Raw genomic sequence first — 57,671 nt, 5'->3', positions numbered from 1 at the left:
CCTCTTGACGTTCATTTTACCTGATATTTTAATTCCAGAGGTTTGCCGGACCTTTCGACCTTCACGTCAAACCTTGTGCCCGACATCATCGAATTGACAGCGTTCGTCGCATCGCTGAGATTGGATATCTCAACTCCGTTTACGGCTTTTATGACATCGTCCTTCTGGACCCCGACCATCCCAAGGACACTGTCAGGATCTATCCTTGCCAGCTGCATGCCGCCGCCCTCGGCAGGGACCATCCTCATCTTGGCGATCTCGTCATAAGGGTTCATCAGCAGCTTGTCCACCAGTTCCCTCGGTACCACTCCATCTACCCCTTCCGATGCAGGTTCTATTCCAGGATGGACCTTTTTGGGGGAAGTTTTTTTAGGTGGAGCGTTGCTTGGCTGAGTGCGGTTTGAGGCCATTTGCGGTGGTGTCAGATTGCCGGTAGAGATGTTCATAAACAGGAGATGTCCCTGATCACCCTTCAGGAGAGTGACTTCCATGTATTTGACATTGTCCAGTTTGTAACCGTTTATTTCCTCGCCTTTCAATATGAAACGCGTTGAGGATCTGTCGCGGACCCACGCTCCAATGCCTGGGAGCGTTCCCGCAAGGCTCATGTCTTTGATCTGATACGACTGATCGTTTGAACTGCCCTTGTCCGGCATAAGCGCTCCCAGTGGGTTTGAATCAGAAAAATCCTGGTAAGGATACGTATTCGCAGAGTGGATAAGCGATGGAGATCTTCTTGAGACTGCCTCAGCAAGATTATATTTTGCCTCAGCTGATCCATTCAGCAGAGAAAATTCTATGAAAAAACACATAACTGATGCGATGATGAGACCTGCAAGAAATGACACGGCAGGTACAACAACGCCCTTTGACTGCAGTTTGCCGCCAGAGGTGTATCCGTTTTTGAACAGCTCATACATCTCATTTTTTAATTCGGACAAACGGCATCTCAGGTCTTCTTTCACCTTGATATCCTCCATTCTCCGGAGCTGATCTTTGTCAGGGGGAGCACCTGCATATTGCTCAGCATCTGAAGCGCCCTGTCAAACTCATCGGGAAAACGGGCGGTTATATCTGCGTTTACTATATTACCTGTCTCATTTGAAATATTAATAAAGCCCTTTGCCGATACGTCACCGGTAAGCGTAATGTCATCGATATATAGGGTGTCTCCGTTGGATTTTATATTTGCAGTGCCGGAGGTCCATTTGAGCTTTTGCTTTGTTACCGTTGTGATCTCTCCCCTGCCAAAGGACAGAGTCCCGGTTTTGGAAGCGGATATCAGAGACCTTATGAACATCGGGTCCACTCTGGCTTCGCTGACTTTGATCGACACAGCGGGCATATCGGCTGTGAAGCCTCTGCAGATGAATTTCCTGTCCAGAAGACCCTCAGTATAAATATTTTGGAATGAGAGAAAAATGTTTTTTTCCGAAGCTGTCGCGGCTGCCCTGCTCGCGGCATACTCTGCAGCTGAGTCCCATGGGAAAAAAAGGACCATACCTGCAATGAGGCCGCACAGTCCTGCAAAAATGATCTTAAGAGGTTTATAAAGAGCCATCGCTGTTTGCTCCTATCAGCATTGATGCGTTGATGAGCCTTCCCTTTTGAGCGGAAGTTATAGCTCTTATATCGGCTGTGTTCACCTGAAGGCCCTTTTCAGAGAGACGCTTCAGGAAAGATACAAATTCGGCTCCGTTCAGTTCAGTCATCTGGACAGTCAGCCCCGACGATCCTGAGTTCATCAGCCCCACACGGTCTTTCAGGCTGAGTTCATTTATCGCATCCGTAAGGAGTGACAAAGGCTCTTTTCCCTCTGCAGAAGTTCGTGAAGGATACGAGTAAAAGGTATTTGCCGCATCAAGGATCTTTCCTGTGTCCATGACCCTATCTTTGCTGCTGTTCAGAATGGATGAAGCTTCCAGGAAGAACGCTGTCCCCGCTGTCCAGACTAAAAGGGCAAGCAGTCCAAGGCGTATCAGTTTTTTTGTCTCAGGCAGTCCCCTTATCTCTTCGATCATTTCTGCCCGCTCCCTTCCGAACTCTCAAGACCTATGGAAAAACGCATTCCAGACCCGGGGATCTGTTGGATGTCGGAGATCTTTGCATTGAAGCCGTTTTTATTCAGGGAATCCCGAAGAGACTCGACTGGACCGCTGCCGGTCGCAGTGCCCTGTATCTCAGTGCGCTCAGTTCCGTATCTGATCGCATCAAGTTTCAGAGAGTCTGTTGAAGCAGATGTTTTCCACACGGTTGCTATGTTGTCCAGAGTCTGTTCCAGACTCATGTTAGTTCCGTTGGCGCCCAGGTTTTTTACCCTTGCTGCTGAAGATGCCAGAGGGCTGTTGGATCTCTCTCCAAAAGCGATCCCGTAAATTTCAAAGGGAACGTCCTCAAAATGATCACTGTTCAGTATGCTGTAAAAAAAAGCTCCTGCCGAAAGGACAAGAAACAAGAGTCCAAGGAAGACCGCAGCTCTGGCTGTGCTGAAGGCTGCGGCGAAAAAAAATTCCAGTTTTTTGGCGCTGTCGGCGCTTTTAGTTGAAAGATCAAGGGAGACCGAGCCCGTTAATGACCTCAGGGTCTCTCTTCCTGCTTTTTGGATACTTCTTGCAGAAAGAGATGATCTTTCTGCAAGGATGATATTATTTATCGGGATGTCCGCGGATCGGGAGTAATCGACAAACCATTTCTCAAGGTCATTCACGGAGTTTTCTGCACAAGGTGTCCATCTGTATAGAAGAGGAGACCGGTCCTTAAAAAGCATTCCGGAGGTTCCGCTGTCAGCGTTCCATATTGCCAGGCCATTGCCTCCTGTCTCATGGAACAAAGCCAGTGGAGCCGGCCAGAAAGTGATCCCGTCGCCCAGCCTTCCTTCTGTTTCCTCTATTTCGGCCTTCGAAACGAACCATACGACTCCTTCAGTTTTGTCAGTTCCCTGTTCTGTCACCTGGGGTATCATGAGGATGGAATCGTCATCGTTTCCGAGCGCATACCTGAATGACATCTTCAGGGCATCTCTCACCCTCCCGTTTTTTCCGAAAGGGAAGGAAAAAGGGTGGACTGAGAGCGTCCTGAGCTGAAGGAGCGCGATGGTCCGTCCGTTCTGTGCGGAAGGCAGGGTCACATTGCGATCGACAATATCCTCTTCAGTACAGAAACGGATATTATCATCCATTTTTGCATTGCTCCTCGCATTTTGTGATAATGAGTCTTTCAGTTTGTTGAAAATTGTCATCTGCCTTGCCTATTCCTCCCATCGCACCACGCTGCAAGATTCGTTTCCCCGTTTTAGTATGATCCTGAAATTCCTTTCCTTATCATTTCCATATGATACATTGATATTCAGACGAAAATAAGAGCTTTCAAAAGCGATAACATTAGAAAGCTTTGTAATGACTTCCACAGGAATGTTAGGAATCTTTTTCATATCATCCAGGCTTCTTATAGGATACATCATCCTTAACGCGGCAAAATTCCGAGCCTGGGCAATGTCGATCTTCTCGTCCATTATTGCTATCACCTGTGGCGAAGCGGTGTTGATATTGACCTTTTCTTTTCCGTAAACGGTAAGATATCCTGCCAGTCCTACGGGGATGTCCTTTGTACCCCACAGCACCCCATCGTCTATCTCATTTATCAGTCTGAGCTCGGCAAGATCGCTCAGTTCGCGGTTGATGCTTGTATCCCTTTCGCTTCCTTCCAGCTTTTGGCTGCTGTCGGAGTCAATGAAATCCAAAACTACCGCGGAAAGCCAGGGGAAACCCACATTCTCCCATATCCTATCCCATGCGTCGGAGTACTCAGACCTTATGGTGACCTTATCCGGCAGCAAAATACCGTTTATAGGGATCCTGTCATCAAGAGGCTCAATGGCAACTTCTACACTGAAACCATCTATCTCCGACCTCAATACACCATTATAAGCGTAAAGGGGCTCAGATCGGCTGTCATATCCGTTATTATCCTCCGCAATCTTTTTTGATGCATACTTGCAGGCGATCTCAGCAATGCTCCTGCTTCTGGCTATGAAGCTTACCGCCTCCGCCCTTTTCATCTCAGTCCTTGCGTACCACGAAAATGCTGTCGCAGCAGTAAGCAGCAACGTGACTGATATCATTACGGATATAAGGATGAATCCCTTATTCTTTGAGGATCGTCGGGAGTGAATCTTCATAAACTTGCTTTCTTCCGTTTAGTGTTATCGTTACCCTCATGGCTTTCGGGAGATCCCCTGTATATTCATCGGACCATGACTCACCTGACCAGACGGAGAGTTTTAGCCCCTCTGCATCTTTGAGCACCATTTTGCCATCTTCAGGTTTCAGGCTGTCAGTATCCAAAGCAGTAGGCCCCTCCTCTTTGTTGGAACCCTTTGCCGCAGATCTCCATCCTGGTATCTCCCATCGGTAGAGTCCCGGTTCATACTTATTGAGGCTTGATGAAGATACTATCTTATAAACTATGAGCCCCGGCGCTTTGTTCTCTTTAACAGGAGCAGCCGACCAGACAAGGAGCCTGTCATCCTCTCCGACAATCAGTCCATCCTTATGTACAGTCCGAAAAATCGGGAAAGAATCGCTCACGGCAAAATTTCTTGTGTCGTAAAATATCCTGTCGGCAGCTCCCATCGCTTTCATGTTTTTTCCCCAGTCCTTCTGAACGGTCTCAAGGGACTGCACAGTAAACACGAGCGGAGCCAGGGCAGCGACAGCAATAATGCCGACCAGCCCGACTGCGAGGAGTATTTCTATTAATGTGAAGCCCTTCTGTTTTCTCATGTTAGATACTGAAGCACTTCCCCTATCTTCTGAGACAAACATTGTATAAGATCCTCAGCGGTCTTTTAGAAATTGTTCCGGACAGAAAATACTGTTACATAATATACAGCATCAGGCTGAAATTAAAAATAACGTCAGGATCAGAAATGTTCCGGGTGTTCCTGGCTTGAGGCGGATCTTTTATTTATCCGGGTGAACGGACCTGTATATCGTTAAGAGAGATGCCAGAGTTCCTACGAGGACGAAGACGGCAAAGATCAGCAGTCCCCCGTTTCTTAGTCCCGCTTCTCTTATCGGGTCGGTCAAAAGACGAAAAGCACCGTAAGCAAGTATGAAGAGAGGAGTAAGCAGTGTATGTCCACGCGCCCTCTTTTTTAAAAAGATCTTTTCAGCCGCAGTCAGAAACAGCATCAGCGCCAGCATGAAGGCTGATTCGATCAAAGGATATGGGTATCGGAAAATGGAAGTAGGATCATCTGGATAATGCACGGCAAACCAAGGCAGCGGCGAGTTGTCGAGGCCGATCCCGCGGCAGCATCCGTCGGAAAAGCATCCCAGCCTCCACACGGCTATTGCGGCTGCCGCAGGTATCATCGCAGCATCTGCAAAATCATTCCATCGCAGTTTTTCCCTGTAGGATTTATATATGCCGGCAAGGCCGCCGAATAATATCCCGCCGGAAGAGGAGAGCTCGGCAGGGAAGAAGCCTCTGAATGATGGGTCATTTGTAAAAAGCAGGACGGCTTTGCCAAAAAAGTCAAAAAAGAGAGCACCTGCGGCGGCTGCAAAAAAAGTCCACACTATCGCATCCGTCGTTCTGTTGTGATCCAGGCCATACTTGCTTACGGCTCGGGAGCGTGTCCAGTACATGAAAAGGGAGACGGCCGCAAACCAAAAAACATAACTGGTCCTGACAGTTATAAAACTGTATTCAAAGAGGATCGGGCGCATCTTATCATCTCCTGCCTGATACCGCTTTAATATATCATTTTTTTACAGATCTAGAAATCGGGATCTTAAAGCAAAAGGCTGAGCTGCCTCATTATAAGCTAATGCATCAGGAAAAACAGAACCGGATAATTGAGATAAAATGATATTTTTGCTACCGATAGACTGAGTTTCAAAGTAAAAGCGGCTGACGCATATATACGTCAGCCGCTTTTTGCGATAGTGAAGTGAGCTTTATTACCTCATCATCTGCAGCAGTCCCATGCTGAAGATAGGGAAATATGTAAAGAGAAGCAGGCATCCCACCATTGCAACGAAAGCCGGGATGATCTCCCTTGAAATACTCTCAATGCTCTCCCCGGATATTGCAGATGCAACGAAGAGGTTGATCCCGTATGGTGGCGAGATAAAGCCGCAAGCAAGGTTGACGGTGATTATGAGCCCAAAGTGTATCGGGTCTATTCCTATCATCTTGACTACCGGAAGCAGTATAGGCGTCAGGATGATGACTGCGGCAATGTTGTCCACGAAGCAACCGATGACAAGAAGAAAAACGTTGATGATCATGAGGAGGAGAAATGGACTGTCAACGAAAGTAGTGAGCCATGCAGCTATCTTAGCCGGTATCTGTGCCATCGCAAGATAGCTCGCAAAGGCCATCGAGAGCCCTATGAGGAACGAAGTTGCCCCGTTGATGAGCCCTGTAGATTTTAGACAGTCATAGAGGACCTTCATGTCCAGCTCTCGGTAAACGAATTTCCCTATTACCACAGAATACACAACTGCGACGACAGCTGCTTCCGTAGGAGTGAAAATGCCTCCGTATATGCCTCCTAGGATAATGAGGGGAACAAGCAGTGCCCAGAAAGATTCTTTAAAGGCTTTGGCGACCTCAGAGAACCTTGGACGATCAGTCATGGTTTTGTAATTGCGCTTCCTGGCAGTTATGTAGCATACTAACATCAGGGCAATTCCTATTATGATCCCGGGGATGATGCCGGCAATGAACATATCGCCTATCGAGCACTGAGCAACGACACAGTAGATGACGAAAGGTATGCTCGGGGGGATTATGACCCCGATCGTTCCCGCAGCTGCGGTTATCGCAGCTGCGAAACCTGCATCGTACTTCCTCTCCTTCATAGATGGGATCATAAAGGAGCCGATGGCCGAGACAGTTGCCGGTCCCGATCCCGATATTGCCGCAAAGAACATGCAGGCGAGGACCGTTACCATAGCAAGGCCTCCGACGATGTAGCCGACAAGACTTTCAGCCAGCGCTACAAGACGGCGGGAAATGCCTCCGTTGCACATCAGGGCCCCAGCGAGGATAAAGAAGGGGATAGCCAGAAGAGGGAAGGAATCCAGACCTGTCACAGATTTCTGTGCCAGCATTATCATAGGGATGTCTGATGTCAGCCACATCGCGATGCCTGTGGCGAGTCCGAGAGTTATTCCGATAGGTATACTTAACGCTATGGTGATTATCAGGATAGAAAAAAGGATAACAGCTTCCATGGTCCCGCCCCCTATTTCGCTGTCTCTGCTGACTGTAAAGCCGGAACAGGCAGACCGTTTTTGTGGAGTTTATAAAGTTCAACGATGAGCCTGAGACACATCATGGCACATCCAATAGGAACCGAGGCGTAAGGCCATGTCATAGGTATCTGCATTGCAGCTGATTCCTGGCCTGTTTCCTGCAGAAAGATCAGCAGCAATGTTCCCTGCCATGCGAGGAAGAAGCTGAATACGAACCATACTATCAAAATCATATATTCAAAATATATGCGTGATTTTCCTTTTATCATATTAGCAAACATTTCCACCCTGAAGTGGCTTCTTTCTTTTACTGCGTAGCTGGCGCCGATCCAGGAGAGCCATAGGAAAATGAAACGGGCCAATTCCTCGCTCCACGAGAGCGAGTTTGAAAAAACATATCTCATTACGACCTGAATAAAGACTATAACTGTCATTATGGCCATCGTCCAAACGCAGAAGTACTCTTCAAAATTATCAAGGAATTTACTCACAGTCATTGCAGGTTCGACCCCCTCTTAATGCCAAAAAGCCGCTTCCGTCCCGCAGGGCGGAAGCGGTGGTGCAAAACTTACTCTTATTTCTGTACTTTCTTGATTATTTCCATAAGATCCTTGCCGAGATCCTTTTCGAACATTGGGTAGACCTTCGCTGTTGCTTCTACAAAGGGTTTTTTCTCTTCTGTTGTGAGGGAGTTTGCCTTCATTCCGGCTTTGATTACTTTTTGCTTGAATGCGCCTTCCTCTTTTTCCATAAGCTGACGCTGTTTTGCTGTAGCGTCCTTGGCAGCCTTGACTACGAGCTTGTTGAGATCTGCGGGGAGTTTCTCCATGAACTTCTTGTTTGCGATAAGGATCTCGTAGGAGAAGACGTGCCCTGTTTCGGAAACAAACTTCTGGACTTCATAGAACTTACCGTCGTCGATCATTGCATAGGGGTTTTCCTGTGCATCAACAGTTCCCTGCTGCAGCGCGGTGTAGAGTTCGCCCCAGCTCATTGGTGTAGGGTTTGCTCCGAGTGCCTTGAAGAATGCGATGTGCATCGGGTTTTCCATCGTACGGATCTTCAGGCCTTTGAGGTCTGCAGGGCTCTTGATGGGTTTCTTGCTGTTGGTCACGTGGCGGAATCCGTTCTCCTGGTAGCCGAGAATAAGTATGCCTTTGGCAGCCAGGTAGCCGTTAAGTTTCTCTCCGAGAATACCGTCTACTGCTTCAAATGCGGTCTTTCTTGACGTGAAGAGATAGGGCAGGTCTAGAGCCTGAATCCTCTTGTCGAATCCTGCGAGCGCGGACGAAGAGGGGATAGCCATCTGGATCGTGCCCATCTGTACTCCTTCTGAAAGCTCACGGTCACCGCCAAGCTGTCCGTTGGGATAGAGCTCGACCTTGATCTTGCCCTTTGAACCCTCTTCGACCTGTTTCACGAAGACTTCTTTCATTGCCTTCATTGTCGGGTGCGAATCGGAACCGATGTAACCGACCTTGATAGTGTATTCCGGAGCCGCGAAAGCGGTACCCGCGAATACAGCGACTACTAAAATAACCATAAATACTGACAAAAACTTCTTCATTTGCTGTTTCCCCCTTTAATTTTTTGCTTATTACAGAATTATAGAAAACGCCCTTTTTGCGGCGTAACTACCTATTTTTATGCTTGCTTATTTTTTCTAACGCGGATCTCACCCTTGTCAGCGTCGACCTCTACGTAGTCACCGTCCGCGATGGCTTCATAGGGGTCGGACTCCATGCGGTCGACCATCGTACATCCGACCATTACGGCAGAGGATACTATGACAGGTTCTGTATCCTTGAGTATGATTGCGGCAGGTAGATTGTTTTTGACCCACAGCTGGTAGAAACCGTCTACCTGGACGACAGAGCTGCCCTTGCCTGATTTGAGTACCAGTATCTTGTTGGCGATGCTTTTGCCATGTATCGCATGATTTCTTTCTATTACAATGCCGGTCTCTGGGTCAGTCAGGTAGAAACACATCGCGTCAGTGGAGACGACAGCCTCTCCGCATGCGCTGCCCTTTACTATCTTGCGGCACTTATAGACTTTCATATCCTCAGACATTAGTCCAGCCTCCCTTTTATTGCTGCCTCGACACACTCTGAAAGCCTGCGGATAGCGAATGGCTGTCCGCGGCGCTCCCTGTAGTATGCGCATTTAGGAGAGTCTGTCACGCCAAGGCTGCCTTCGAATGATTTCCAGCAGGGTTCGTCGATGCAGGTGTTTCCGACCATGCGGACTCCCAAAAGCTCCAGCTTCTGGCGGAGTCGGGAACGCTCGGCAAGCTCTACGGCACCGGATTCCGCGAGTATCCAGAAGGCGGTGTTGTGGCTGACCTTCCTTCCGGCGAAGAGCCTTTCGATTTCGAGGATCTGGCTGTATGTGTAGTGAGGGCAGCCAAGCATTACCAGGTTGATGTCACCTGTAGCTGCTGTAAGTTTTGTCTCTTGGTCCTTCAGTGTTTTATTGGTGATAAGTGCTGCGGGGGCGGGAACTTTTTTGCCGCCGAAAGCTGCTTCGAGAGTGAATGCCTCAGGCGTGATGCCCACCATGTGATACATTGCGACTGCTCCGCTTGTCGCGGCCTCGGCTCCGAAGTAAAGGAAGTCTTCCTGCGAGGGAAGCACCTTATTTTTGAATACAAGGACAGGGTCAAGCGATCCTGCCATCTCTCCGATGCAGTGCCCGAGGATGCCCCAGTCGTAACATTCGCTGAGTTCGGCATCGACTTCAATAAGAATGTCGCCGTGCCTGTTTTCGTCTAGGTGGTATCCGTAATAAGGGGTCTTTCCGACTACTGCGGCAGCAAGCGCGCTTATTGATGACTCACGGTTTGAGCGTGCACCCAGGGCTCCGTTCACATAGGGAGTCGCGCTTGATTCCGAAAATGCTATGTGCTCTCCAAGGAATGGTACGTTGGAGCATACTCCTGGAGCGCAGTGGTATGTCAGTATCGCGCCTATCTTGCGGTATGCTTCGCCTGTGCGGTTAGCCAGGTCGAGTTCCTCTTTAGTTACGTCATAGAATTTGGTCAGGTAGTCAGTGTTCCAGTATGGATTGGTCGTTGGCGGAACAGCGCAGGTAGCGCCACCTTCTACAAGGAGCTCGCACCAGTAAGTGTCGCCCTCCTGTCCGCTCAGCGCTACATGAGCACGCTTTATCGGGATCAGCTTTTCCGCGTCGAAGGTAAGCCCGAGCGCATAGAGCATTTCCATTGCTTTCTGCTTTCCGGCACCTTCGGCTCCGTCAAGTATCCGTTTTTCTTCATCCGTAAGAAACATAGTCAGCCGCCTTTCTTTTGCTATATATTTTCGAGGACCGGCAGTGAAATGCCGCCCTTTGGAATAATGCCTATTGTGGCGTTGGGGATCAGGCGCATTGCTTCATCAAGAGCAGCCTGAACTGTGGGGAATGGCTTGTACTGCATCGCGGCAAGATCTTCTCCTGTCAGGCCGTCAGAGACGCAGTATATTTTCGCCTTGTCCCTGGCCCGGCAGTTGCAGACAGACAGCACCGCAGAGACCATGTCAGCTTCCACATCTTCAGGGGAAGCCGCGAGAAGCCTTCTGAGGACCTCGTCCAGGGGCAGCGAGAGCCACTCTCTGAAACGGGGATGGTTGTGAGCCAGTCCTTCTGTGCATGGAGCAGCGAATATCACTACTCCGCCTTTTTTGACTGCGAAGTATGCGCAGGTCGTACCTTTACAGGCCTGCCAATAGTCCATATCTGATGGTGAAGAGCTTACGATGACGATGTCTGCAGGTTCCGGCACACTTATACTGTAGGATCTTTTCGCAAGCTTTACTCCCTCTCTGTGAGCTTTGATGAAGTCTCCTGCAAAAATGCCGGCTACCTCTCCCTCATAGTTCTTTACTGTGTTGACGATAAAGGCGAGTCCGGCGATCTTTGCCACCTCTTCCATGCCCATGCGGCATGGATTGCCGTCTGCCATTCCTAGGGGAATGTCAGGGCAGAAGCCTGCCGCCGCGTGGGTAGCTGATGTGGTAACGAAATCACAGACTCCCGGCTGAAGTATCTTTGCGCCGCCCGAATAACCGGCGTCGCAGTGCGGCACTATATTGCCGATGCCGACCAGGAGATCAGCCCCCAATGCGTATTTGTTTACGTGTACAGGGATCTTATAATCGCCTGCAGGGACTGTTCCGAGATCCTTCATGTCTTCGCTCACGTTGGCGTCGTGCTGTAGCACTTTGAAACGCCTTACCATTTCAGCACCGAGTTTTTCCAGGATTTCTTCGTTGGTCATGAGCCTGTGGGTTCCGGGAGCTGTGAGGAAACTCATAGCGCTGTCCGGAACACCGTTTTCGTTCAGGTAATCTGTAATGATAGGCATGATGATGTGGAGAGGAGTGCTTCGTGTGTTGTCCTCGACCAAAAATACAATATTTTTTTTGTCCCTGGCGAGGTCTTTGAGTGAGGGGGCTCCGATAGGCGATTCAAGCGCCGAGATCAGTGCACCTTCCAAATCTTTGATTCCGGGGATACTGGTCATTTTTCCTTCGAATATGACAGCTCCTTCCGGCGCCTCAAAAAATACTTTCTTATCTCCGTATGGTATGTCGTATCTCATCAGCTTTGCCCTTCTATGGTATGTGACTTGTGTATCGCAAGTATGTAGTCTGTATACATGCAAAGATTATCCCATTCCGTTTTGGCATTACCCTATGAATAGATCGTCCGGTCAAAAAAGTTTTCTTAAATATGTTTGCATAATAGTATCTGCTAATATTTATGTCAACTCTGAAATTTGTGAATCCTCTTATATCAAAGGTTCAGCTTGTAAACAGATTTTTGTTTATCGATCCGGCCGGATGTAGTATATTGCCGGATATTCAATGAAATATATGGACAAAACTGTGATAAAGATGTATGTTTGCTGTATACAGTTAAGTTAAAATAATGGAGGGTGTCATTAATGCATGACCAAGAAAAGGCCAGCTGGACCAAAGCATACGAATGGATCCGTGACGCTATCGAATCAAGAGAGATCGAGATGGGAGCTCCATTGCCCGAAAACCAGCTTGCCAGGGAGATAGGGGTCAGCAGAACGCCTATCCGTGAAGCCCTGCGCAGCCTGGAACAGGACGGATACGTCAAGATAATTCCCCAAAAAGGCGCCTTTGTATCAGAAATATCCCTCGAAGATCTCAAAGAGATATACGATATACGCAAACTGCTGGAACCCTTCGCAGCACTTTCCGCAGTAAACAGGATCCCGGAAGAGGAGATAGACGAGATGGAGAGAGGCTGGAAAGTCCTCAAAAAGGCTGCGCTCGCAGGAGAGGTAGACCTGACTCGCGTCTCTGACATGGATCTGCTCCTACACCTGACCATAACGAAATACGCGACTAATAAACGTATTGGTGCCATCATCACAACATACCACGCGCAGATAAAACGTTTCCAGAAGCTTTCTGCGCAGTCCCTGGCAAACATCCATGAAACGATCGGTCAGCACGTTGAGATACTGGAAAAGCTTCGAGACAGGGATGCCAGGGGCCTCTCATCTTTGCTCTACGAACATATCGCAAAGAGCGAGAGCAATATAATGAAAGATTATTTTCTTAAGTAGAAGCAGATAGCCGAAGGAAGATATTATTATGAAATTCAGAAGTTCCGAAATACTTTCAGATCCGGTGTTTACTGAAAACAGGGCCCTTTATAAATCTATGGGCTTCTCTGACGAAGACCTAAAGGGTCCCCTAATAGGAATAGCAAACTCATGGAACGAGCTGGTGCCAGGACATTACAACCTCAGGAACCTTTCTGAGTTCGTAAAAAAGGGCATATACAGGGCAGGCGGAATGGCGGTCGAGTTTGGCGTAATAGCCGCCTGTGACGGACAGTCATGCGGACATAACGGCATGAAATACATACTCCCCACCAGAGACCTTATAGCATGCGACATCGAAGCAATGGCCGAAGCCCACAGGCTTGATGGCATTGTTATGCTTGGATCATGCGATAAAATAGTTCCGGGCATGCTGATGGCGGCCGCCAGGCTGGGCATTCCGGCGATATTGCTTGTCGGAGGTCCAATGGCCGGAGGAGTTTCGTTTGACGGGCGCAAAAGCGACTCCACCTCTGTATCGGAGGCTGTGGGTATGCTGAGTGCCGGACGGATCACAAAAGAGACTTTATCAATGCTCGAAGACAATGCCGCACCCTCATGCGGTTCATGCTCATACTACGGCACCGCCAACTCGATGGGTTGCGCGGCAGAAGCCATGGGCATGTCCCTCCCGGGATCGTCCCTTATACCCGCTACAAGCGCTGCCCGTTCCAGGGCAGCGGAAGAGACCGGGAAAAAGATCGTCGAACTTGTCAGGCAAAACATCACAGCGCACGACATCATTACGAAAGACTCCCTTGAAAACACTGCGAAGATAATGGTCGCTACCGGCGGCTCGACTAACTGCTTCATTCACCTTTCAGCCATAGGGAACGAGATAGGTATAGCACCCGGGACAATGATAGATATTTACGACAGGGCGAGTCAAAATATCCCGTCTATCGCTATGGTAAATCCTGCCTCAGAGTACGATATGGAGGACTTTTACCGCGCCGGAGGCATCCCGCAGGTCATGAAGGAGCTGGAAAACGAGATAGACCTCTCTTGCATGACTGTAAGCGGAAAGAGCCTTGGCGAGAACCTTGAGGATCGGTCAAGTCCCTTCGGAGTTGACAGGCGTGTGATACGTACAAAGGAAGATCCTTTCTGCAAATCGGGCGGTCTGGCAGTGATGCGGGGTAACCTTGCTCCGGGGACAGGGATAACAAAACCCATCGCTATGGATCCGTCGATGTACCATTTTTCCGGACCTGCAAGAGTCTTTGACTGCGAAGAAGATGCGAACCGGGCGATCCTTGACGGGAATATAAAAGAGGGCGATGTCCTGGTCATCCGTTACGAGGGCCCGAAAGGCGGCCCCGGAATGCGTGAAATGTATTTCGCCATGAAACTGCTTTACGGCAGGGGCCTTGCAAAAAAGACCGCGATAATTACAGACGGCCGTTTCTCCGGAACCAACAACGGCTGCTTTGTCGGCCACATATCCCCCGAAGCCGCTGAAGGCGGCCCCATAGCCGCAGTCAGGGACGGAGACATCATCACCATAGATGTTGAAAATAAAAAACTGGATGTAGACCTCTCTCCCGAGGAGCTTGAAGCCCGCCTAAAAGATTGGAAAAGACCTCCTCAGAAGGAACTGAAAGGCATCCTGGGCATATACGCAAAACTCGCTGCCTCAGCAGCCGAGGGCGGAATGATGAAATTTTAAGACCGTAGATCATAATCTGAACTTTGGGAAAAATCATACTTCATCTCCAAGCAGTCCGCTGCATATGTCAATTTTTACCGCTAGTGAGAGCTCTTCCCGCTGTGCCTCGGATTTAAAATCGAGTCCGGTCAGTATAGCTATCTTTTCTAATCTGTAGCGGACTGTATTTTCATGCTGTAAAGTCATTTTTGCTGCAACGCGCATTTTGCAGCCGGATAGTACATATTGGGTAAGTGTTTCAAGCAAGTTTGTGTTGTTCTCTGCGTCGCACTCATTAATTGGCTCCAGAACTTTTTTCTTAAAATCCTGCATTTCTTTGCTTTTTGCAAAGGGGAAAATTATCTCATATGCCCCAAGCTCACTGTATCTCAAAAAAGGCTTTTGGAGATTTTTGTTTAAAAGTGCTGCACAAAGACTTTCTCTGAGGCAGACTGAAAATTCCCCAAGGCTGAAGTGCGGTCTGCTTATTCCTATTGTGTAGTTAGATGGGTCCGGGAAGATCTTTTTTACAGCCTGGGACACAAAATTGTCATCGAACATTACTGAGGTGTCATCGCAGGAATAGAACAAAAATGCGCCGTGTTTGTAGAGGCACATAGTACTTGCTGGTGTTGAAAAACAACTCTTGTCATATCTTTCAAAGCATTCAAGAAAGTCTGATTCGCTAAAATAGTCCCGGCTCATAAAATATATGGCTATATACCTTTCCTCAAACGACGGATCTATGAGTTTCGCATGGTCTCTGACCTCATCTGTTGAAAGTTTTCGTGAAAGCAGTATATTTACCTCATTTTGCATAAAGTTAATATCTGCCATTCGTTCGACATATCTGTTGACGTCATAAATGATCTTTTCAAAATATATATCCATCGAATTGATCAATATTATTGGAAAATTTTTGGAATCAGCATATCTCAGTACAGATTCGGGGATGGGGAGATGAAATACATTTCTTATTGCCAAAGCGCTTGCATCTTGCTTGAGAAGGTGTTTTATGCCCTCTCCGATCATTGATATGTCATCTTTTGCGCAAAGAAAAGTTGTCAGCACAAGTTGATCCCTAAAAAGACTTGTGTGGAAATATTTGCTCCTTAAAGAAGTGTCCAGTTCATAGTCAAGTATTCCAACGTCCTTAACGATCCTCGAAAGCCCTCCACTGCCGGCTATCAAAGAGACATTAGATCCATATGTGTTCAAAAAATCTGAGATCATGTAATACATAAAAACCACCCAAATGTTGTAATTTTTTATAATATTACCTATGTGATTCAAAACCAAAAAACGATCCAATTTTTTGTTAACTAGTTGAATATGTAGATTTTTATGGTTTTAAAAGAAATAATTTTGCTATATTCTATCCTATTTTAGCAAAAGTAGTTAGGCTTACCTGTTGTTTATTTACAAAAAAGTGGTCAATAATTGTTTTTTATTATATAAAATGGTGTTTGATTTGCGTTTTTCATGACAATAAACTTCTTGTTGTAAACACGTGCGCGCGTGTAATAGAAACGCCGGAAGCAACATGTGACAACAGGAGGATAATAAAATGAAATACGTAAGGATGTCCATAGAAAAAGAATCGCCTGAGCAGTTAGGATATGAAAAAATAAAAAACAACCTAACAGAGACTTCAGTTAGAGACAGGAATATAAGAGGTCTTGGACTTGTGATCGACGACATGATCCTTCCTTATGGTGATCACCTCGGAGATCCCCGCCTCCGTGAAACTATTGCTCAGCAGTCCGGCTTAGACGATCCAAATGATGTGCTTGTTACTGCCGGTGCTGCTTCAGCTCTGTTTTTAGTTGCATCGTCTCTCTTGGAACCCGGCGACAAAATGATAGTCGCAAGACCAAATTATGGAACAAATATTGAAACGCCTCGTGCAATAGGTGCCGACATTAGCTATCTCGACCAGAAGTTTGAAGAAGGATTTAAAGTAGATATTGACAAACTCAAGTATATGATAAAACCTGACACTAAGTACATTTCATTGACTAACCCTCACAACCCTACGGGAACGATGATGTCTCTTTCAGAGCTAAAAGAAGTAATTGCAATAGCTGAAAAACACGATGTCTGGCTTCTCATAGACGAAACATACAGAGATATGTTTAAGGATGAAGTCCTTCCTGTCGCAGCTTCTCTTTCTGACAAGGTAATATCCGTATCATCACTCTCTAAAACATATGGGATTCCCGGTATTCGAATAGGCTGGACTGTATGCCGGAATAAAAAGATAAACGATCTTCTGCTTTGTGCCAAAGAACAGGTATGTATTGGAGGCAGTGTAGTCGATGAATATATCGGCTATGTCGCTTTGTCGCAAAAAGATGAATGGATCAAGCAAAACGACGCGACTATAGCGGATAGATTTGCAGTTGTTAAAGAGTGGATAGAACAGGAAGAATTCATGGAATGGGTTGAACCAAGAGCCGCCTGCACTTGTTTTCCGAGGATAAAACCGGAAGTAGAAGTGGATGTTGAAAAGGTTTACCGCTTAATGAATGAGAAATACGGTACGTATGTAGGTCCCGGGCACTGGTTTGAGCAGAGCAAACGATACATGAGGATCGGTTATGGCTGGCCTTTGCATGATGAGCTTGCTAGAGGACTCAAGTCTATTTCTGATTCTGTAAAGGAAAGCCTGAAGTAATTTCAAAAAGTGTGCCTGCCGGAAGGCGGCACACTTTAATTTTCTAAAGGGGGTTTTACATTGATCGCATTGTTAAAATTGTCGCCCGTTGTTCTTTTGGCAGTAATGGTAGTGAATGGAGTAGATATACTTATCTCTGCTTCGATAGGGCTTTTTGTTGCGGCAGCCATTTGTAAGGTTACAGAGAAAATGAAATTCTCGGAAGTGCTGAATGAAGGCGTAGAGGGAGCCAAAGAAGCGACTCTTTTGGCCTTTATACTTATGTTGGCCTATGCACTTGCCGAAATTTTTATGTCGACAGGTGTCGGGGCAGCAGCTATATCGATCTTTATCAACATTGGGGTTACGGGGAAAACGGTTGCAGTGGTTGCTTTCCTGACCACTTGTGCTCTGTCCGTATCTACAGGAACATCATGGGGGACATTCGCAGCTTGTATTCCTATTTTTATGTGGTTGTGTAATGTAGTCGGAGGAAATCCGGCGCTGACTTTTGCGGCTTGTGTCGGAGGTTCTGCCTTCGGTGATAATATTGGGTTGATTTCAGATACAACGATATTGAGTTCGGGGCTGCAAGGCATAAAGGTTGTTGACAGGGTAAGGACTCAGGCACCATGGTCAGCTATATGTGTTATTTTGTCTGCAATTTGTTTTTACGCAGTAAGCATTTCAATGGGGCTTCCGGAAACAGTCGGAGACCCGTCACAGATACTTGCCACCATGTCCGAGAAAACAATAGCTATCCTTCAGGAAGAGCGTCCGGCTGTTTTGACTCTGCTGGATCAGGTTGCAGAAGGTGTGCCGTTGTACATGGTAATTCCTGTAATAATAGTAATAACGATGGCTATAATGAAAATGGATACTATCTCATGCCTATCATCGGGCATTGTCCTTGCAATCCTATTCGGTTTTCTTGCAGGAACTGTAACTTCGCTGAAAGACGTAATTGGATTGGTCCAGTCAGGTTTTGAAGATGCGGGAAGTTGGGCTGTCATAATGCTCTTCTGGGCCATGGGTTTTGGGGCCGTAATGCGAAGAATGGATGCATTTGGCCCTGTTGCGGCGTTCTTTGTCAAAATAAGCAAACGTGTGCGTCATCTTTTGGTCTGCAATGGGCTTCTCTGCCTTATCATAAATGCGACTCTTAACGAAGAGATGTCGCAGATGGCTACAGTGGGACCAGTAATCAAAGGTATAGTAGACGATAATGTAGAGGGTTCAGAGGAAGATAAATATATACTTCGCAACAGGAATGCGCTCTTTTCCGACGCGGTGGGCGTGCACACCGCAGCTTTGATCCCATGGCATACGGGTGTTGCGTACTATATGGGACTTGCAGCCGCTGTCTATCCTCTCTATACTTTCACGGTCGGAGATCTCTACTATAATTTCATGGCGATCATCACCGTGCTTTCGATATATATCCTGACATTTACAGGATTAGACAGATTTATCCCTCTCTTTGGCCTGCCTGCAGAGCCCAATGTAAGGCTCAAAAAATAGCATATCTGGAACTCTAACACTAGCTGGCTGCGGGCGACTTAAAAGTCGTACGCAGCCTTTATTGCACAAGAAAATATGGGAGTAGATATAATGAGAATTTTATTTATTGGATTTGGAAATGTTGCAAAAGAGACGGCGCGAATTTTAACAGAAAAAGAGCTTTACCCTAAGCTTGACCTGGCTCCTACTGTGATCGGTGTTTTTACTCAGCGTCATGGCGGTGTCGAAAATACCAACGGGCTTGATCTGAGATCCGTTTTACGCAGCCTAAAAGAAAAAAATACATTGGTTTGTGAAGACGAGCAACTCTCTTTCCTCACACCGCTTGAAGCGGCGCAGATACTTGACTACGACGTTCTTGTTGAGCTATCGGCACTATCGATCAGCGAACACGGAGAGCCTGCTTCTTCATACATCCATGCCGCACTTGAACGCGGTAAGTCTGTAGTATCTGCAAACAAAGGACCGGTTGCTTTCAATTACCATAAGTTGAAGAAGCTGGCGGACGAAAAGGGCGTTAAGTATTTGTTTGAATCTGCTGTAATGGATGGGGCGCCAGTTTTCAACCTCGTCCGGCGCTGCATGAAGGGATCCACTATTAAAGGATTCTCCGGTATCCTGAACGGAACGACGAACTACATACTATCGTACATGGAAAATGGCGGCACTTTTGAAGAGGGAGTAAAACAGGCTCAGTTAGCTGGGATTGCTGAAGCAGACCCAACAATGGATACGGACGGATGGGACCCTGCCGCAAAGACCGCAGCATTTGCCAATGTACTTATGGATGCGCATATTACTCCCTATGATGTGGAACGTAAAGGAATCTCCCAAATCACGCCCGAAATGTGCCAGGATGCCTTAAAGCGTGGGAAAAGGCTAAAGCTGATGTGCCGTGCTCATAATGTTGATGGAAAAATAACGGCCAGTGTAAAAGTGGAAGAGGTTAACAAAGACGATGTAATGGCTCTGATATCTCACTTTGGAGCCGCAATACGCTTTGAATCAGACCTTATGCACACGAACACTCTGATCCAGGATCGCCCTGATCTTCTTGACACAGCCTACGGTGTCATTGAGGACCTTATATCAATATCGGATAATAGCCCATATTAGGAGGACTCCCACCTTGCGATACCCAATAATGAAAATACAAACAGACAAGATCGTTAATAACGGACAAATTCTGATCAAAGAGTGCTCCATGCACGGTATCTCGCTGTGGGCCGTAACAAAAGGAATGAGTGCTCATCCGGAGATCGCGCTGGCCTTCAAAAAAGCTGGATTTCAGATACTCGCAGACAGCAGGATATCTAACATCGTAAAGATGAAAGAGGAGGGGATACAAGGTGAATATGCCCTGATAAGGATACCTATGCCCTCTGAGATCGAAGACACAGTCAAGTTTTGTGATTATTCTCTGGTTTCTGAACTGGACAGTATCCTTGAAATGTCCCGTATTTGCGACAAACTAAAGAAGAATCATAAAATTGTAATAATGATCGACATGGGAGATTTACGCGAAGGATTCTGGCCGACAGAATTAGAGTCATCATATGAGAAATTAAAGAACATTTCGCCTTATCTGCATATTGCGGGGGTGGGTGCAAATTTTGCCTGCGCGAGTGGAGCGCTGCCGGGACATGATAATTTGACACGGCTTCTTGAATACTGCAAGGAGATGGAGAACAAGCTTAACAGACCTATCGACTTAGTATCCGGCGGCGGCACCTGTTCGCTTGTCCAAATGATAAGGGGGAACATTCCCGAAGGGATAAATAGCCTCAGACTTGGTGAATCGATACTTTTAGGCACTGATTCCTCTGAAAATTTCCCATTTACCATGCTCAGCCAGGATACCATGGAAATTGTGGCAGAATTGTGTGAAGTTCGCGTAAAACCAACCCTTCCGATAGGAGAAATCGGGATGGACTTCTCAGGAAACGTTCCGATATTTCTTGATAGAGGCAACAGGCTGCGCGGAGTTCTTGCAATAGGCAGGCAGGATATCAGGATAGAAGGGCTCTTGCCGCTTGATGAGGGTGTGGAGATCATCACTGCTTCAAGCGACCACCTCCTTGTGGATCTGGAAGATTGTCCTAAAAAATATAAAGCGGGAGACACCTTGAGATTCCGCCCTGATTACCCTGCAATGCTTTCTGCCTCTACGTCATCCTATGTGCAGAAAATATTCTGCTAGAAAAACTGTCCCCTGCTATAAGTTGTCCTCCTTTCAATATTGCCCCTCAGCTGAGTGAGGGGCAATAAATATAAATGCAGATTAACCGTAGCTGTCAAAAAAAACAGGAATCATTAAAATTCCTATATTTCAATCGGTCCCATAGCCGCTGTCAGGGACGGAGACATCATCACCATAGATGTCGAAAAGAAAAAGCTGGATGTCGATCTTTCACCCGAGGAACTGGAAGCCCGCCTTAAAGACTGGAAAAGACCCCCCCCAGAAGGAACTGAAAGGTATCCTGGGCATATATGCAAAACTGGCCGCCTCAGCAGTAGAAGGCGGCATGATGAAAGTCTAGCCCAATAGTGATAATCACAGTATCTCGATCTCTGAACAGATAACGTCGACGACCCTCTGCAGAATATCCTGGGGCAGCTTCTCAACGATCCTGAAGTGTCTTCTGTTTATGTCGAGTGATTTGACATGTTCGCAAAGTATGACTCCGGTGGTTTGGGTCCTATCGTCAAGCCTTATATGAAGGGGGAATTCATTGTCTGTGTTAGTTACGGGGCATACACTAGCCATGTTGGTCTTAATGTTGAAAAAGTTGTTGCTGACTACTAATGCAGTCCTGTAGCCTGCCTGTTCGTGCCCGGCATGAGGATCAAAATTAAGCATAATGATATCACCCTGGCTTACCATACTTCCTTACCTACAGGTTCACCCCAGTCGATCTCAGTCGGTTCGTACTCATTTTTATATCCCTCAAAAAGCTCCATTATATTCTGACGCTTTTTTGGGGTTTCAGCTTTCGTTATTACAATGCAGTTTCCCTGTGCAGAAATATTGACGGCACTTTCCTTGTCAATTTTCGCTTCTCTCAGAATATCCAGAGGAAGCCTTATCCCCTGACTGTTCCCCCATTTTTTGATCGTAGTAAGCATTCTCATCACCTCATGTATATACAAGTATATACATAACTTGAACACGTGTCAAAACAAGTATTTATACATATCGATGGATGTCGATGTTATGGTATATTGTTCCTGGAAATTAAAAACAGTTTTACGGGGAGTGGTATAGATGTGGTGGGGAACAGCCGGGAACGGATGCGGAATGCCATTTGGGATGTTTATGATGCCGTTGTTCTTTCTGATAATAATGGGGATCCTCTTTTATACATTTAATCGTAGGATGAATGTGTTTGAGAACCATCGGTCAGGAAGTTTCAGCGACAAAGATGACATATTGAAGGAATTGCGGGAGATAAAAGAAGAGCTCCGTGATTTGAAGAAAGACAGTTAATAAATAAGCGGCTTCAGGGGAACCAGCCCCGAAGCCGCTTTCTGATAACGCGGATCAAATGTCTATCAATTATGTTTTCAGGATCTTTCTAAAAATTGTGTCCCGAGTCCTGCCCTTCTCGCAGAACCAAGCCTATTGTTTATGAAAATCATTCATGCAGGATAGATTGTTGTAATATAAAAGGATCTCCTAATTACCTTATTCTGCAGGCAGTTCTTTTTTCTTGCGTGACTCCAACTGCTTAATGTTTTCTTGTGGAGTCGGTAAATTTTCGGGCATTTCGTTACCAAATTCAGCAATGGTTTTACGAATTTTTTTGCCGATTTCATAGTGTGTTTTATTGGCATCAGCCTTATTATCAATTCTGTCACGGCGAAGCTTCGCTTCTGTCTGAGTCGCTCTGAAGAGGTTGGCGGCAAGCTCTTCGCTTCCCATGTGATCAAGAATATCCTGGTTTTTCTTAAGACCTTTATGTTCGTTGATATCCTGTTTTTTCATTCCGCCATAAAGACCTTGGTAGCCGTGGTTTTGGAAGATCGCATAATCTATGGGCTGAACAACTCCGGCTTGTTTTGCGGCTGATGCAAGGCCTTTATTATGTTCTTTGATCTCTGCTCTCAGCTTTAAACATCTGTCATCTTCAACTTCCTGACGGCGGGTCTGCATGGCGAAATAGCTGTGTCCCAGTGCTACCACTTCTTTTCTGGGATCTGCGCTTTGAACGATAAGGTAACATGCAAACCTTGATAAATATACTGACCTTATTTGTCTTTGCGCATTCTTAGCGAGTTCGATCATTTCGGTGACGTTAACGAAATGATCGTCGACCTTCTGGTTACTGTTTATACACGCTAGTTTTGCTTTTTCAATTACTTCTTCAAAATTACGGTAGTCACTATATTCAAGAGCCTTTGACAGATTGCGGCTGCTCCAGAATTCAATTCCGTCAGGATCTGTCTGTTTGATATTTTCAAAGATGTTGATCTCAATCAGCCTCCTTTGTAAGAATCATTCCAAAATATTCTGATCTCGGACAATATCAATTACAATAATAATTCAATTCTATCAAAAAGTAAACTTTATGCAACACTTTGTAGGTGTTGCGGGGAATTTTGGGAAAGAGTCACGGGAAGTCGAAATTATGCAACATGCAGTAAGCCTTTTATTAAGGTCATCGCATGCTTTATACTGCCGAAACAGTGCAACAAAAAAGCTCCGCAGGAATTTTCCTGCGGAGCTTGTATTATCGCTGGAGCCGCCTCCCGGACTCGGACCGGGGACCCCATCCTTACCATGGATGTGCTCTACCTACTGAGCTAAGGCGGCAACCAATAATGCGGTAAGGGCATTTTGGGCAAAATAATGGTGGTAGGAGCTGGATTTGAACCAGCGTAGGCTCTCGCCGACAGATTTACAGTCTGTTGCCTTTGACCACTCGGCCATCCTACCACTCAAATGAACCCGCACAAGGCAGTATTCACGGGAAAACATTCTACCTTATATCCCAAGTTTGTCAAGCCGTTGATCAGCGATATTGTCATGGTGTAACTCGTCAGGGAAAATGTCATCCCCTCTAATAAAGATAAAATGAGAGGATGAAAATAAAAATGAGCAAGCAAGAAGCCAGGAAAATAACTATTATCGAAGAACTGTTGGCGGGCCGTTTTACAAACAAACAGGCGGCAGAACGTTTAGACATCAGTGTGCGACAGGTACAGCGGATAAAAGCTGAGGCATCCACAAATGGGATCATGAGCATTCTGCATAAAAATAGAGAAAGAAAGCCTTCTAATGCATTAGATCCTGAGGTTGTTAATAAAATCTGCCGGATTTATCAGACAGATTTACCAAACTATAATTTTTGTCATGCCACAGACATTCTTGCTGAAGAAAATGACATCTTTGTCTCTGTAAGCAGCATTTCAAGATACCTTAAAGCACTTGGCATCCGCTCCCCGAAAGCTAAGCGCAGGCCAAAGAAACATCGTTCAAGAGATGCCAGAGAACGCGAGGGGGAAATGATTCAGATGGATGCTTCCAGTTTCGATTGGTTTGGCAATGGCTCTTACCTGCACCTGCACGGTGCGGTTGACGATGCCACAGGTCGAATCCTTGCTCTTCATTTTGAAAAGGAAGAGACCTTGGAAGGCTATTGCGAACTAATGTATCAAATGAATCAGGACGGACATTTACCAAGAGAAATCTATACCGATGGCAGAACGGTATTTGCTTACGACAGTAAAAAGAAAAAGAAACTAACAATTGCAGAAGAACTGGCCGGCAAGGATGAGAAACAACCCAACTTCGCCAGAGCACTCAAAGAACTAAATATTCTGCTTATCATTGCTGGGTCTCCTCAGGCAAAAGGCTGTATTGAAAGGCTCTGGGAAACTTTACAGGATCGGCTGTCTAAAGATATGCAGCGCAAAGGAATTATCTCTGTGGAACAGGCCAATGAATTTATAAAGCTGTATATTCCATACTACAACCGCAAATTCGCCGTCCAAGCCGTTAACCCGCTGAAGGCCTATTTACCGAAGGAGGATATGTCGGCGCTGCAGTTCATCTTTGCTAAGCATTACACAAGAAAACTTGATTCAGGACTTTCTTTTTCTTTTGAGGGGCAAAAATACCGTTTGCCTTTTTATGCCGACAATAAAAGAATATATGCATCGCCTCACGAGACTTTGACCGTAGCCAGCAGTAAACATATAGGGGTACAGATCCTTTTCAATGGCTTGGTTATTAAACCAGAACTGCTTAAAACCCAACTTCCGGACAGCAAAATACAAATGCACGCGCAGGATAATTCCACTGACATAAAGAAAACTGAGGCTGTCACCTCTAAAAAGAACAAATCTCCTTGGTTCAATTACACTGATATGTTCTATACAAAAAATAAAAGGGATGACATTTCTGCTGATCAGTTATCCTCCTAAAAGGTGACATTTTCCCTGATCATTGACAGCCAGCACTTGTCCGAAAATGTCCGGTTTTCAGCGTTGTTTTCAGCCTGTACGGGAAATCGTAACATGTACCGCTGAATGTCATGTTTCTTGCCTATGAAAAAACACATCTAACACATCTATTTATGCATATTTATAACAATTGCTGCCTCTTATGATAGAATATGCGCACATGATGCAGGCACAAGAATGGAAATATATGCACGGTTCCAGTTTTCGAAGCGCAGCTCATTGATAAAAAAATGAATATCAGCGTCTTTTAAGGGGGAATCCGGTGCGAGTCCGGAGCGGCCCCGCCACTGTGACCCTTTAGGGGAAGTCAGGCGACCCGAGAAAAGATGATGGATGTTATGCGCGGGCGTTGTTCATCCTCATTGTGTAAATTTATTGAGGAAGCCGTTCGGCTTCCTTTTTTTGTTGCCATATATGGAAAAGAGGTATTTTCTTGAAGAGGTCAAAGATCTTTTTGCCGATAGTTATTATTATGCTGATATTGCCGATCACAGCATGGGCTTCTCCTAAAAGGATAATCTCAATGACTCCTGTCGGAACGGAGATCCTCTTTGCCCTTGGGCAGGGAGACAGCATAATCGGAGTGACAAATTTCTGCGATTATCCGCCTGAAGCGACGAAAAAGCCGAAGATGGGCGATTTCGCAGCCTTAAACTTTGAAATGCTCATGTCCATGAAGACCGATCTGCTCCTTCTTCAGGACATGCATATGCAGTTTACCCCCCAGCTGGACAGGCTTAAGATACCCTACATCGTGATGAAGCAGAACACCATAGATGAGATATGCGATTCCATAACCAGGCTGGGAAAAATTTGCTCGGCGCAGGCCAAGGCGCAAAAACTTGTCTCCGGGATACGTGCGGACGTAAAACTGGTGACGTCGAAGGTCAAGGGGCTGGATAAACCCAAAGTACTTCTCTGTGTATCAAGGGAGCTTTCCGAGCGCCAGATCAACAGCTTCTACGTTGCGGGCAACAACAATTTCTACGGAGAGATGATCGCACTGGCCGGAGGAGAAAACGCGGTAGCAGAGAAAAAAATATCCTACCCGCAAGTCTCGCTTGAAGGGCTGATGACAATAAACCCGAACGTCATCATAGACCTTGTCGGAGACAAGACTTTTTATCATTCAAAAGACAAAATCGACGTGGATACGATCTTCAATGAAAAATACCTTAAGGGCCAGTGGCAGAGAAGCGCCAAGGTGGATGCGGTCAACAAGGGACGGATATATATAATGCAGGGTACCGTCTATCTGAGACCGGGTGCCAGGTCGGGCATGATATTGAAGGCATTCGCAAAAGCGATCCATCCGGAGGTCAAATGGTGAACGGATCAGATTTTCTACATGTTGAAGGGCTCTCGCTTGAACTGGGAGGAGCTTCCATACTTGAAGACATCTCCTTTTCCCTCGGAAAAGGCAGATACCTTGGCATAATAGGTCCCAACGGCGCGGGAAAGAGTTCACTTCTCAAATGCATCGGCTGCCTTTATAAAAACTTTACGGGCCGGGTCTCGCTTGAAGGTGATCCGCTGTCCTCCCTGTCTGAAAGGTTGCTTGCCAGGAGGATAGCCTGGGTGCATCAGACAGGCTCTGATTCGCTTCCCTTTACGGTCAGGGAGTTTGCGCTTATGTCACGTTATCCGTGGCAGAAGGCGATCGGAGGCGAGACTGTCGAGGACAGGGCGATAATAGACAGATCCCTTGAAACGGCAGGGGTAACGAACATTGCAGACCGTCAGCTAAACAGCCTCAGCGGAGGAGAACGCCAGAAGGCCCTTATTGCGGCTGCCCTGGCACAGAGCACGGACATACTTTTTCTGGATGAGCCCACGAGCTTCCTTGATTACAGGCATCAGGTCGAGACCCTGGAACTTATCGAGAGGGTCAACAGGGACCAGGGGATGACGATCCTCCTGGTGACACATGATATAAATCTTGCCCTCCATGGAGCGGACGAGATACTTGCCATAAAACGCGGCAATATGGTCTGGCAAGGCCACAGCGGGGAGCTTCTTGAAAAAGACCTCTTGTCGGAGATATTCGAGACGGAATTTGAAGGCTTCCGTTCAGAGGGACAGCTTATGCCCTATGTAGCACCGAGGGGGTTTGTAAGGTGAAGCGCATGTCCATGCCCCTTCTCTTTATCTTTTCGCTCGCGGTAGTTGCTGTGGCGCCCTTTATTGGTATGCAGCAGATAAGCATCTCCGATCTTTTGGGCGGCGGAGACGAGAATATCATGCGGATAATGTGGGACCTGAGGGTTCCGCGTGTCCTGCTTGGATGGATAACGGGTTCAACTCTGGCCCTCTGCGGCCTGATCTTCCAGGCCCTTTTCAGAAACCCGCTGGCCTCTCCGGATATGCTCGGGGTATCAACAGGAGCTGCGTTTGGAGCTGTCGTATACATAAGGACAGGTATAGTCTTTTCGCTTTTTAACGCAGTATCGGGACTCTCGCTGGCTGCATTTGTAGGTGCTCTGGCTGCAACGTTTGCAATATATGCCGCAGGCAACCTAAGACGGGGCGGCATGTCTGAAGCGACACTGCTCCTTGCCGGAGTTGCGATGAGTTTCCTTTTTGGGAGTCTTAACATGATGATCCAGTTCACGGGCGGTTACATCGATACTTTCAGAATGATGAGATGGTCCATGGGAGGCATACAGGCTGTGGGGTTTGCTCCTGTATTTGCCACACTGCCTGCACTGGCAGTCATCTTCGCGATAGCCTTTATAACAGCGCCTGAGCTGAACCTTTTTGTCTGCGGCGAAGACATAGCGGCAAGCCGTGGAGTCTCGGTGGTTAAGCTAAGGAGGCTTCTTTTCTTCTCTGTATCGATAGTTATTGGCATAAATGTCGCAACATGCGGCCCGATAGGATTTGTCGGACTTCTGGGGCCTCATATATGCAGAAAATTTGTAGGAACTGACCACAGAAAGCTTGCGGTGGCATCCCTGCTCTTCGGAGGCGCATTTCTTGTGCTGTGTGACACGGCGGCCAGGATGCTCTGGGCTCCGGCGGAAGTTCCTGTCGGTGTCCTTACTTCGTGCATAGGATCCATATTTTTCCTGTGGCTTCTTGTAAGGGCTAAACGTAATTTCTGATCATCTGATGTGAAAAGACGGGAGAGATCATAATTGCTTGAATACATGAGATCGGGCGGAATAATAATGTGGGTGATCGCGGCGCTTTCTGTCATAGCACTGGCGGTCGTGGTAGAGAGGCTGCTTTTTTTCAAGAGCGCTTCCACAAACCCGGAGGCGCTTGAGGAGGCCTTTGGCAAAGCAGTATCTGAGAACAACATCGGCGAGGCAAGAAAAGTGGTCAGGTCATCACAGAGTTCTCTCCACAGGCTTTTCTTCGCGGCCTTCGCCCATTGGGGCGTTGGAAGGGAGGACATGAAGCTACTTGTCGAGCAGCAGGTCCGCCGTGAGGTCTACCGATGGGAAAAACACCTATTCATCCTTGAGATAGTCGGGAAGACAGCCCCGTTGCTCGGACTTCTCGGAACAGTGCTTGGGATGGTCGAGATGTTCCAGTCCCTGCATCTCGGCGGCCAGATAAACGCTGCGACTGTTACGGGAGGCATCTGGAAAGCTCTCTTTACGACTGTCGCGGGACTGACAGTTGCGATACCTGTGATATTCGCCCACGGACTCCTGCTCTCCCGCATAGACAGCGAGGAGGAAACGCTCAACAGGGGCGCCGACTACCTTATAAGGGAACACTTCACAAGTCATGGTGGGGAAAGTGCGAAGGCGTAAATCAAGGCGTTTTGCAGACGTAGATGTTACACCTCTCATAGACGTACTCTTTATGCTGATAATCTTTTTTGTCCTGACCGCAACATTCATTCAGGGCAAACTGGATATTGATCTTCCTTCGGGAGAGGGTGAGACTTCAGACATGAAGAGCGCCCTCACCCTTACTGTGGAAAAGGACGGCGCGATATTCTGGAACGGGGTCAAGGTCTCGAAAGATGAACTCCCCGAACTTGCCAAAGCTGCCGGAGGGCGGGAAATACTCATTGCCGGGGATAAAAACGCTCCCTACGGAACAGTTGCAGAAGTACTCTCCATACTCCGAAAATCAGGGATAACTTCAGCAGGTCTTCTAATGGAGGGCGAAAACTGAAAATGAACGAGTCCCGTGAGAGGTTTTTCTGGGTCATAGCGCTCACATTGAGCATTACAGCGCATGCCGCATTTGTGCTGCTGATGCCCGGTGCCGCTGTGAAGCCGGAGATAAAGCCGATCATGAGAGTCCGCCTGGCAATGGCCGAGAAAAAAATCGCTCCAGCACCGGTCCCGATAAGGGAAGAGGTGCCGGCTGAGAAGAAGGCCGTCCCCAAAAAGGAGACTGTCACCAAAAAACAGCCTCAAAAAAAAGCAGAACCTGTAAAGGCAGTAAAAACGACGCCTGAGAAGGCTCCCGTGCAGGAAGTTCAGGCAGTTGCAGGGACCGCAGACAGCGAGGCGGGGACTCCTGTAAATGCAACGAACGATGCAGTCCTTACAGATAACCTTCCGGCGTTGCCTCATCAGGCTCGGCCGGAAAGGGTCGTCGAACTGGATACCCTCGAAGTCGTAAAAAAAGTCCTGCCGGACTACTCCTCTTTTTCAAGAAAACGTAAAGAAGAGGGAACAGTAAAAATAATAGCAACTGTGACAGACGGTAGAGTCGTTAACGCAGAGATCGAGAGTTCAAGCGGCTTCCAAAGACTTGACGAAAGCGCCCTGCGCGCAGTCAGACAGTGGCTCTTCAAAAATAACGGAACAGTACGTGTAAGAGTACCAGTGACTTTTAGGCTTAAGTAGATGGTGTGGCGCAGGACGCGGTCCTGCGGGGGAGTCTATTGGGAATCGGTTGGGAATCAATTGCATACCAGTTGTAATTTTGACTTAACCCCATTGCTTATGCTTTTCTCTTCGTCATCTTGGTCCGCGTCTCAGCGTGGATCCAGGTCTTGATACTGTCACTTGCCCTTGACGTTGTTCCCGGGTCTTAGCTACTAACAATTGATTCCCTATCGACTCCCAATCGATTCCCCAGGTGGGTACACTTTCCTCCAGCTCTTACAGCCTTTTCACCATTGCGACCGAACTCGTCGTAGCTTCATCATTATTGTAGTGCTATAATCATGTCAATATGAAACTGATTCTCAGTTTTAGAATGGTGTGATTTATATGACCGAGGTCCGATACAACACAAACCAGCGCAAACTTATTCTGGCTGTGATAGAGAGGAACAGCGACAGGCACATAACTGCCGACGACGTTCACCTTGCTCTCATTCATGAAGGTCACCCTGTCGGAAAGGCTACGATATACAGGCATTTTGAGAGGCTTGAGAAAGAGGGATTCCTCATAAAGTACTCTTCTGTTGATGGTGCGAGCGCCTGTTACCAGTATGCTGAGCCTTCCGGAAAAGAATCGCTGCATTACCACATGAAGTGTGAGCGATGCGGGAAGCTCTTCCACCTTGACTGCAGCTTCCTTGATCAGATCTCCGCTCATTTCAGCGAGCATCATAAGTTTGACCTGAACAGGTTCAAGACGGTCTTTTACGGCATATGTTCAGAGTGCAGAAAGAAGGATATAGATGAAAAATAAAAAATATATGCTGCTGACAGGCTTACTGGCCTTGTCAGCGTTATCGTTTTTGTTAATGGAATATCCTGTCCGCAGTCAGGCTGAAAGCAAAACGCAGGAAAAACCCAGGATCATAGCGACACTCTTTCCCCAATATGATTTTACGAAACAGATAGTAAGGGATAGAGCGGATGTGCAGCTTCTTCTGCCTCCCGGAGCGGAAAGCCATACTTATGAACCATCTCCATCTGACATCATTAATATCAGCAAAGCGGATATGTTCGTCTACACAGGCAGACACATGGAACATTGGGCAGAAAAGATAATTTCATCCGTAAAAGGGGAAAAGATAGTAACAGTGGATGTCTCAAAGGGAATAAAACTGATCAGGCATGAAGACGAAGATCACGCCGAAACACATCACCATGTCCTTGATCCGCACATATGGACAGACCCCAACAATGCGGCAGTCATGACGGACAATATACTTTCCGCCTTGTGTGCCGCCTATCCGGCCGATGCAGAATATTTCCGAAAGAATGCAAAGGAGTTCAAGTCAGAACTCCAAAAACTTGATGGTGAGTTCAGGGATGCTGTTGCCTCAGGGAAAAGAAAAAAAATTGTATTTGGCGGCAGTAATGCTTTCGCATATTTCCTTAAACGTTATGGATTGGAGTCTCTTTCTGCGATAGACGTTTGCTCAGCGCAGGCGGATCCGGGAGTGAAAAGAATTACTGAAATCATCAGTGAGGTAAAAAAAGAAAAAATACCGATTGTATTTTATGGGGAGATGGTAGCTCCTAAGATGGCAAAAATGATCAGTGTGGAAACAGGAACACACCTGCTCTCTTTGAATTCGTGCCATAATCTTTCTTCAGAGGATCTAAAAAAGGGAAGTACATATCTTTCTATTATGAGAAAAAATCTGGCAAACCTCAAAGAGGGGCTTAAATGACAGTTCTCGAGGCTGAAAACGTATCAGTGGAGTATGATGGTGTCCCCGCGTTAAAAAACGTCTCCTTCCGAATTGAAAAGGGTGAGTACCTTGCAGTTGTTGGAGAAAACGGCTCAGGAAAAAGCACTCTGATAAAGGCTATCCTCGGCCTTACGGAGCTTTCTTCCGGCATGATCAGGCTGAACGGAGGCATCAAAAAAAGCGAGATCGGATACCTGCCTCAGCAGACAGAGGTACAGAAGGACTTTCCTGCCAGGGTGGATGAAGTGGTGCTCTCAGGCTGCCTTGCTTCGAGTGGAATCTTCCCCTTTTATGCATCGAAAGACAAAAAACTGGCCGTTTACAGCATGGAATTACTTGAGATAGCGAGTATAAGGAAACGTTCCTTCCGGGAGCTTTCGGGAGGCCAGCAGCAGCGTGTGCTTCTGGCACGTGCCCTCTGTTCCGCGAAAACCATGCTGGTCCTTGATGAGCCTGCCGCTGGCCTTGATCCGCTCATAAGTTCCGAATTCTACTCCCTGCTCAGAAAACTGAATGAAGAGGGGCTGACAATAATCATGGTTTCCCATGATATTGAGGCAGCTAAAGAAAATGCCGATAAAATCCTCCACCTTGGCACAAATATATTTTTTTTTGGCAGTGCGGATGAATATCTGAGATCCGAAACAGGCAAGAGGTTTTCAGGCGAAAATGCTAAATATTCTAAGTGAACTCTTGGCTTATGATTTTATCGTCAGGGCGGTCGCGGTAGGCCTGATGGTATCGCTTTGTGCGTCGCTGCTTGGTGTGAGTCTGGTCCTCAAACGATATTCGATGATAGGAGACGGGCTTGGTCACGTTGCTTTTGGGGCACTCTGCATTGCCGTGGCCTTCAACATGGCACCTCTCCTTGTTTCTGTGCCTGTCGTAATAACCGCTGCAATACTGCTCCTGAAAATGAGAGATAATCTAAGAATCAAGGGAGATGCTGCTATAGCAGTGATATCAAGTTCAGCCCTTGCGATAGGAATCATAGCTACATCATTAACAAAAGGGATGAGTATTGACATATATAACTATATGTTTGGCAGCATACTTGCAATGGACGACCAAGATGTCTATCTTGGCATGGGACTTTCTGTTGCTGTGCTGTTGCTCTTTGCAGTCCTTTACAATGTGATATTCACAGTTACCTTCGATGAGGATTTTGCGAGGGCAACAGGCGTAAACGTCGGTTTTTACAACACCCTCATAGCTGTGCTGACTGCCGTTACAATAGTTGTCGGAATGCGAATAATGGGGACCCTCCTTATCTCGAGCCTTATAGTTTTTCCCGCCCTTACCGCCATGAGACTCTACTCAAGCTTTAAGGGTGTGGTGATCTGTTCTGGCATTGTCTCGACAATATGTTTCTTTATTGGTATTGTCCTCTCGTATTCCCTTGATATCCCTGTTGGAGCGAGCATCGTGGTATTAAATCTTGCCGTTTTCCTGATCTTTTTTGCCGCAGGGAGTCTCAAAAAGTATTTTTGACTTGAAGAATGGTGAGTATCAGTGATAAAAAGAGCTCTTGAACTGCCGGGGCTGCGCTTTGGAGGGACTTCTTGGGTGACTCCAGGTACATTTGCCGATAATATGAGGTGCCTTTCCCCCGATGTGAGCGATATGGAGATAGTGCTTTTCGATATTCCCGAATATTCAAACATGCCAGACAAAGAAGAAGTCCTGATCATGAGGGATCTGTGCAGCGAACTGGATATGTCCTGTACAGTGCACTTTCCCTCAGAAATATTTGTATCCTGCTCTGATCTGGAGAGGCGTGAGAGGGAAGATATGTGTCTGAGGACGATCAGTCTCTTTGCCCCGCTTGATCCCTTTGCCTGGATATTGCATGTCGTCGGCGAAAAGAGGGGAAATTCCCCCAGTGCTGATATAGAAAAGTGGCTTAAAAAGAGTATCAGTTCGGCAGGAATGATCGCGGAAGCGGTCAGCGACAAAAGGAAAGTATGCATTGAAACGTTGGATTATGATCCATGGTATGTCAAACATCTTGCAAATGCCGTAGGTACATCTATTTGCCTGGATTTGGGACACCTCGTCAAATACGGACGTCCTGTGCTTGAAATTGCCGGGAGTTTTGCAGATGACGTAAGAGTGCTTCATATTCACGGTGTGATGCCCGATGGGACAGACCACAGGGATCTTTCGTACTTTGATCCTGATCTTTTTGAGTCCGTGACAGATATGATGTCAGGTGGAGAAGAAAGGATAATGACGATCGAAGTTTTTGAAGATGACTATGCACGTTCTTTGAGAGCGATGAAGAATATAAGGGGCTAAGCGTTATGACGCTTATATCTTTTGCCTGTTGGATTAAGAGAGCTCCGGGGGGTGGTTATTGCCCCCGGAGCGGAGGAAGGAGAGCCTTTATCTTTTCTGCGGTAGCTGTAAGGAGGTACAGCGCTGCCTGGCTGTCGTTATTTTATATGGCCTGATTTTGCTGAATTGCATCCTGGACAGTTGCCGCTGCATCCGCAGGTGCATTTCCCTGAAACGCTGTTCCTGATCACTCTGTATAATGCATATCCCATTGCGGCGAAAACCATTGCTCCAATAACGTAAGTTGTCATTTATACTGCACGTCCCTTCTCAGTTTAAGCAGTTATCCTGCTTCCTATTTGGTATATGGCAAGCGCCAGGAGGTAAGCCAGCCCGGTCTGCCACGCCATCGCGAAGAAAGTCCATTTCCATGATTTCATTTCACTTCTTATTGCTCCAAGAGCAGCGAAACAGGGCGATGCAAGGAGTGTGAATACCATAAACGCATATGCGCTTACAGGAGTGAACATATTCGATATATTTGCTATGAGCCCCGGGTTGTCCTCGGCAACCTCCCCGAGACCGAAAAGAACTCCGTAGGTCGCAACAACGACTTCCTTTGCAAGAAACCCGGTCACCACAGCCATCGATGACTGCCATGTACCGAAGCCAAGCGGAACGAATATTGGTGCTATTACCCCTCCTATGGAGGCCAAGATACTTTCTCCTGCATCGACCATTTCGAGAGACCAATTGAATGCCTGAAGAAACCAAATCAATCCGGCGGCTGCAAAAATAATTGTTCCGGCCTTGATCATGAATGCTTTTGCCCGTTCCCACATGTGTATTGCAACACCTTTGATCCGTGGCATTCTATAAGCAGGGAGTTCCATCACAAAAGGGGCAGGGTCTCCTGCAAAGAGAGACGTCTTCTTCAGAACGATCCCTGAAAGGATCACCATGCCTATTCCGATCATGTACATGGATGGGGCGACCCATGACTGCTCAGGGAAGAAAACGGCTGCAAAAAGCGCGAAGACAGGCAGCTTGGCTCCGCATGGAATAAATGGAGTAAGTATTATTGTCAATTTGCGGTCAACGTCATTTTCGATGGTTCTGCAGGCCATTATCCCTGGAACGGAGCAGCCTGTGCCCACAAGCATGGGGATAAAGGATTTTCCTGAGAGCCCGAATTGACGGAACAGCCTGTCCATGATAAAAGCCACACGGGCCATGTAACCGCAATCCTCAAGGAAGGATATGAAGAAGAAAAGGATCATAAGCTGAGGGACAAACCCCATAACAGCGCCTACCCCGCCGACAATGCCGTCAACCACAAGACCCTGCAGCCACTCGGCAGTGTGTGCCGCCTCAAGCCAGCCTGACAACGTGCCTCCTATCCAATCACCGAAAAATGTTTCGGTCCACCCTATAGTCATATCCCCCAGAGTCTGGATAGAAATGTAATAGACGCCCCACATTATCAGGAAGAAAATCGGGAGACCAAGAAAGCGGTTGGTAACAATCGAGTCGATTCGGTCCGAATGTGAAACATTGCTTGAGTTGCTGTCTGTGAGGGCTTTAGAGAGCACTCGGTCTATGAATAAGTAACGCTCATTCGCTATTATGCTTTCGGAATCATCGTCCGACTTTTCTTCACAGGCTTTTATCAGCTTGTCTATGGATAAAAGGCTGTCGTTATCTATTGAAAGATGTTCTTTGAGGACAGCATCCCTGCTGAAAAGGTTTACAGAAACCCAGCGAGATGGATGCTCTGCTGAAAATTGAGTGGCTATTGAGGAAATCCACTGAAGCGCAGTTTCAATTTCATCTCCGAACCTTATTTTTTGTTCCGGTTTCTCCTTTTTGACCGCAATGTCGACTGCGTTGCTTAAAACCTCGCCAAGTCCGGTTCCATCGGAAGCAGAACATTTGATAGCGCGGCAGCCAAGTTTTTGAGACAGAACCTTTTCATTGATACTTATTCCGGCTTTATCTGCGGCATCTGTCATATTAAGCGCCACCAGCACCGGGATGTCCATTTCAAGGAGCTGTGTTGTAAGATACAGGCCACGTTCGATATTGGTCGAGTCAACAATGTTGATAACAGCATCGGGTTTGCCGTCACTCAGATAATCACGGGTTATTCTCTCTTCCAGGGAGTATGGAGATAGAGAATATATTCCAGGGAGGTCTACAAGCAGGGCGTCTTTATGCCCCTTTATCAACCCTTCTTTTTTTTCTACCGTTACACCCGGCCAATTTCCCACGTATTGCGTACTTCCTGTAATTGCATTATACATAGTGGTTTTCCCGCAATTTGGGTTTCCGATCAAAGCAATTTTTAATTTCATAAGTATTCCTCCGTTAGTTAGCTGCAGCTAACTTATATTCGTTAAAAAATAGGAGCCTGATTGAACTCCGATGTGTTTGATTTCTAATATAACCTTAGCAAATGAATTTATTCAACTTCTATACTTTCGGTGTCTCCTTTCCTCAGAGAAAGTTCATAACCGCGGACCCTGATTTCAACAGGGTCTCCCAAAGGAGCGACTTTTCGCACAAACAGTTTTGTTCCCTTTGTTATACCCATGTCCATTATTCTACGTTTCAAAGCCCCGGTGCCGTTGATTTTTGCTACAGAAACTGTTTCTCCGCAGGTAACCTCTTTAAGCGTCCTCATGTACACTCCTCCAGTTTTGCTATATATGTATTCGATCTGCCAGTCTTCTGCTGATTGCGATTCGCGAGCCTCTAATGCCCAGTATGACATTGTCTCCGGAAGAAGATATCATACGAACCTTTCCGCCAGCTACGAATCCTAAGCTTTCAAGTAAACAGCGAACGCTGTCTTTCCCTGTTATTTTCTTAACGCATCCTTCCATTCCTGGTGGCAAAAAAGTTAGGGGCATTACTATCCCTCCAAATGATGGATTTATGTCCAACGGTTAGCAATTGCTAACCGTTGGAAAACTTTATCACCAGAATTAGCATACGTCAATACTTAAAAAACAATACTTGTTGTTTCAATGGTCCTTTCCAGGTTCCATGATATGTGTTAAAAGTCTCTTCTTGACAACCTTGGGTGCATGAGGTAAAACTTAGTGACAATAAAATAACGTCATTGGAATTTCAGTCAAGGGAATCCGGTCAGATGCCGGAGCAGCCCCGCTACTGTGACCGCGACGAAACCGTATTAAGCCACTGTCTGAGGATGGGAAGGCACGGGAGTAGGATGAACGGGAGCCAGGAGACCTGCTGAAAAACCAGATTGTTGATCATCGCGCGGGCGAGAGGCGGCAAACTGTATCCTTACGGGCATACCTGCCTGAGGATACGAAATATGTTTGTCACAGAGGGACGCCCGATATCAGGGAGTCCCTCTTTTTTTACAGGGTTTTTTAAGGAGTGAGGAATAACGGAACAAACAGGGACACTATTATTCGGAAGATCTCATAGCATAGTTTTATATTTAAGGAGTGTTGATAGTGTTTTATAAGATCAAAAATAGCATAGTTATTCCAATGATCGTCTTTCTGTTGGTTTTTTCCGCATCCGCTTTTGCTGGGACAGGAACAGGTGTTACAAGCGGAGATGTCGTCAGCGAGGACAAAAAAGAAGAAGTGCAAGAGGTGGCAAGAGTAGAGGTGACCGGTTCACGTCTTGCTGAAGACATCCGTGAAGTCCCCGCTCCGGCTTACGTCATAACAAAGGAAGAAATTGAGATGAGCGGGGCAAGGAGCACACAGGAAGTCCTTGACAGGGTGCCCGGAGTTAACGGACTGAGGAACAGTTCAGCCTCAGCTCTTGACAAAAGCGTTATTGTAAGAGGGCTTACCACTGAAGTCCTTCTCCTTGTAGACGGTATCCCCTTCAGGACTTCGAGCTACGGCACCGGGGTATCGATGGGTTCTCCATTTGACCTCAGGACAGTACCGCTTGAGTCCATTGAGAGAATAGAAGTTGTAAAGGGCGCCAGCTCGGCTGTTTACGGATCCAACGCAGCGGGCGGAGTAATAAATATAATCACTAAAAAAGGGATGGAAAAGTCCGGCGGAAGCCTGCTTCTTGAAGGAGGAAACCACGGATGGTTCCGGGGGTCTGTAAGGGGTACGGCAGTGTTGAGCGACGATGTCAAAGTCACAGTCGGATATACCAAAACCCAGGAAACTTCTGAGATAAACATAAGAAAGAGGCCGGATGGAACCTATGACAAAGCCACCGACTACCGCGGCAATGATTTCGTCTTTGGAATAGAAAAGGGAAGCTGGGCATTTTCCGGGGCATGGGGTGATTTCGATTCAGACTGGGAAAATTCATACAACTATGATCTCTCGACTGTTTATAAAAATACTCAGGAGAACAAATACCGGCGTTTTGCCATAACCTATGCCGATGATGTGAACTCAGGCAAAATATATTACAACGAAAATGAGAAGGATTATTCATTCTACTCAGATCCGCTTTACATCAGCAGCTACGACTACAAAGACAGTTCAATGGGGATAATGTTCAACCGCAAGCAGGAGATTTTCGGCATGACCGGTGTCTGGGGCTTTGAGTGGCGCAGGGAACAGTCTGAGTACAAGGGCCTCTCTGATTCCGCCTGGGGAGAAACCAAAGACACCCCATACGACTTGAAAAGGGATGGCTTTTCACCCTATCTGGAAGTTTCAGTGCCCATCGGAGAAGCAGGACTCGACATAGGACTCAGATATGAGCACTGGAGCGTTGATGGGGGGGAAACGGTAAGCGAACTTATACCGAGGCTTTCGCTCAACTGGGAGAGTCCGTCAGGCAAGATCTGGTATCTCACCGCTGGACGCTTTTTCGCTATGCCCAGTTTTTACCAGATATTTATGCCGGACAGGAATTATGGAACACCAAACCCAGACCTCAAGCCGGAAAAAGGCTGGACTTATGACATCGGCGTGAAGGACGAAAAGGCCCTCAACCCCTGGAGCTTAGGCATTTTCTACATGGATATGGAGGATAAGATCAAGTACGAATCGGACTCCACAACATGGATAGGACAGTACGTAAACCTTGATCAGTACAGGGCATGGGGCATAGAGGCGGAGATGAAGTTCAACTTCCACGAAAACTGGAGCTACACACAGGGCATATCCTGGACCGACGCCGAAGAGAAGACAGAGGGCACAGATGAATGGACAAGATCGAATATGCCGAGGCTGGACCTAATGGGGAGACTGAACTACGCGAAGGGCCCATGGGCCGGGGAGCTCAACGCCCATTTTTACGGAGACAGGAACATTGACGGTGGTGTCTACAAGGATGACGGCATCTTCCTGATGAACGCTTCTGTCTCATGGAAAGAGGGATCGCACAAACTGGTCCTTTCCTGCACCAACATTTTTGACAGGGAATTTGTACTTGACGATCAGGGATATATCAACCCCGAACGCAAGTTTATACTATCCTGGCAGTATGAATTCTAGAGAACAGAAACAATAGATCATCCGTTCCTCCCAGAGGGCTCCCGGACTGCACACCGGGGGTCCTCAACATTTTTCCGCCTGTGCTTTTTTGTGATATAGTTTGAAAGATCAAATGAAAGGCGGCATGATAGAGACCATGATCATAGATTTCCATGCACACATTTTTCCTGATGGTTTCGCGGACCGCGCAATGACCGTTTTGTCCAAGAACGCACAGGTGGGGTATTCTGCTCCCGCGACTCTGAATGGACTGATCTCAACAATGGATGAGTGCGGAGTGGACAGGTCTGTCGTACTCAACATCGTAACCAAAGAGAGCCAGCATGAGAATGTCCTCCGCTTTGCAAAGGAGACTGATTCCGAGAGGGTAATATCCTTCGGCTCCGTTCTGCCAAGCTCGGTATACGCACTTGAGTATGTCTGGAAGATCTCTGACGAAGAGCTCAGGGGGATAAAGTTCCATCCTGCACTCCAGCGGATATATCCTGACGATGAGAAGTACTTTCCAATTTACGACCTGGCACGGGCGCTGAACCTGATCGTTGTTTTTCACGTCGGTTTCGACCCCTCGTTTCCCGGCGAACTGAACGCTTCGCCCGAGTCGATGGTAAAGATAGCAAGGAATTTTCCAGGACTCAGGATTGTCGCAGCACATCTGGGCGGACTGAAGATGGCTGAAGATGTTCTTGAAGCAGTGGCAGGACAGGCGGACATTTACATGGATACGGCTTACTGCGCGGAGCCCTGGCTTGACAAGGGACTTCTCAAAGAGATCATAAGAACGCACGGATCCGAGAGGATACTCTTCGGGAGCGATTATCCGTGGCATCTGCCTTCTCAGGAAATATCACTGATAAGATCACTTGATATATCGGAAGAGGAGAAAGAGATGATACTTGGAGAAAACGCCAGACGGCTGCTGGGAATATGATCAAAGAGCCCTGCCTGCGTCAACATGAAGACCGCTCACTTTTGACCGGAGGTGTGTGATTTGATCCACAATGGACCGCTGATATCGCTTCTGGAAGAGAGCTTTTCTTTCTGGGATAAGATGAGTGACCTCGAAAAGGAGGCTCTCATGGACAATATCTCCGACATAAAATACGAAAAGGGGACCTGCCTTAGCGGAAGTGATGATTCCTGCGCAGGAGTCTTCCTTATAAGGTCAGGGACGCTTAGGGTCTACATGCTTTCGGAAGATGGCAAGGACCTGACGCTTTTCCGCCTCAATCCCGGAGAGCGATGCATCCTGTCCGCGTCATGCGTACTGAAGCTGATCCGTTTCGAAGTATTGATCGAGGCTGAGACAGAGTGCAGGATACTTGTCGTCAACGCAAATTTCTTCTCCGATCTGGCAGCAAGAAATGTATGGGTGGAAAATTTCTCATATAAAGTCGCAGCTGAACGTTTCTCCGATGTAATGGAAGCCATACAGAGGATCTTCTTCCTGAGCGTGGACAAGAGGCTTGCAAACTTCCTTCTTGAGGAGATGGAGAGGAATAATTGTGATGTGATCCCTGTCACTCACGAACAGATAGCAAGATATATAGGAAGCGCCCGTGAGGTAGTATCAAGGACTCTTAAATCATTTTACGTCCTTGGGGCAGTGGAACTCTCCCGAAAAGGCATAAAGATCGTTGACAGGAAACTCCTCCAAAGCATGAGTAAATAATAGCTAAAGCCTCTCTCCCTCTCTTACCTTACAGATCATCTGGGTTGCCGTTCCCATGGGGCAGTAGACGCACCACGACCGCGGTTTGTAAATGAGCATGCTTAAAAGTCCAAGTATCAGTGATGTAAGCATGAGGCTGTAAAACCCGTAGGCGAACTGTACCGCCCACAGGGGAATGCTTTCCCCTGCCCTGTTTGCCCACTCCCATGGCACATCAAATGTCCAGAAAAGCCTGACCGATGCATTCAGGCTTCCGCTTCCCGAAAATACGGCCCATGTTGCAAAAAGCATGTTTACGAACATGACCATAAAGAACAGGAGAAATCCATAACGAAACCATCTGCTCTTCAAAAATGCCGGCAGGTCCCTGTTGAGGGATATCTTTTTCCCCGAGCCAAGAAGCGTGAAGAGCTGTCCTCTTCCGCAGTAGCTGTTGCAGAAGGCCTTTTCTTTGCCGAAAATTGACATCATTATCGGTATGACGAAGCAGAGCATGCCCAGCCAGGCGAAGATAATGTTGAAAAATCCAAGTGCGAAATAGAGGATCGAAACGATCCACATCTTTTCCTTCCAGCTTCCGGTTACGCTCATTCCGGGACCTCCATCGTTATTGCAGAGGGTGGGCAGATCTTTTCACATTTAGAACATCCGATGCACTTTTCTGGGGCCACATCAGCCCATATTCCCTTATAAATGGAAATTGCGCTGACCGGACATACATTGACACAGGCGCCGCAGGCCACGCAATTTTCTCTCAATACTTTTGCCTTTTTTCTTTTTTTGACTAATATCGCCACATGATCACATCCTATATTTGCTGTTCTTATTTTTTATAACACTGATAAGTTCTGTGGTCTGTGACCTGGTCACATGCGGAGCCGGAAATAAAAAGAGAGGATCATAAAATGATCCTCTCTGTACACGATAAAAAATACTAAAGATAAATTATTGCCGGAGCAGTTTTTATCTCTCGGACAGGCCCCTTAAAAACCAAAAAATGGATGAGGCTGCAAGTGATGCGGTACGGTGGTCCTGGTCTAGGGGCGGAGAGACCTCCATTATGTCCAGGTATCGTATCTGAGGGCTCCTTCCCGCGAGGTAGGCTATTTTGTCCAGCTCAGGCGCCTTCAGTCCGCTCGGGTTGCTCGCGGATGCCCCCGGTGCTTCAGTGCTGCGTACTGCGTCTATGTCAAGGGAGATGGCAACTATGTGTCCCTTCTTGCTGACCATGCTCAGTGCCTGGATAAAGGATTCCATCACGCGTTCGGAGACCTCTTTGAGTGTAAAGACGCTTCCTCCCTGCTTCTTCACCCAATTGTAGTAATATGGTGAGTTGTATGGTTCCTGAATGCCGAACTCTACGAAGGCGCTTCCCAAAAGTGCCTTGTTTTTAAGCTGTGTAAGTGCACGGTAGAAGGATGTTCCGCTGTTTATCCCGTTTTCATCAGTTCTCACATCAAGGTGTGCATCGACGTTGATCAGTCCAAGTGAATCTTTTTTGAGTCCTGCTCCTTGGACCAGCCCCGCAAGGCCGGGGTAAGTAAGGTCGTGTCCGCCGCCTATCACCAGCGGAATGCCTCCTCGCGAGACAGCGTCAGCTACAGCTTCCTGCAGTGCAAGATGCACCTCTTCCAGTGTAAGTCCCTTTGTAGATACGTTGCCGGCATCAATGACCTTTATCCTGTCAAGATCCATGTTGAACCCGGGTGTAAGTTTATAAAGGCGGCGCCTGACGTCATCGGGGCCCTTCGCGGCACCTGCACGCCCTTTGTTTGCAAGTATGCCCCTGTCTTCGGGCACGCCGATGATCACCACATCAGAATCCCGGACTGACAACATTTTTCCCCTATGGACAAGTTCCCCGAGTCTTCTGTCCTTTGGGTCGTTCCTGCTGTAAAAAAGGTCCCTGTCTGTCTTTTCGAGAATGTACGCCATTTTGTCTCCTCCGCGGTAGATATGTACCTTGTATATTTTCAGATTCTATCCGTATGGAAGCTTCGTGCATAGTGCTTTTGGCTGATTGAATATTTATTAAATTATATCGGTGCTTATTGAATATTTAAATTTTAAAAGTCTGCAAAAGTGTTTGTAGGTTTTGTCTTTTGCTGCCTTTTGCTTTGATATTTATAATAATTAAGGGCCTGTTTCTCATTTGAGATACAGGCCCTATTTTATCCGGTTTTCAGATTGATTCTGCTCTTATTTGCTCTTGCCTTGGTTCGCCACTGCCGCCTGGGCAGCTGCTATCGCTTCCTCATCGCCAAGGTAGTAGTGCTTTAGAGGCTTAAGTTCTTCGTCCAGTTCATAGACGAGGGGGATTCCGGTAGGTATGTTAAGCTCCAGGATCTCTCTTTCCGATATGCCGTCAAGATACTTGACCAGAGCCCTCAGGCTGTTGCCGTGCGCGGCTATCACAAGCCTTTTGCCTGCCCTTATGTCGGGCGCTATCGCCTCTTTCCAGTAAGGGACTACCCTTGCGACAGTATCTGCCAGGCACTCTCCTTCGGGGAGTTCGTCTTCGGCAAGCCCGGCGTATCTGGGGTCTTTTCCTGGGTAACGTTCATCGGTCTTTTCGAGAAGGGGCGGGCGTGTGCTGTAACTGCGTCTCCATATCTTGACCTGTTCGTCCCCGTATTTCGCGGCAGTCTCGGACTTGTTGAGCCCCTGCAGTCCTCCGTAGTGACGTTCGTTCAGCTTCCACGAGTTTTCTACAGGGATCCACATCAGGTCCATCTCTTCAAGTACGCACCAGAGTGTCTTTATGGCTCTTTTCAGGACGGATGTATATGCTTTGTCAAAAACGAAGCCCTTTTCCTTCATAACTTTGCCTGCGGACTGCGCTTCGAGAAGTCCTTTTTCAGAAAGAGGGACGTCTGTCCATCCGGTGAATCTGTTCTCTTTGTTCCATTCACTTTCCCCATGCCTGAGCAATACTATCCTGTACATCCAAGATGCCTCCTATTCAGATTTATCCTTATTATTATTGTTTTCTCCGCTTACCGTGACCTTGTCTCCGTCATTAAGAGTGCTTCCGCCAAAGATTATAACCCTGTCGCCCGGCTTTAGCCCCTCTGTTATGTGGATAAGAGATCCCTGTCTTACGCCGGTGGAGACTTCACGAAGTTTCGCTGTTCCTTCCTCTTCAAGCAAAACATAATACCCTGTCTCACTTTCATGGAGCGCGTTTTCCGGTATAAGGACCGCATTTTTGATCTCTCTTTCCACTATGGAAGCCTGTCCGAACATTCCGGGTCTCAGCTGACCGCCGGTTTCCCTGTTGTCCAGCTCGATGTCTACATTGCTGGTCCTGGTCGATGGGTCTACATACTGATCCACCCTTGTTACTTTTCCTAGAAATTCTTCATCCGGAAGTGCGTCGAATTTAAGGAATACAGGCATTCCGTTTTTAACAACAAAAATTTTTGACTCAGGTACCTTCAGAGTTGCTTTTAATTTGCTCAGATCGGCAATATCGATTATCGGCGAGTTAGGAGAAATCATTGCGCCTGTCGTTAGCGAAAAATCATTGAGCACAGTGCCGTCTATCGGAGCGACCATTATATAATCCGCTTTCGCAGAGCCTACTCTTACCAGCTCCGCAGCCGCCTGTTTTTCTTTTGCAATTGCAGCATTGTAGGAAGCCCTTGCGCTTGTGTAAGCTGTTTCTACGGAATCATACTGCTGCTGGGTGCTGAATCCCTCTTTGACGAGCCTTGCGTACCTGTCAAGAGTTGTTTTTGCGTTCATCATCTCAGCTTTTGCCCTTTCAGTGTCGGCTTTTACTGATGCCGCCTGGGCGCGTACCGAACCTATGAGAGCATCCTGCTGGTCGTGTTCGAGTGTGGCTATGACCTGTCCCTTTCTTACCAGGTCTCCCTGCCTGACGTGGAGTTTTTCGAGTCTTCCTGTCACCCTGGGGAGTAACTCTACCCTGTCCACTGCGTCTATGGAGGTGTTCTGGATTATGCTCTCCCTTACGGTCTTATCTGCTTTGACCGTTTCGATCTTCACAGCGGCCGCTTGCTTGCCGTTCCCGTTTGAGTCCGGCGAGAAGATGGCTTCTCTCCTGCTGTATATCCCGATAGCCGCCAGCATTATGACCGCCGCAGCAACGATGATGATCAGCCTCTTATTGTCTGAGACTTTCTTGGAATAAGTGCCATAGTTGTTTTTGTCAGTCATATTCATCTTTTCTCCCCGGTCCATCCTATGACGGTACCTTCAGTAACTTTTAGTGCAACTATTGTAAGAAGGTGGTTGTACTGTGAGCGTGCATGATCAAGCCTTGCGGAGGTCAGCGATGTCTGGGCGTTCAGCAGGTCCAGCTGCGGTGTTACCCCTTCCCGGAATCCGACTTCAGCAAGCCGCAGTGATTCCTTTGCCAGCTCAAGTGCTTTTTCCGAAGCCTTTAGATGGTGCAGAGTGCTTTCGATCTCTGTCCATGCAGTTTCTACTTCTGATTTTATATCCAGTTCCTTCTGTTCCAGTGCGATTTTGTCCTGTTCCAGGACAGCACCTGCCCTGATCGCATTTCCCCTGGCGGTGTTTCTGTCAAAGATGGGAACTGTGACGGACAGTTCCGCCCTCCACGTGTCGTCGCCTCTGTCATCTTTGAGATATGGGTTTAAATATCCTGCGGATGCACCAAACGTTATTTTCGGCCTTGCACCGCTTTTTTCGATCAATATCTGGTTTTTCTGGTATCCAAGCTGTTCCTCAAGTTTTTTAAGGTCAGCTCTGTTTGCCTGTGCCATCTCAAGTGATGTCTGCCTGGTGCCCTCCGCTTCGGGAACGCTGAGCTTGCCTGTTACCTCGCGTCTTTTTTCAGGAGGGATGCCCATGTAGTTCATAAGGGATATGTGGGCTGACTCATAAAGCCCTTTCGCAGTGCTCAGGTTGGCCGTGTTGGTAGCAAGCAGCTGTCCTGCCCTGATCACCTCAAGGCTGTTGGCAAGACCTAGCTCCCGCATCTTACTGACCTCTTTTAGGTGCTGTTCGGATGTATTTACAGCCGACTCTTCAGCCTTTATCCTTTCGCGCTGCAGAAGCACATTGTAAAACCTTGCGTAGAGTTCACCCACAGCATTGTTTTCTCCATTTGCTATTATCATCCCGGCTATGTTCTTTACCTGTTTTGACTGGCTTCTTATCGCGGAATTTTTGCCTCCTGAGTAAATGACCTGTTCAAGAGTCGCTCTGGCTCCTTTGTTGTCGTTTCTCTCCCCATCATCTGTCGTGCTCTCTTTCTGCCTGTCCAGATATGCGTTTGCAGAAAGGCTTGGAAGGAGCGTTCCGTCAGCCTGGATCTGGAAGGCGTATGCCTTTATCGTCTCCTGTCTCAGGGATCTCAGACCGGAATTATTTGTCAGGGCCAGTTCGATAGCTTCATATATATCGACGGCGCTGCCCTCGGCACTGCTGCCTGAAGTTCCAAGGAGCAGCGTGAAGGCGATCAGGAAATATGTAATTTTGCTTCTGTTCATTTTTTTCACGCTCCTCTATTTGGAGTTAAGCACCCTTGACTGAGCAGTTCTGTTGAAGCGTCTGTAAGCGCGGTATCTGTTTATTGCAGCACTTGCTTTGTCTTTTATGTCATCGAGCAGGAGGTATACAACAGGGATAACAATGAGTGTCAGCATAGTAGAGGTAAAAAGGCCCCCGATAACTGCCACCGACATAGGCTGCCGTGTCTCTCCACCCTCGCTCAGAGCCAGCGCTATAGGCAGGGAACCGAACATCGTTGAAACTGTGGTCATCAGGATAGCCCTGAGACGGAGAGGTCCTGCTTCCAGCACTGCCTCAATCTTATTCATCCCTTTTGCTCTTAGCTGATTTATAAAATCGACCAGCAGTATGGCGTTATTTACTACGACCCCAACAAGCAGGATTATCCCCATGAAGCTCATCACGCTTATCCTGAGCCCCGCCAGTGCCAGGAGTCCGAAGGACCCCGCGGTCATCAGGGGAAGAGAGAACATGACTGTGAACGGATGGATAAAGGATTCGAACTGTATGGCCATTACCATGTAGACAAGGATTATGGCAAATATCAGTGCAATGGACATATAGTAGAAGCTCTCCTTCATATATTCCGAATCTCCTGATGGTGTGATAGTAAATGTGCCGTCCTGAGGAGCGTATTTCCTGAATACTTCCTCCATGATCAGGATGCCTTCGCCGGGTGAGACGCCTTCGACATTGGCGCCGAGCTGCAGCGACCTCTGCCTGTTGTATCTTTTTATGACGTTTGGCGACATCCCGATAGAGCTGGTTATAAGCCCTTCTGCCCTTATCAGCTGCCCATCGTTTGTCCTTACAAGCGTATTTTTCAGTTTTTCAGGATCGTCCCTTCCGCTTACTTCAGACCTTACGCGTATGTCATACCTGTATCCGTCCTGGTTGAAAGAACCGGCTCTGTCCCCCCCGAACCAGGTCATGAGCTCGTCGGAGAGTTCCCGTATGTTGATGTTCAGGTCATCTGCGAGAGCACGGTTCAGTGCCAGGTTTATCCTCGGTTTGTTCATCTGAAGGTCCGTCGTTATATCGACAAGTCCCCTCGCGTTTTCTGCCAGGTCTTTTTTAATCAGCTCTCCAATTTCTGCCAGAGCCTCGCTTGTTGGTCCCTGAATGACGAGCGTGATGTCAGAGCCGCCCCATGTACCCATTTTGATATCCACATCTCGGAATACAGAGAGTTTGCCTCTCAGCCGTTTCATTATTACATTTGCAGCAGGCCTGCTGCCTCTGTCTATCAGTTCCATGTTTATGGAGGCCTTGTAGACTTCTTCGCCGCCTCCGCTCCCTACGATTCCGTATGTATAAGCTACCATCTCGTCCTCCTGAATGATCTTGACCATGTCTTTTACGACGCTTTCTGTCATTTCAAGGGATGAATCAGCCGGAAGTTCTATCTGGACCCTAAGGCGTCCCTGGTCTTCGCTTGGGAAAAATTCTGTCCCCAGGATCGATGCGAAACCTATGCCGAGGAGGAAAAGGGCAAGCGCAGATATCATGACAAACTTACGGTGTGTTACTGCATATTTTAAGACCCCGCTGTATTTCCCCTCTATCCATACGAACGGCTTTTCCAGCTTTTTCTGCACAGGACCTTCTATTTTCTTTCCGAGGATCCTTGAGCAGAGATACGGGGTAAGAGTAAGCGATATTATCAGTGATATGGTTATAGTTGTAGCGACAGTAACGCCGAAAGAGTTGAAAAAACGTCCCATTATGCCGCCCATGAAGGCTACGGGGACGAATACTGCAAGAGTTGTCGCTGCTCCTGCCAGTACTGCGAAAGCGACCTCTCCTCCTCCGTCCTGCGCCGCTCTGTATGGAGTCTTGCCCATGTCACGGTGCCTCGTTATGTTTTCCATGACAACAGTAGTAGCATCAACGACCATACCGACAGCCAAAGAGAGTCCCATCATGGACATGTTGTTTATCGTTATGCCCATCCAGTAAAGCACGGAGAGGCTTCCTAGAAGGCAGACAGGTATAGTGATGACAGCAACTATCGTTGCCCTTATTGTTTTCAGGAAGACGAACATTATTATTGATGTGAGAATGATCGATACCACGATATCCCAGAAAACTCCGCTCATCGAGCGCATTATGAATTTAGCATTGTCCTGCACGACGGCAAGGCTCGTTCCGGGAGGAGCGGTCAGGTTGAGTTCCTTTATCCTTTCGTTGACCATGCGCGATAGAAGGACCTCGTTGGCGCCCTTTTGCTTGCGGATCTGTACCATCACAGTAGGTCTGCCCTCATAAATGGCTCCGCTTCGTTTGTCCTCAAGGCCGTCTTCGATCCTTGCCACGTCCCTCAGTCTAATGACAGCGCCGTTCCTTACTGCTATAGGGAGATACTCAAGCTCAGAGACAGACGAATACTCCCCTTCAAGCCTGATTCCGTATTCTTTGGTCGCGGTCTCTATCCTGCCGGCGGGAAGTTCAACATGCTTAGAGTAGATCGCAGATTTGATTTCTTTTGTGGTGAGGTCGTAGGCCTCCAGACTGTCAGTATTTATCCATATCCTTATCTCCCTGTCTCGGAAACCGGCAAGCTGGACACCGCCGACACCCTTTACAGTCTGCAGGCGTTCCGTGACTACCTTATCAACGTACCGGGCAAGCGTCTTCATGTCCGTCCTGCCGTCGTTTTTGACTGCCACGTTCATTATCGGCCTGTCAGACGGGTCGTATTTATCAACCTGCGGAGCCTCCGCGTCATCAGGAAGACTGCTGGCTGCCATGCTGACTTTTCCGCGAACATCAGCTGCGGCATCGTCCACGTCCCTGTCCAAGTCGAATTCTATGACGATTATCGAACGTCCTTCGTAGCTGCTCGAACTCAGGTTTTTGATGCCCTCGATAGTATTTATCCTTGCCTCCAGCACGTCTGTAACATCGTTATCAATAATAGCAGGACTTGCGCCCTCCATTATCGTCCTTACAACAACGATCGGGAATTCGACGTTCGGCATTCGTTCTACGCCCATATTCATGTATGAATAGGTGCCAAAAACGATCAGAGCTATTGTGCATATGAGGACCGTAACAGGTCTTCGAAGAGATACTTCGATAATTTTCATATATACATTTCATCCTTATGTAAAGTTTTCATTCGACAGAACATTGATACTATAACCCAAAATTGTGTCTTTTTTGTGTCAGAGATCAAGTATTACATAATTTTATTATAATCAGTATTAAAAAATCTCGTTTTATGCTTACTAAAGAGGCGCGGGAAAAAATATTCCAGCGCCTCTTCGGTTCTATTTGTCTTTCTGTCCAACCGGATCTTTTTGAGTCCTTCTATATGTCAAGATTTCGGACTTCACGGCCGTAAGTCTCGATGAATTTTCTTCGGGGCTCAACGTTGTCACCCATAAGTATTCCAAAGAGCTCATCGGCTTCTACCGCATCCTGGACCTCAACCCTGTTCACGATCCTGTTCTCAGGGTTCATGGTGGTATCCCACAGTTGTTCTGCGTTCATTTCGCCAAGCCCCTTATAGCGCTGCACATCAACTTTTTTCCCTGCTGCGTTAGCCTGGAGATCTTTCATCTCTTTTTCTGAGAAGCAGTAGGAGACTTCCTTGCCTACCTGTACCCTGTAAAGCGGCGGCTGTGCGACATAGAGATAACCTTTATCGATTATCTGCGGCATATACCTGAAAAAAAGCGTGAGCAGCAGGGTACGGATATGGGCTCCATCGACATCGGCGTCAGCCATTATGAATATTTTGTGGTAACGGAGCTTCTCCTCGTTGAAATCGTCACCGACTCCTGCACCCAGTGCGAGTATTATATTTCTTATGGTCTCGCTTCCCAGGATCTTTTCAAGACGGGCCTTTTCAACGTTGAGGATCTTTCCCCTCAGTGGGAGAATGGCTTGGAATTCGCGGTTTCTTCCCTGTTTGGCGCTGCCTCCGGCGCTGTCTCCTTCGACTATGTACAGCTCGCAGTCAGCGGCGTTCCTGTTGGAGCAGTCTGCGAGCTTGCCGGGCAGGGTCAGCCCGTTCATGACAGATTTTCTGCGTACAAGGTCTTTTGCCTTCTTTGCTGCCTCTCTTGCCTGCCTTGCCCTGATAGCGCTCTCAACTATGGGCTTGAGGATCTCAGGTCTCTCATCGAGAACTTCTTTCAGACCCTCGTATACGAGTGAGTCAACGATCCCTTTTACGTCACCGTTGCCCAGTTTGGTCTTTGTCTGTCCTTCGAACTGAGGCTCCATAACTTTTACGGAAATTACCGCTGTCAGACCTTCCTTGAGGTCATCCCCGGTAAGGTTTGTGTCTTTTTCTTTGAGTATTTTTAGTTTTCTTGCCTCATCGTTCACTGCCCTTGTAAGGGCTGTCCTGAATCCGGCGACATGTGTTCCGCCTTCGATCGTATTTATGAGGTTTACAAAACCATAAAGCCGCTCCATGTAAGTATCGTTGTACTGTATGGCGACCTCTATCTCGGTTTTATCTTTTTCCCCGAATATTACTACAGGTTCCTTAAAAAGGACCTCTTTACCCTTGTTAAGGTACTCGACGAAGGTGGAGATTCCTCCGGGATAGTTGTAAGTGCGTTCCTGAGGTTTCTCAGGCCTTTTATCGGCGAAATTGATCGTTATATGTGAGTTCAGGAATGCAAGCTCACGCAGCCTTGATTTAAGGACATCGGCCTGGAATTCAATGGAGGAAAAAATTTCTTCATCCGGCATGAACTGGACTCGTGTTCCTCTCATGTCAGTATCGCCTGCCACACAAAGGGCCGTTACCGGGATCCCCCGCTCGTAGCGCTGATGGTGTTCCTTGCCTTCCCTCCAGATAGTCAGTTCAAGCCATTCGGAAAGGGCGTTGACCACAGATACGCCAACTCCATGGAGTCCGCCTGAGACCTGATATGCGCTTTTGTCGAACTTGCCGCCCGCGTGCAGGATAGTCATTACCACTTCTGCCGCCGATTTTCCGGACTCATGATCTTCTGTTGGTATCCCGCGTCCGTTGTCTACAACTGTTACGCTTCCATCCACGTTTATCGTCACGTTGATAGTGTCGCAGAAACCCGCCAGGGATTCGTCGATCGAATTGTCTACTACCTCGTATACCAGATGGTGCAGGCCTCGCGGTCCCTGGTCTCCTATATACATCCCGGGCCGTTTTCTTACGGCCACGAGACCTTCAAGCACATGAATATCCTTTGCTGAGTACTCGGAATCTTTTGTCAGCATTGAGTTGTTTGGAATGCACATATTATCCATTTATTGATGAACTCCTTCCATTGATCGTCATTTTGCTGAGGAAATCAAGCTGTCGTTTTTTTAGGGTAGTCGGGGTGAATCCGGTCCTGATGACAGAGCCGTCTCTTTTGAGTATCTCTGTTCCGTTTTCTGTCTTATAAATGGCTACTGTGTTGGCAAGGCAAATGATACTTTCGCCTTCAAGAGGAATAAACAATGACCAGGTCCCCAATCTGTAATTTTTAACCTTATAATTATACCATCTCATTGCTCAATGTTCCTCTGTTACATTACGTGACGTTGAAAGTGGAAAGAGTGGTATTGGAAAAATGGACGAACTTTTTATTTTGACTAATTCGCCCGGAGAAGTATCCGGATGGGTAAAGCCGGTAGTATCGCAGCTTGCCTCAAAAGGTTTTCCCGCAAAGGTCTCTCTTGTTGTCCTGCCCTGCCAGTATGCCAGCGGAATGGAGGCGGAGTATGGAAAAGAGATCGAAGGGATAGACTCTGTATCCACCTTTAAAGAGTTATGGAATACCTCCGTGGCGTTGAAGGGAACCAAAAGGCTCGTCCTGCAGCTAGGGGGAGATCCCTTCTTCGGCGCCATACTATCAGCGAAACTGAGATGTGTATGGATGATATACACGGCAAGGCCGAGATGGAAATCTCGCGTCGGCCATTATTTTGTGCCGGATGCAGCCGCTGAAAATAGATTTGCACTTCAGGGAGTCAAAAGGGATCATGTGACCAGGGTCGGGAACCTTATATTTGACAGCGCCCCCGAATGCGAAGATGCAGATGAAGCAAGGAAGATAATGGGTCTGTCCGGGGATGAGGAAGCTGTATCTTTTTTGCCGGGCAGCAGGCCATTCGAATACCGGGATGGATTTCCCTTTTTTTCATGCGCTGCAATGGAGCTTTTGAGAAACCACCCAAACTACCATGCCTTTTTGCCTGTTGCTCCTACCGTTGATGAAAAACTGCTCATCGAAGGCCTTGATGAGGCTGGCCTGAATTGGACAGGCGGATCGGCTGCGGAGGAAATATTATGGGATGGTCCGGGAAGGATAAGGTTTATACGCGAAAACAATTTTGAGGCTATCAAAGCCTCTACCCTTGCTGTTGCTTTTCCGGGCACAAACAACCTGCAGATAACCTCGCTCTGTGTGCCCCTCCTTACTGTAGTTCCTTTGAACCAGGCTGAGAACATCCCCCTTGACGGGATCCCGGGGATAATACCTATGTCTGTTCCGGGCGCAAGGAGACTCAAGAAAAAACTGATTTACTGGTACAGCGGGAGACTTAAATATGCGTCGCTTCCGAACAGGATGGCAGGAAAAGAGATCGTTCCTGAACACAGAGGAGTCATGACGCCGTCTATGGTCGCAGGGCTTGTTGAAGAGCTTGTTTCTGATCCCGAAAGGCTGAGAGAGATAGTGACGGGATACTCAGATATCCTTCTTGAACGGGGTGCGGCTTCAAAGATAGCAGATAAGGTCTGTGGCTATTTCTCGTCGGTAAGCTGAGGCTGCTCTTTTAGGCGATCATTTTCAGCCCGTAGTTTTGCCTCTTCATTTTCTCTGTCGATGTCGTTGAGGTAAGTCCTCCATATTTTAAGAGCGAGAATGGCGGAGACGACCCCCCCGATGAGACCGGCAGCTATCACCAGCGGTTTGCCCTGATCGAACATGTAGCCACCAAGGCCGCCCAAGGCATAGCCAAAGGCAATTATCGTTCCAAATGAAAGAATAAGGACCAAAAGTCGTTTGCACATGGGATAATTCTAGTCATAAAACGATATATGTCAAACTTGCCATAGTATGAATATATGTTATGATGAGACGTTGTTGAGCTGAGGTATAGAGTTTCATTTTGAAGATATATGTTTCAGGGGGAAAATTAGTGATACATTATTCAAGCTATTATAATACTTCATCAGATTTCGTATATCTTGAGCTGCGGTCCAGAATTGTTAACAAGCAGCTTAAGCCCGGGGAAAGGCTTCCCGAAGTTAAGATCTCCAGTGAGATGGGAGTCAGCCGAACTCCTGTCAGGGAAGCTCTTAGACGTCTTGCAAGCGAGGGGCTTGTAAAGATCATTCCCAACAGCGGGGCAAGAGTCGCAGCTCCCAGCGCAGCAGAGGTAGAGGGAGCTTACGATGTACGGGGATACCTTGAGGCTTTGAGCGTTCAGCTGGCGTGCAGAAATGGTATCGACAGGCGAACTGCGGAACGGTTCGAAGAGGTGCTTAAGGACGAGGAATCAGCCTTCCTCGCCCGTGACCTGGAGGCAAGTCTCGAAGCAAACAATAATTTCCACAGGCTGATAGCTGACGCAAGCAAAAACATCGTCCTCATCGAATACGTTGAAAATATAATTCTTCGAACGAATGTATATATTCTTTTCTACGATCCATTCACAGAGGAAAAAAATTACAGCACAGAGGAACACAGAAAAATACTGGCATCGATCATGTCCCGGGATGAAGAATCAGCGGACAGATTAATGAGGGACCATCTCCGCCACTCTCATGCGGTCCTTGAAAAACCATACGAGAGAAGAAATCTTCTGGCAAACATGAATGGTCTTGCTCAGCAGAATAAAGCATTTTCATCATAGGGAGGAATTGGGTTATGACAGGACAGAAAAAAATACCGTCCTTTGATCTGACAAGAAATTACAACAGGGTAAAAGAAGAGGTCAGAGTCGCCCTCGACAGGGTGCTTGAGACACAGCACTTTATTCTGGGACCTGAAGTTGAGGCCTTCGAGAAGGAGGTAGCGGCATACCTGGATGTCGAAAGCACGGTAAGTTGTGCATCCGGTACTGACGCCCTCGTGCTGGCCATCATGTCGCTGGGCCTCAAAGAGGGGGACGAGGTCATTACTACGCCCTTCACCTTCTTTGCAACGGCGAGCTGTATAACAAGGAACGGTGCAAAACCTGTTTTTGCCGATGTCGAACCTGACACCTACAATCTCTCCATGGAATCAGTCATGGAAAAGATAACCCCCAGGACAAAGGCGGTCCTCCCGGTACACCTTTTCGGGCAGACATGCAAGCTGGAACTGATAAAGGACGAACTCAGCCAAAGAGGGATAGCTCTTATTGAGGACTGTGCCCAGGCAATTGGAGCCCACAGGATGATCGACAAAAAGATCTGTAGGGCAGGGGCTATGGGAGATATGGGGTGTTTCTCATTCTTCCCGACTAAAAACCTCGGCTGCTACGGTGACGGAGGTATGGTATCCATACCTCACGGTAAGGAAGGCGCCGAACGCATAAAGAGCCTTAGGGTCCACGGTTCGGGCAAAACATATTTCCACGATGAAGTTGGGATAAACAGCCGCCTTGATGCAGTCCAGGCAGCCATACTTAGAGTAAGGCTCCGCCATCTGGAGGAGTGGAACGAAGAGCGCAGGATAGTGGCCGAAAGATATATGATCCTCTTCAAAGAGAAGGGGCTTCTTGACAAGGTCACTCTTCCGGTCGAAGCTGCCGGCAACAGACATGTATATCACCAGTATGTAGTTAAGGCTGAGAGAAGGGATGATCTCCAGGCATATCTCGAAGAGCGCGGTGTTGTGACAAGAGTCTACTATCCGCTGCCCCTCCATCTCCAGCACTGTTTCTCATACCTTGGATATAAAGAAGGGGACTTCCCTGTTTCTGAAATGCTGACGGACACTGTTCTGGCACTGCCCATTTTTCCTGAACTCCTGCCGGAGGAACAGGAAAGAGTCGTCGAGGAGATTGCGGGATTTTACGGAAGACACAATTAGTCTGACTAATATAGACTAATATAGTATATTACAAGGGAGGTGTCGTAAAATGATGTTCCCATATTTGGATTCGACCATAGTTCTGTTGATACCTGCGATGCTCTTTTCTCTCTGGGCTCAGTTCAAGGTGAAGGGAGCTTTTTCAAGATACAGTGAAGTTAGGGCCGCAAGCGGCGTAACCGCGGACCAGGTCTCCAGGGTCCTGCTTGATAAATTTGGGCTTGGCAATGTAAGGGTGGAGAGGATACAGGGCCATCTTACAGACCATTATGACCCGAGGAGCAAGGTGCTTCGCCTTTCAGATGCGGTATCGGGCAATTCAAGCATCGCCGCTATAGGTGTTGCTGCCCATGAAGTTGGACATGCGATCCAGGACAAAGAAGGCTATGCCTTCCTTCGCATCAGAAATTCGATAGTTCCCGCTGTTAATATTGGCTCTACTGTCTCCATGCCCCTTTTCTTCATAGGGCTGATAATGGGCTATACCCCGCTGCTCAATATAGGCATACTGCTCTTCTGCGGAGTCCTTGTATTCCATCTTGTGACCCTGCCCGTAGAGTTCGATGCGAGCGCGAGGGCACTCAAGCTCCTTTCTGAGACAGGTCTTTTGGCAGGCAACGAAGTGGGCGGTGCAAAAGCTGTTCTCGATGCGGCCGCGCTCACTTATATAGCAGCTCTTGTCATGACCATACTTCAGCTGGTAAGACTGCTCGCCCTCAGAGGGATGCGCAGAGACTAGAAAAATAGTGTAAAATATCGGGAGGTGGCATAAGGCTGCCTCCTTTTTTGTTATATTTGAAGCGTTCCATGAAAAAGCGGTATTCCGCACATAGAGGTGATCGGCCCCGATGAGAGGTATTGAAGCAGCGCTCCAGGTGTATGGCGAAGTAAGCGAAGGCGCCTTTGCCGCTGAAGCGCTCAGGAAGTTATATACGGATATTGCTCCTTCTGACAGGGTACTTGCTGCGACTCTCGTTTACTGTTCGCTGAGAAGACAGGGACTCTGGAAGCATCTGCTCATGAAATACTGCAGACGCAACACAAAAGATATGTCGCAACTTACCCATAACGCTCTTATGATTGGAATAGCAGGGATAGTGGAGCTTAAATATTTCGCACTTCCTGTTCTCATCAACGGCCTTGTACAGGCAATAAAATCAAAAGGCGATGATCACGATATAGGACTTGTCAATGCTGTCCTGCATACAGTAGCAGATGAAGCCAAGCCATATCTGGCAGAGCTGAAAAAAAGCAGCGCACTCAGGGACCAGGCACTTTACTGGGGTATCCCGGGGTGGGCGGCTGCTCAGTGGTCCAAGGACATGTCTATATCGGAGGCAAAGCACCTTGTAAAGTCAAGCGGAATGAGAACATATCTTTCGCTCAGGCTTTCGCATGGAGTAGACAGGGAAGAATGGCTGCATGAGTACCGGGCTTCAGGGAAAAAAGCCTGGTCATCCCCCTTTCTTGAGAGGTCGGTCCGCACCCCGGCGAATCCTTACCCGCTTGAGATCCCCGGATTTTCAGAGGGCAGGATAACACCTCAGAGTGAGTCATCAATGTTTGTTGCGGATGCATTTTCCAGACGCTGGAAGGGTGAGCCTCTGCTTGATATGTGTTGCGGACGGGGCATTAAGACAGGTCAGCTTGCTGATATGATGCCGGAAGCAAAGATCGAGGCATGGGACATATCTGAAGGCCGGATAAAGTCCGCAGAGTACGAGATGATAAGAATGTGCACCGGGGACAGAGTCAGTTTTTACTGCGGAGATTCCCTCAGCCTTGAGCCTAAAACAGAGCCTAAAGCGATACTCCTGGATGCTCCATGTACCGGGAGCGGTACGTGGGGAAGGCATCCGGAGAGCAAATGGAGGATAACTCCCGAGATGGTTTTAGATGCGGCGGATCTTCAAAAAAAACTCCTTGACAGAGCAGTATCTCTCGTTGCACCGGGAGGCATTGTGGCATACAGCACATGCAG

General features: G+C 47.5%; 58 protein-coding genes, 2 tRNA genes, 2 pseudogenes and 2 riboswitches (2 of these 64 cut by a window edge). Of the genes and pseudogenes, 28 read left to right on the top strand and 34 right to left on the bottom strand.

Translation table 11 applies throughout. The features are described 5' to 3' along the window. From CVV54_09050 to CVV54_08985, 14 genes are all read right to left on the bottom strand, one after another. Positions 1–15, bottom strand: partial view of a hypothetical protein gene (locus CVV54_09050; GenBank protein PKL03834.1) — the 5' end (the start) only. The gene continues 384 nt to the left of window position 1, outside the view; the window shows 15 of its 399 coding nt (coding positions 1–15); its start codon is at positions 13–15; its stop codon lies beyond the left edge, outside the window. After that, entirely contained in the window at positions 12–965 is a 954-nt protein-coding gene (locus CVV54_09045; GenBank protein ID PKL03833.1) for a hypothetical protein, read from the bottom strand. The genes CVV54_09050 and CVV54_09045 overlap by 4 nt, the downstream gene beginning before the upstream one ends. Beyond that, positions 962–1,561, bottom strand: coding sequence for a hypothetical protein (locus CVV54_09040; protein ID PKL03832.1), 600 nt, complete (start codon positions 1,559–1,561; stop codon positions 962–964). The genes CVV54_09045 and CVV54_09040 overlap by 4 nt, the downstream gene beginning before the upstream one ends. Further along, a complete protein-coding gene (locus tag CVV54_09035) occupies positions 1,548–2,021 on the bottom strand; it encodes a hypothetical protein (GenBank protein PKL03831.1) in 474 nt (157 codons plus the stop codon). The genes CVV54_09040 and CVV54_09035 overlap by 14 nt, the downstream gene beginning before the upstream one ends. Beyond that, on the bottom strand, positions 2,018–3,238 hold the full coding sequence (locus CVV54_09030) for a hypothetical protein (protein ID PKL03830.1): 1,221 nt from the start codon (positions 3,236–3,238) through the stop codon (positions 2,018–2,020). The genes CVV54_09035 and CVV54_09030 overlap by 4 nt, the downstream gene beginning before the upstream one ends. Positions 3,239–3,247: 9 nt before the next feature. Beyond that, positions 3,248–4,177, bottom strand: coding sequence for a hypothetical protein (locus CVV54_09025; protein ID PKL03829.1), 930 nt, complete (start codon positions 4,175–4,177; stop codon positions 3,248–3,250). Further along, positions 4,143–4,823: a hypothetical protein gene (locus CVV54_09020; protein ID PKL03828.1), complete on the bottom strand. Its 681-nt coding sequence runs from the start codon at positions 4,821–4,823 to the stop codon at positions 4,143–4,145. Before CVV54_09020 ends, CVV54_09025 begins: the two co-directional genes overlap by 35 nt. 138 nt (positions 4,824–4,961) lie before the next feature. After that, a complete protein-coding gene (locus CVV54_09015; GenBank protein ID PKL03827.1) occupies positions 4,962–5,732 on the bottom strand; it encodes a hypothetical protein in 771 nt (256 codons plus the stop codon). 234 nt (positions 5,733–5,966) lie between these two features. After that, entirely contained in the window at positions 5,967–7,247 is a 1,281-nt protein-coding gene (locus tag CVV54_09010; GenBank protein ID PKL03826.1) for a C4-dicarboxylate ABC transporter permease, read from the bottom strand. Between the two features lie 11 nt (positions 7,248–7,258). After that, complete coding sequence (locus CVV54_09005) at positions 7,259–7,765, bottom strand: TRAP transporter small permease (GenBank protein ID PKL03825.1); 507 nt, start codon at positions 7,763–7,765, stop codon at positions 7,259–7,261. Between the two features lie 77 nt (positions 7,766–7,842). Continuing rightward, positions 7,843–8,835, bottom strand: a complete 993-nt coding sequence (locus CVV54_09000; GenBank protein ID PKL03824.1) for a C4-dicarboxylate ABC transporter substrate-binding protein — start codon at positions 8,833–8,835, stop codon at positions 7,843–7,845. A gap of 77 nt (positions 8,836–8,912) precedes the next feature. Beyond that, positions 8,913–9,341: a hypothetical protein gene (locus tag CVV54_08995; protein ID PKL03823.1), complete on the bottom strand. Its 429-nt coding sequence runs from the start codon at positions 9,339–9,341 to the stop codon at positions 8,913–8,915. Next, positions 9,341–10,558, bottom strand: a complete 1,218-nt coding sequence (locus tag CVV54_08990) for a hypothetical protein (protein PKL03822.1) — start codon at positions 10,556–10,558, stop codon at positions 9,341–9,343. Before CVV54_08990 ends, CVV54_08995 begins: the two co-directional genes overlap by 1 nt. 20 nt (positions 10,559–10,578) lie before the next feature. Next, positions 10,579–11,868, bottom strand: coding sequence for a hypothetical protein (locus CVV54_08985; GenBank protein PKL03821.1), 1,290 nt, complete (start codon positions 11,866–11,868; stop codon positions 10,579–10,581). Between the two features lie 345 nt (positions 11,869–12,213). Between CVV54_08985 and CVV54_08980 the strand changes: the two genes are divergently transcribed. Next, a complete protein-coding gene (locus tag CVV54_08980; GenBank protein ID PKL03820.1) occupies positions 12,214–12,870 on the top strand; it encodes a hypothetical protein in 657 nt (218 codons plus the stop codon). Positions 12,871–12,898: 28 nt separating this feature from the next. Continuing rightward, on the top strand, positions 12,899–14,578 hold the full coding sequence (gene ilvD, locus CVV54_08975) for a dihydroxy-acid dehydratase (protein ID PKL03819.1): 1,680 nt from the start codon (positions 12,899–12,901) through the stop codon (positions 14,576–14,578). 33 nt (positions 14,579–14,611) lie between these two features. Here the strand turns inward: ilvD and CVV54_08970 are convergent, their stop codons facing one another. Continuing rightward, positions 14,612–15,799, bottom strand: coding sequence for a hypothetical protein (locus CVV54_08970; GenBank protein PKL03818.1), 1,188 nt, complete (start codon positions 15,797–15,799; stop codon positions 14,612–14,614). A 325-nt stretch (positions 15,800–16,124) separates the two neighbouring features. On the opposite strand from CVV54_08970, the gene CVV54_08965 reads away from it, so the two are divergent. From CVV54_08965 to CVV54_08945, 5 genes are all read left to right on the top strand, one after another. Continuing rightward, positions 16,125–17,234 carry an aspartate aminotransferase gene (locus CVV54_08965; GenBank protein ID PKL03817.1) on the top strand — a complete coding sequence of 370 codons (1,110 nt, stop codon included), beginning with the start codon at positions 16,125–16,127 and terminating at the stop codon, positions 17,232–17,234. A 60-nt stretch (positions 17,235–17,294) separates the two neighbouring features. Beyond that, positions 17,295–18,734, top strand: a complete 1,440-nt coding sequence (locus tag CVV54_08960; protein PKL03816.1) for a sodium:proton antiporter — start codon at positions 17,295–17,297, stop codon at positions 18,732–18,734. A gap of 75 nt (positions 18,735–18,809) precedes the next feature. Next, positions 18,810–19,850: a homoserine dehydrogenase gene (locus CVV54_08955; protein ID PKL03815.1), complete on the top strand. Its 1,041-nt coding sequence runs from the start codon at positions 18,810–18,812 to the stop codon at positions 19,848–19,850. A 28-nt stretch (positions 19,851–19,878) separates the two neighbouring features. Beyond that, positions 19,879–20,934, top strand: a complete 1,056-nt coding sequence (locus CVV54_08950; GenBank protein PKL03814.1) for an alanine racemase — start codon at positions 19,879–19,881, stop codon at positions 20,932–20,934. Between the two features lie 126 nt (positions 20,935–21,060). Beyond that, a complete protein-coding gene (locus CVV54_08945; protein ID PKL03883.1) occupies positions 21,061–21,282 on the top strand; it encodes a hypothetical protein in 222 nt (73 codons plus the stop codon). 6 nt (positions 21,283–21,288) lie between these two features. On the opposite strand, the gene CVV54_08940 is transcribed toward CVV54_08945, so the two are convergent. Both CVV54_08940 and CVV54_08935 read right to left on the bottom strand, forming a co-directional pair. Further along, a complete protein-coding gene (locus CVV54_08940) occupies positions 21,289–21,618 on the bottom strand; it encodes a toxin MazF (protein ID PKL03813.1) in 330 nt (109 codons plus the stop codon). Next, a complete protein-coding gene (locus CVV54_08935; protein PKL03812.1) occupies positions 21,612–21,866 on the bottom strand; it encodes an AbrB/MazE/SpoVT family DNA-binding domain-containing protein in 255 nt (84 codons plus the stop codon). Before CVV54_08935 ends, CVV54_08940 begins: the two co-directional genes overlap by 7 nt. A 133-nt stretch (positions 21,867–21,999) precedes the next feature. Here CVV54_08935 and CVV54_08930 point away from each other — a divergent pair, with 133 nt between their 5' ends. Continuing rightward, positions 22,000–22,221, top strand: a complete 222-nt coding sequence (locus CVV54_08930; protein PKL03811.1) for a hypothetical protein — start codon at positions 22,000–22,002, stop codon at positions 22,219–22,221. A gap of 198 nt (positions 22,222–22,419) precedes the next feature. On the opposite strand, the gene CVV54_08925 is transcribed toward CVV54_08930, so the two are convergent. The 3 genes from CVV54_08925 to CVV54_08915 form a co-directional block, all read right to left on the bottom strand. Then, positions 22,420–23,214: a DNA damage-inducible protein D gene (locus tag CVV54_08925; GenBank protein ID PKL03810.1), complete on the bottom strand. Its 795-nt coding sequence runs from the start codon at positions 23,212–23,214 to the stop codon at positions 22,420–22,422. Between the two features lie 257 nt (positions 23,215–23,471). Continuing rightward, positions 23,472–23,547 (bottom strand) — tRNA-Thr (locus tag CVV54_08920). Between the two features lie 37 nt (positions 23,548–23,584). Beyond that, positions 23,585–23,670 (bottom strand) — tRNA-Tyr (locus CVV54_08915). A 158-nt stretch (positions 23,671–23,828) separates the two neighbouring features. Here CVV54_08915 and CVV54_08910 point away from each other — a divergent pair. The 12 genes and pseudogenes from CVV54_08910 (at position 23,829) to CVV54_08855 (ending at position 34,064) form a co-directional block, all read left to right on the top strand. Then, positions 23,829–25,186: pseudogene (locus CVV54_08910) on the top strand (transposase). 198 nt (positions 25,187–25,384) lie between these two features. Beyond that, positions 25,385–25,538, top strand: a riboswitch (cobalamin riboswitch). 94 nt (positions 25,539–25,632) lie between these two features. Then, positions 25,633–26,529 (top strand): ABC transporter substrate-binding protein, encoded by an 897-nt coding sequence (locus tag CVV54_08905; GenBank protein ID PKL03809.1) that lies wholly within the window; start codon positions 25,633–25,635, stop codon positions 26,527–26,529. Further along, positions 26,523–27,320, top strand: coding sequence for an ABC transporter ATP-binding protein (locus tag CVV54_08900; GenBank protein ID PKL03808.1), 798 nt, complete (start codon positions 26,523–26,525; stop codon positions 27,318–27,320). Before CVV54_08905 ends, CVV54_08900 begins: the two co-directional genes overlap by 7 nt. A gap of 5 nt (positions 27,321–27,325) precedes the next feature. Next, positions 27,326–28,303 carry an iron ABC transporter permease gene (locus tag CVV54_08895; protein ID PKL03882.1) on the top strand — a complete coding sequence of 326 codons (978 nt, stop codon included), beginning with the start codon at positions 27,326–27,328 and terminating at the stop codon, positions 28,301–28,303. 33 nt (positions 28,304–28,336) lie between these two features. Beyond that, positions 28,337–28,963 carry a flagellar motor protein MotA gene (locus tag CVV54_08890; protein ID PKL03807.1) on the top strand — a complete coding sequence of 209 codons (627 nt, stop codon included), beginning with the start codon at positions 28,337–28,339 and terminating at the stop codon, positions 28,961–28,963. Beyond that, on the top strand, positions 28,950–29,333 hold the full coding sequence (locus CVV54_08885) for a biopolymer transporter ExbD (GenBank protein ID PKL03806.1): 384 nt from the start codon (positions 28,950–28,952) through the stop codon (positions 29,331–29,333). Before CVV54_08890 ends, CVV54_08885 begins: the two co-directional genes overlap by 14 nt. Positions 29,334–29,335: 2 nt before the next feature. Further along, the gene (locus tag CVV54_08880; protein ID PKL03805.1) at positions 29,336–30,016 is read left to right on the top strand and encodes a hypothetical protein; all 681 of its coding nucleotides are present in this window, start codon (positions 29,336–29,338) and stop codon (positions 30,014–30,016) included. Between the two features lie 369 nt (positions 30,017–30,385). Then, complete coding sequence (locus CVV54_08875; protein ID PKL03804.1) at positions 30,386–30,811, top strand: hypothetical protein; 426 nt, start codon at positions 30,386–30,388, stop codon at positions 30,809–30,811. Continuing rightward, the gene (locus CVV54_08870) at positions 30,801–31,745 is read left to right on the top strand and encodes an ABC transporter substrate-binding protein (protein ID PKL03803.1); all 945 of its coding nucleotides are present in this window, start codon (positions 30,801–30,803) and stop codon (positions 31,743–31,745) included. Before CVV54_08875 ends, CVV54_08870 begins: the two co-directional genes overlap by 11 nt. Continuing rightward, positions 31,742–32,455, top strand: a complete 714-nt coding sequence (locus CVV54_08865) for an ABC transporter (GenBank protein ID PKL03802.1) — start codon at positions 31,742–31,744, stop codon at positions 32,453–32,455. The genes CVV54_08870 and CVV54_08865 overlap by 4 nt, the downstream gene beginning before the upstream one ends. Then, positions 32,436–33,257, top strand: coding sequence for an ABC transporter (locus tag CVV54_08860; GenBank protein PKL03801.1), 822 nt, complete (start codon positions 32,436–32,438; stop codon positions 33,255–33,257). Before CVV54_08865 ends, CVV54_08860 begins: the two co-directional genes overlap by 20 nt. A 75-nt stretch (positions 33,258–33,332) precedes the next feature. Continuing rightward, the gene (locus tag CVV54_08855) at positions 33,333–34,064 is read left to right on the top strand and encodes a hypothetical protein (protein ID PKL03800.1); all 732 of its coding nucleotides are present in this window, start codon (positions 33,333–33,335) and stop codon (positions 34,062–34,064) included. Between the two features lie 137 nt (positions 34,065–34,201). On the opposite strand, the gene CVV54_08850 is transcribed toward CVV54_08855, so the two are convergent. The 4 genes from CVV54_08850 to CVV54_08835 form a co-directional block, all read right to left on the bottom strand. Then, positions 34,202–34,354: a FeoB-associated Cys-rich membrane protein gene (locus CVV54_08850; protein ID PKL03799.1), complete on the bottom strand. Its 153-nt coding sequence runs from the start codon at positions 34,352–34,354 to the stop codon at positions 34,202–34,204. Positions 34,355–34,378: 24 nt separating this feature from the next. Beyond that, entirely contained in the window at positions 34,379–36,397 is a 2,019-nt protein-coding gene (gene feoB / locus CVV54_08845) for a ferrous iron transport protein B (GenBank protein PKL03798.1), read from the bottom strand. A 107-nt stretch (positions 36,398–36,504) separates the two neighbouring features. Next, complete coding sequence (locus CVV54_08840; protein PKL03797.1) at positions 36,505–36,726, bottom strand: ferrous iron transport protein A; 222 nt, start codon at positions 36,724–36,726, stop codon at positions 36,505–36,507. Between the two features lie 19 nt (positions 36,727–36,745). After that, positions 36,746–36,955: a ferrous iron transport protein A gene (locus CVV54_08835; protein ID PKL03796.1), complete on the bottom strand. Its 210-nt coding sequence runs from the start codon at positions 36,953–36,955 to the stop codon at positions 36,746–36,748. Positions 36,956–37,159: 204 nt separating this feature from the next. Beyond that, a riboswitch (cobalamin riboswitch) is annotated at positions 37,160–37,321 on the top strand. A gap of 210 nt (positions 37,322–37,531) precedes the next feature. On the opposite strand from CVV54_08835, the gene CVV54_08830 reads away from it, so the two are divergent. The 3 genes from CVV54_08830 to CVV54_08820 all read left to right on the top strand — a co-directional run bounded on the left by CVV54_08830 (position 37,532) and on the right by CVV54_08820 (position 41,174). Continuing rightward, entirely contained in the window at positions 37,532–39,502 is a 1,971-nt protein-coding gene (locus CVV54_08830) for a TonB-dependent receptor (GenBank protein ID PKL03795.1), read from the top strand. A 112-nt stretch (positions 39,503–39,614) separates the two neighbouring features. Then, positions 39,615–40,433: an amidohydrolase gene (locus tag CVV54_08825; GenBank protein PKL03794.1), complete on the top strand. Its 819-nt coding sequence runs from the start codon at positions 39,615–39,617 to the stop codon at positions 40,431–40,433. Positions 40,434–40,553: 120 nt separating this feature from the next. Beyond that, a complete protein-coding gene (locus tag CVV54_08820) occupies positions 40,554–41,174 on the top strand; it encodes a Crp/Fnr family transcriptional regulator (protein ID PKL03881.1) in 621 nt (206 codons plus the stop codon). Between the two features lie 3 nt (positions 41,175–41,177). Here the strand turns inward: CVV54_08820 and CVV54_08815 are convergent, their stop codons facing one another. The 9 genes from CVV54_08815 to CVV54_08775 form a co-directional block, all read right to left on the bottom strand. Continuing rightward, the gene (locus CVV54_08815; protein PKL03793.1) at positions 41,178–41,765 is read right to left on the bottom strand and encodes a hypothetical protein; all 588 of its coding nucleotides are present in this window, start codon (positions 41,763–41,765) and stop codon (positions 41,178–41,180) included. Next, a complete protein-coding gene (locus CVV54_08810; protein PKL03792.1) occupies positions 41,762–41,971 on the bottom strand; it encodes a 4Fe-4S ferredoxin in 210 nt (69 codons plus the stop codon). The genes CVV54_08815 and CVV54_08810 overlap by 4 nt, the downstream gene beginning before the upstream one ends. A gap of 166 nt (positions 41,972–42,137) precedes the next feature. Further along, a complete protein-coding gene (locus tag CVV54_08805) occupies positions 42,138–43,109 on the bottom strand; it encodes an arginase (GenBank protein PKL03791.1) in 972 nt (323 codons plus the stop codon). Between the two features lie 264 nt (positions 43,110–43,373). Further along, positions 43,374–44,120 carry a 2,3-diphosphoglycerate-dependent phosphoglycerate mutase gene (locus CVV54_08800; protein ID PKL03790.1) on the bottom strand — a complete coding sequence of 249 codons (747 nt, stop codon included), beginning with the start codon at positions 44,118–44,120 and terminating at the stop codon, positions 43,374–43,376. A 12-nt stretch (positions 44,121–44,132) separates the two neighbouring features. After that, positions 44,133–45,380 (bottom strand): hypothetical protein, encoded by a 1,248-nt coding sequence (locus CVV54_08795; GenBank protein PKL03789.1) that lies wholly within the window; start codon positions 45,378–45,380, stop codon positions 44,133–44,135. Next, a complete protein-coding gene (locus tag CVV54_08790; protein PKL03788.1) occupies positions 45,359–46,657 on the bottom strand; it encodes a hypothetical protein in 1,299 nt (432 codons plus the stop codon). The genes CVV54_08795 and CVV54_08790 overlap by 22 nt, the downstream gene beginning before the upstream one ends. 15 nt (positions 46,658–46,672) lie before the next feature. Further along, positions 46,673–49,768, bottom strand: a complete 3,096-nt coding sequence (locus tag CVV54_08785) for an AcrB/AcrD/AcrF family protein (GenBank protein PKL03787.1) — start codon at positions 49,766–49,768, stop codon at positions 46,673–46,675. 223 nt (positions 49,769–49,991) lie between these two features. Continuing rightward, positions 49,992–51,899 (bottom strand): DNA topoisomerase (ATP-hydrolyzing) subunit B, encoded by a 1,908-nt coding sequence (gyrB, locus tag CVV54_08780; protein ID PKL03880.1) that lies wholly within the window; start codon positions 51,897–51,899, stop codon positions 49,992–49,994. Positions 51,900–51,921: 22 nt separating this feature from the next. Next, the gene (locus CVV54_08775) at positions 51,922–52,176 is read right to left on the bottom strand and encodes a hypothetical protein (GenBank protein PKL03786.1); all 255 of its coding nucleotides are present in this window, start codon (positions 52,174–52,176) and stop codon (positions 51,922–51,924) included. Positions 52,177–52,237: 61 nt separating this feature from the next. On the opposite strand from CVV54_08775, the gene CVV54_08770 reads away from it, so the two are divergent. Then, on the top strand, positions 52,238–53,434 hold the full coding sequence (locus tag CVV54_08770; protein ID PKL03785.1) for a hypothetical protein: 1,197 nt from the start codon (positions 52,238–52,240) through the stop codon (positions 53,432–53,434). 47 nt (positions 53,435–53,481) lie between these two features. Here CVV54_08770 and CVV54_08765 read toward each other — a convergent pair. Beyond that, positions 53,482–53,682: pseudogene (locus CVV54_08765) on the bottom strand (hypothetical protein). Between the two features lie 131 nt (positions 53,683–53,813). Between CVV54_08765 and CVV54_08760 the strand changes: the two are divergent. The 4 genes from CVV54_08760 to CVV54_08745 all read left to right on the top strand — a co-directional run. Further along, positions 53,814–54,527 (top strand): GntR family transcriptional regulator, encoded by a 714-nt coding sequence (locus tag CVV54_08760; GenBank protein ID PKL03879.1) that lies wholly within the window; start codon positions 53,814–53,816, stop codon positions 54,525–54,527. A 14-nt stretch (positions 54,528–54,541) separates the two neighbouring features. After that, positions 54,542–55,690 (top strand): transcriptional regulator, encoded by a 1,149-nt coding sequence (locus CVV54_08755; protein ID PKL03784.1) that lies wholly within the window; start codon positions 54,542–54,544, stop codon positions 55,688–55,690. A 49-nt stretch (positions 55,691–55,739) separates the two neighbouring features. Next, positions 55,740–56,429, top strand: a complete 690-nt coding sequence (locus tag CVV54_08750) for a zinc metallopeptidase (protein ID PKL03783.1) — start codon at positions 55,740–55,742, stop codon at positions 56,427–56,429. A 109-nt stretch (positions 56,430–56,538) separates the two neighbouring features. Next, positions 56,539–57,671, top strand: partial view of an RNA methyltransferase gene (locus CVV54_08745; GenBank protein ID PKL03782.1) — the 5' portion only. It continues 187 nt past the right edge of the window; only the first 1,133 of its 1,320 coding nucleotides appear in the window; its start codon is at positions 56,539–56,541; its stop codon lies beyond the right edge, outside the window.

Source organism: Synergistetes bacterium HGW-Synergistetes-1 (genome assembly GCA_002839185.1).
GTDB lineage: Bacteria > Synergistota > Synergistia > Synergistales > Synergistaceae > Caenicola.
Note: the sequence above shows the minus strand (reverse complement) of the source record. Positions and strands in the feature narration are given on the sequence as shown.

Bases quoted from the DNA above. Each gene is read 5' to 3' on its own strand.
- CVV54_09040 (PKL03832.1), bottom strand. From the start codon at position 1,561: ATGGCTCTTTATAAACCTCTTAAGATCATTTTTGCAGGACTGTGCGGC.
- CVV54_09035 (PKL03831.1), bottom strand. From the start codon at position 2,021: ATGATCGAAGAGATAAGGGGACTGCCTGAGACAAAAAAACTGATACGC.
- CVV54_09030 (PKL03830.1), bottom strand. From the start codon at position 3,238: ATGACAATTTTCAACAAACTGAAAGACTCATTATCACAAAATGCGAGG.
- CVV54_09025 (PKL03829.1), bottom strand. From the start codon at position 4,177: ATGAAGATTCACTCCCGACGATCCTCAAAGAATAAGGGATTCATCCTT.
- CVV54_09020 (PKL03828.1), bottom strand. From the start codon at position 4,823: ATGTTTGTCTCAGAAGATAGGGGAAGTGCTTCAGTATCTAACATGAGA.
- CVV54_09015 (PKL03827.1), bottom strand. From the start codon at position 5,732: ATGCGCCCGATCCTCTTTGAATACAGTTTTATAACTGTCAGGACCAGT.
- CVV54_09010 (PKL03826.1), bottom strand. From the start codon at position 7,247: ATGGAAGCTGTTATCCTTTTTTCTATCCTGATAATCACCATAGCGTTA.
- CVV54_09005 (PKL03825.1), bottom strand. From the start codon at position 7,765: ATGACTGTGAGTAAATTCCTTGATAATTTTGAAGAGTACTTCTGCGTT.
- CVV54_09000 (PKL03824.1), bottom strand. From the start codon at position 8,835: ATGAAGAAGTTTTTGTCAGTATTTATGGTTATTTTAGTAGTCGCTGTA.
- CVV54_08995 (PKL03823.1), bottom strand. From the start codon at position 9,341: ATGTCTGAGGATATGAAAGTCTATAAGTGCCGCAAGATAGTAAAGGGC.
- CVV54_08990 (PKL03822.1), bottom strand. From the start codon at position 10,558: ATGTTTCTTACGGATGAAGAAAAACGGATACTTGACGGAGCCGAAGGT.
- CVV54_08985 (PKL03821.1), bottom strand. From the start codon at position 11,868: ATGAGATACGACATACCATACGGAGATAAGAAAGTATTTTTTGAGGCG.
- CVV54_08980 (PKL03820.1), top strand. From the start codon at position 12,214: ATGCATGACCAAGAAAAGGCCAGCTGGACCAAAGCATACGAATGGATC.
- ilvD (PKL03819.1), top strand. From the start codon at position 12,899: ATGAAATTCAGAAGTTCCGAAATACTTTCAGATCCGGTGTTTACTGAA.
- CVV54_08970 (PKL03818.1), bottom strand. From the start codon at position 15,799: ATGTATTACATGATCTCAGATTTTTTGAACACATATGGATCTAATGTC.
- CVV54_08965 (PKL03817.1), top strand. From the start codon at position 16,125: ATGAAATACGTAAGGATGTCCATAGAAAAAGAATCGCCTGAGCAGTTA.
- CVV54_08955 (PKL03815.1), top strand. From the start codon at position 18,810: ATGGGAGTAGATATAATGAGAATTTTATTTATTGGATTTGGAAATGTT.
- CVV54_08950 (PKL03814.1), top strand. From the start codon at position 19,879: ATGAAAATACAAACAGACAAGATCGTTAATAACGGACAAATTCTGATC.
- CVV54_08940 (PKL03813.1), bottom strand. From the start codon at position 21,618: ATGGTAAGCCAGGGTGATATCATTATGCTTAATTTTGATCCTCATGCC.
- CVV54_08935 (PKL03812.1), bottom strand. From the start codon at position 21,866: ATGAGAATGCTTACTACGATCAAAAAATGGGGGAACAGTCAGGGGATA.
- CVV54_08930 (PKL03811.1), top strand. From the start codon at position 22,000: ATGTGGTGGGGAACAGCCGGGAACGGATGCGGAATGCCATTTGGGATG.
- CVV54_08900 (PKL03808.1), top strand. From the start codon at position 26,523: ATGGTGAACGGATCAGATTTTCTACATGTTGAAGGGCTCTCGCTTGAA.
- CVV54_08895 (PKL03882.1), top strand. From the start codon at position 27,326: ATGTCCATGCCCCTTCTCTTTATCTTTTCGCTCGCGGTAGTTGCTGTG.
- CVV54_08880 (PKL03805.1), top strand. From the start codon at position 29,336: ATGAACGAGTCCCGTGAGAGGTTTTTCTGGGTCATAGCGCTCACATTG.
- CVV54_08875 (PKL03804.1), top strand. From the start codon at position 30,386: ATGACCGAGGTCCGATACAACACAAACCAGCGCAAACTTATTCTGGCT.
- CVV54_08870 (PKL03803.1), top strand. From the start codon at position 30,801: ATGAAAAATAAAAAATATATGCTGCTGACAGGCTTACTGGCCTTGTCA.
- CVV54_08865 (PKL03802.1), top strand. From the start codon at position 31,742: ATGACAGTTCTCGAGGCTGAAAACGTATCAGTGGAGTATGATGGTGTC.
- CVV54_08860 (PKL03801.1), top strand. From the start codon at position 32,436: ATGCTAAATATTCTAAGTGAACTCTTGGCTTATGATTTTATCGTCAGG.
- CVV54_08850 (PKL03799.1), bottom strand. From the start codon at position 34,354: ATGACAACTTACGTTATTGGAGCAATGGTTTTCGCCGCAATGGGATAT.
- feoB (PKL03798.1), bottom strand. From the start codon at position 36,397: ATGAAATTAAAAATTGCTTTGATCGGAAACCCAAATTGCGGGAAAACC.
- CVV54_08840 (PKL03797.1), bottom strand. From the start codon at position 36,726: ATGAGGACGCTTAAAGAGGTTACCTGCGGAGAAACAGTTTCTGTAGCA.
- CVV54_08835 (PKL03796.1), bottom strand. From the start codon at position 36,955: ATGCCCCTAACTTTTTTGCCACCAGGAATGGAAGGATGCGTTAAGAAA.
- CVV54_08825 (PKL03794.1), top strand. From the start codon at position 39,615: ATGAAAGGCGGCATGATAGAGACCATGATCATAGATTTCCATGCACAC.
- CVV54_08820 (PKL03881.1), top strand. From the start codon at position 40,554: ATGAGTGACCTCGAAAAGGAGGCTCTCATGGACAATATCTCCGACATA.
- CVV54_08815 (PKL03793.1), bottom strand. From the start codon at position 41,765: ATGAGCGTAACCGGAAGCTGGAAGGAAAAGATGTGGATCGTTTCGATC.
- CVV54_08805 (PKL03791.1), bottom strand. From the start codon at position 43,109: ATGGCGTACATTCTCGAAAAGACAGACAGGGACCTTTTTTACAGCAGG.
- CVV54_08800 (PKL03790.1), bottom strand. From the start codon at position 44,120: ATGTACAGGATAGTATTGCTCAGGCATGGGGAAAGTGAATGGAACAAA.
- CVV54_08795 (PKL03789.1), bottom strand. From the start codon at position 45,380: ATGGACCGGGGAGAAAAGATGAATATGACTGACAAAAACAACTATGGC.
- CVV54_08790 (PKL03788.1), bottom strand. From the start codon at position 46,657: ATGAACAGAAGCAAAATTACATATTTCCTGATCGCCTTCACGCTGCTC.
- CVV54_08785 (PKL03787.1), bottom strand. From the start codon at position 49,768: ATGAAAATTATCGAAGTATCTCTTCGAAGACCTGTTACGGTCCTCATA.
- gyrB (PKL03880.1), bottom strand. From the start codon at position 51,899: ATGCTGACAAAAGATTCCGAGTACTCAGCAAAGGATATTCATGTGCTT.
- CVV54_08775 (PKL03786.1), bottom strand. From the start codon at position 52,176: ATGAGATGGTATAATTATAAGGTTAAAAATTACAGATTGGGGACCTGG.
- CVV54_08770 (PKL03785.1), top strand. From the start codon at position 52,238: ATGGACGAACTTTTTATTTTGACTAATTCGCCCGGAGAAGTATCCGGA.
- CVV54_08755 (PKL03784.1), top strand. From the start codon at position 54,542: ATGACAGGACAGAAAAAAATACCGTCCTTTGATCTGACAAGAAATTAC.
- CVV54_08750 (PKL03783.1), top strand. From the start codon at position 55,740: ATGATGTTCCCATATTTGGATTCGACCATAGTTCTGTTGATACCTGCG.